Annotated in this window: 59 protein-coding genes (1 of these 59 cut by a window edge); 46 read left to right on the plus strand and 13 right to left on the minus strand. The window is 39.6% G+C overall.

Features of this window, described 5'->3' with window-relative positions; translation table 11 throughout:
• From B3297_RS07900 to B3297_RS07980, 17 genes are all read left to right on the plus strand, one after another.
• A protein-coding gene (locus B3297_RS07900) for an AAA family ATPase (protein WP_286778723.1) crosses the window boundary here: on the plus strand, positions 1–234 show its end. Its footprint begins 720 nt before the window's first position; 234 of the gene's 954 nt are visible here — the last part of the coding sequence; the start codon falls outside the window, past its left edge; its stop codon occupies positions 232–234.
• A complete protein-coding gene (locus B3297_RS07905; protein WP_286778724.1) occupies positions 234–872 on the plus strand; it encodes a hypothetical protein in 639 nt (212 codons plus the stop codon). Before B3297_RS07900 ends, B3297_RS07905 begins: the two co-directional genes overlap by 1 nt.
• A gap of 1 nt (position 873) precedes the next feature.
• A complete protein-coding gene (locus B3297_RS07910) occupies positions 874–1,365 on the plus strand; it encodes a hypothetical protein (protein WP_286778725.1) in 492 nt (163 codons plus the stop codon).
• Positions 1,366–1,389: 24 nt separating this feature from the next.
• Positions 1,390–1,590 carry a hypothetical protein gene (locus B3297_RS07915; RefSeq protein WP_286778726.1) on the plus strand — a complete coding sequence of 67 codons (201 nt, stop codon included), beginning with the start codon at positions 1,390–1,392 and terminating at the stop codon, positions 1,588–1,590.
• A gap of 13 nt (positions 1,591–1,603) precedes the next feature.
• Entirely contained in the window at positions 1,604–2,290 is a 687-nt protein-coding gene (locus B3297_RS07920; protein ID WP_286778727.1) for a hypothetical protein, read from the plus strand.
• A 2-nt stretch (positions 2,291–2,292) separates the two neighbouring features.
• Positions 2,293–2,640 carry a hypothetical protein gene (locus B3297_RS07925; RefSeq protein WP_286778728.1) on the plus strand — a complete coding sequence of 116 codons (348 nt, stop codon included), beginning with the start codon at positions 2,293–2,295 and terminating at the stop codon, positions 2,638–2,640.
• Positions 2,641–2,728: 88 nt separating this feature from the next.
• Positions 2,729–2,857: a hypothetical protein gene (locus B3297_RS07930; protein ID WP_286778729.1), complete on the plus strand. Its 129-nt coding sequence runs from the start codon at positions 2,729–2,731 to the stop codon at positions 2,855–2,857.
• The gene (locus B3297_RS07935) at positions 2,854–2,985 is read left to right on the plus strand and encodes a hypothetical protein (RefSeq protein WP_286778730.1); all 132 of its coding nucleotides are present in this window, start codon (positions 2,854–2,856) and stop codon (positions 2,983–2,985) included. The genes B3297_RS07930 and B3297_RS07935 overlap by 4 nt, the downstream gene beginning before the upstream one ends.
• Before the next feature lie 2 nt (positions 2,986–2,987).
• Positions 2,988–3,218, plus strand: coding sequence for a hypothetical protein (locus B3297_RS07940; RefSeq protein ID WP_286778731.1), 231 nt, complete (start codon positions 2,988–2,990; stop codon positions 3,216–3,218).
• A 3-nt stretch (positions 3,219–3,221) separates the two neighbouring features.
• Entirely contained in the window at positions 3,222–3,614 is a 393-nt protein-coding gene (locus tag B3297_RS07945) for a hypothetical protein (protein ID WP_286778732.1), read from the plus strand.
• A 3-nt stretch (positions 3,615–3,617) separates the two neighbouring features.
• Positions 3,618–4,823, plus strand: a complete 1,206-nt coding sequence (locus B3297_RS07950; protein ID WP_286778733.1) for a phosphoadenosine phosphosulfate reductase family protein — start codon at positions 3,618–3,620, stop codon at positions 4,821–4,823.
• A gap of 33 nt (positions 4,824–4,856) precedes the next feature.
• The gene (locus B3297_RS07955; protein WP_286778734.1) at positions 4,857–5,171 is read left to right on the plus strand and encodes a hypothetical protein; all 315 of its coding nucleotides are present in this window, start codon (positions 4,857–4,859) and stop codon (positions 5,169–5,171) included.
• Positions 5,158–5,562, plus strand: coding sequence for a hypothetical protein (locus tag B3297_RS07960; protein ID WP_286778735.1), 405 nt, complete (start codon positions 5,158–5,160; stop codon positions 5,560–5,562). Before B3297_RS07955 ends, B3297_RS07960 begins: the two co-directional genes overlap by 14 nt.
• On the plus strand, positions 5,562–5,942 hold the full coding sequence (locus tag B3297_RS07965; protein WP_286778736.1) for an ASCH domain-containing protein: 381 nt from the start codon (positions 5,562–5,564) through the stop codon (positions 5,940–5,942). Before B3297_RS07960 ends, B3297_RS07965 begins: the two co-directional genes overlap by 1 nt.
• Before the next feature lies 1 nt (position 5,943).
• Positions 5,944–6,411, plus strand: a complete 468-nt coding sequence (locus tag B3297_RS07970) for a hypothetical protein (protein WP_286778737.1) — start codon at positions 5,944–5,946, stop codon at positions 6,409–6,411.
• Positions 6,412–6,433: 22 nt separating this feature from the next.
• Positions 6,434–7,069, plus strand: coding sequence for a hypothetical protein (locus tag B3297_RS07975; protein ID WP_286778738.1), 636 nt, complete (start codon positions 6,434–6,436; stop codon positions 7,067–7,069).
• Positions 7,070–7,130: 61 nt separating this feature from the next.
• Positions 7,131–7,679, plus strand: coding sequence for a DUF4468 domain-containing protein (locus tag B3297_RS07980; RefSeq protein WP_286778739.1), 549 nt, complete (start codon positions 7,131–7,133; stop codon positions 7,677–7,679).
• A 318-nt stretch (positions 7,680–7,997) separates the two neighbouring features.
• Here B3297_RS07980 and B3297_RS07985 read toward each other — a convergent pair whose 3' ends face one another.
• The 7 genes from B3297_RS07985 to B3297_RS08015 form a co-directional block, all read right to left on the minus strand.
• Entirely contained in the window at positions 7,998–8,429 is a 432-nt protein-coding gene (locus B3297_RS07985) for a hypothetical protein (RefSeq protein ID WP_286778740.1), read from the minus strand.
• 15 nt (positions 8,430–8,444) lie between these two features.
• Complete coding sequence (locus B3297_RS07990; protein ID WP_286778741.1) at positions 8,445–8,990, minus strand: phage virion morphogenesis protein; 546 nt, start codon at positions 8,988–8,990, stop codon at positions 8,445–8,447.
• An 87-nt stretch (positions 8,991–9,077) separates the two neighbouring features.
• Complete coding sequence (locus B3297_RS07995; protein ID WP_286778742.1) at positions 9,078–10,349, minus strand: minor capsid protein; 1,272 nt, start codon at positions 10,347–10,349, stop codon at positions 9,078–9,080.
• Between the two features lie 47 nt (positions 10,350–10,396).
• Positions 10,397–11,614, minus strand: coding sequence for a phage portal protein family protein (locus tag B3297_RS08000; protein WP_286778743.1), 1,218 nt, complete (start codon positions 11,612–11,614; stop codon positions 10,397–10,399).
• Positions 11,615–11,617: 3 nt separating this feature from the next.
• Positions 11,618–12,088 (minus strand): hypothetical protein, encoded by a 471-nt coding sequence (locus tag B3297_RS08005; RefSeq protein WP_286778744.1) that lies wholly within the window; start codon positions 12,086–12,088, stop codon positions 11,618–11,620.
• A gap of 11 nt (positions 12,089–12,099) precedes the next feature.
• Positions 12,100–13,617: a hypothetical protein gene (locus tag B3297_RS08010; RefSeq protein ID WP_286778745.1), complete on the minus strand. Its 1,518-nt coding sequence runs from the start codon at positions 13,615–13,617 to the stop codon at positions 12,100–12,102.
• Entirely contained in the window at positions 13,614–14,093 is a 480-nt protein-coding gene (locus B3297_RS08015) for a phage terminase small subunit-related protein (RefSeq protein ID WP_286778746.1), read from the minus strand. The genes B3297_RS08010 and B3297_RS08015 overlap by 4 nt, the downstream gene beginning before the upstream one ends.
• A gap of 139 nt (positions 14,094–14,232) precedes the next feature.
• Between B3297_RS08015 and B3297_RS08020 the strand changes: the two genes are divergently transcribed.
• From B3297_RS08020 to B3297_RS08110, 19 genes are all read left to right on the plus strand, one after another.
• Positions 14,233–15,192: an HK97 family phage prohead protease gene (locus B3297_RS08020; RefSeq protein ID WP_286778747.1), complete on the plus strand. Its 960-nt coding sequence runs from the start codon at positions 14,233–14,235 to the stop codon at positions 15,190–15,192.
• Positions 15,193–15,233: 41 nt separating this feature from the next.
• Entirely contained in the window at positions 15,234–16,154 is a 921-nt protein-coding gene (locus tag B3297_RS08025) for a hypothetical protein (RefSeq protein ID WP_286778748.1), read from the plus strand.
• Positions 16,155–16,164: 10 nt separating this feature from the next.
• A complete protein-coding gene (locus B3297_RS08030) occupies positions 16,165–16,674 on the plus strand; it encodes a phage holin family protein (protein WP_286778749.1) in 510 nt (169 codons plus the stop codon).
• A gap of 14 nt (positions 16,675–16,688) precedes the next feature.
• Entirely contained in the window at positions 16,689–17,231 is a 543-nt protein-coding gene (locus tag B3297_RS08035) for an N-acetylmuramoyl-L-alanine amidase (RefSeq protein ID WP_286778750.1), read from the plus strand.
• Positions 17,231–17,740 (plus strand): hypothetical protein, encoded by a 510-nt coding sequence (locus B3297_RS08040; protein WP_286778751.1) that lies wholly within the window; start codon positions 17,231–17,233, stop codon positions 17,738–17,740. The genes B3297_RS08035 and B3297_RS08040 overlap by 1 nt, the downstream gene beginning before the upstream one ends.
• 13 nt (positions 17,741–17,753) lie before the next feature.
• A complete protein-coding gene (locus B3297_RS08045; protein ID WP_286778752.1) occupies positions 17,754–18,182 on the plus strand; it encodes a hypothetical protein in 429 nt (142 codons plus the stop codon).
• Positions 18,183–18,211: 29 nt separating this feature from the next.
• Positions 18,212–18,709 carry a hypothetical protein gene (locus tag B3297_RS08050; RefSeq protein ID WP_286778753.1) on the plus strand — a complete coding sequence of 166 codons (498 nt, stop codon included), beginning with the start codon at positions 18,212–18,214 and terminating at the stop codon, positions 18,707–18,709.
• Between the two features lie 11 nt (positions 18,710–18,720).
• The gene (locus tag B3297_RS08055) at positions 18,721–19,209 is read left to right on the plus strand and encodes a hypothetical protein (RefSeq protein WP_286778754.1); all 489 of its coding nucleotides are present in this window, start codon (positions 18,721–18,723) and stop codon (positions 19,207–19,209) included.
• Positions 19,210–19,283: 74 nt separating this feature from the next.
• Positions 19,284–19,421, plus strand: coding sequence for a hypothetical protein (locus B3297_RS08060; RefSeq protein ID WP_286778755.1), 138 nt, complete (start codon positions 19,284–19,286; stop codon positions 19,419–19,421).
• Complete coding sequence (locus tag B3297_RS08065) at positions 19,414–23,085, plus strand: hypothetical protein (protein WP_286778756.1); 3,672 nt, start codon at positions 19,414–19,416, stop codon at positions 23,083–23,085. The genes B3297_RS08060 and B3297_RS08065 overlap by 8 nt, the downstream gene beginning before the upstream one ends.
• A gap of 1 nt (position 23,086) precedes the next feature.
• Positions 23,087–24,004, plus strand: a complete 918-nt coding sequence (locus tag B3297_RS08070) for a hypothetical protein (RefSeq protein ID WP_286778757.1) — start codon at positions 23,087–23,089, stop codon at positions 24,002–24,004.
• 2 nt (positions 24,005–24,006) lie between these two features.
• Positions 24,007–24,198, plus strand: a complete 192-nt coding sequence (locus B3297_RS08075; protein WP_286778758.1) for a hypothetical protein — start codon at positions 24,007–24,009, stop codon at positions 24,196–24,198.
• Between the two features lie 3 nt (positions 24,199–24,201).
• Positions 24,202–26,148, plus strand: coding sequence for a glycosyl hydrolase family 28-related protein (locus B3297_RS08080; protein ID WP_286778759.1), 1,947 nt, complete (start codon positions 24,202–24,204; stop codon positions 26,146–26,148).
• Between the two features lies 1 nt (position 26,149).
• A complete protein-coding gene (locus B3297_RS08085) occupies positions 26,150–28,882 on the plus strand; it encodes a phage tail protein (RefSeq protein WP_286778760.1) in 2,733 nt (910 codons plus the stop codon).
• A 632-nt stretch (positions 28,883–29,514) separates the two neighbouring features.
• Positions 29,515–30,132 carry a TetR/AcrR family transcriptional regulator gene (locus tag B3297_RS08090; protein ID WP_070565512.1) on the plus strand — a complete coding sequence of 206 codons (618 nt, stop codon included), beginning with the start codon at positions 29,515–29,517 and terminating at the stop codon, positions 30,130–30,132.
• A complete protein-coding gene (locus B3297_RS08095; RefSeq protein WP_112376165.1) occupies positions 30,122–31,432 on the plus strand; it encodes a TolC family protein in 1,311 nt (436 codons plus the stop codon). Before B3297_RS08090 ends, B3297_RS08095 begins: the two co-directional genes overlap by 11 nt.
• A 14-nt stretch (positions 31,433–31,446) precedes the next feature.
• Positions 31,447–32,550 carry an HlyD family secretion protein gene (locus tag B3297_RS08100; RefSeq protein WP_070565508.1) on the plus strand — a complete coding sequence of 368 codons (1,104 nt, stop codon included), beginning with the start codon at positions 31,447–31,449 and terminating at the stop codon, positions 32,548–32,550.
• Positions 32,551–32,552: 2 nt separating this feature from the next.
• Positions 32,553–34,136 (plus strand): MDR family MFS transporter, encoded by a 1,584-nt coding sequence (locus tag B3297_RS08105; protein WP_070565506.1) that lies wholly within the window; start codon positions 32,553–32,555, stop codon positions 34,134–34,136.
• Between the two features lie 337 nt (positions 34,137–34,473).
• Entirely contained in the window at positions 34,474–35,703 is a 1,230-nt protein-coding gene (locus B3297_RS08110) for a sterol desaturase family protein (RefSeq protein ID WP_070565504.1), read from the plus strand.
• 185 nt (positions 35,704–35,888) lie between these two features.
• Here B3297_RS08110 and B3297_RS08115 read toward each other — a convergent pair whose 3' ends face one another.
• Genes B3297_RS08115 through B3297_RS08125 form a run of 3 tightly spaced genes read right to left on the minus strand, consistent with a single transcriptional unit; the run spans position 35,889 to position 39,194 of the window.
• Positions 35,889–36,980, minus strand: coding sequence for a glycosyltransferase family 4 protein (locus B3297_RS08115; RefSeq protein WP_236560225.1), 1,092 nt, complete (start codon positions 36,978–36,980; stop codon positions 35,889–35,891).
• Positions 36,981–37,029: 49 nt separating this feature from the next.
• Complete coding sequence (locus B3297_RS08120) at positions 37,030–38,031, minus strand: lysylphosphatidylglycerol synthase transmembrane domain-containing protein (protein WP_070565502.1); 1,002 nt, start codon at positions 38,029–38,031, stop codon at positions 37,030–37,032.
• Positions 38,019–39,194, minus strand: coding sequence for a glycosyltransferase family 4 protein (locus tag B3297_RS08125; protein WP_070565500.1), 1,176 nt, complete (start codon positions 39,192–39,194; stop codon positions 38,019–38,021). Before B3297_RS08125 ends, B3297_RS08120 begins: the two co-directional genes overlap by 13 nt.
• Positions 39,195–39,397: 203 nt before the next feature.
• Here B3297_RS08125 and B3297_RS08130 point away from each other — a divergent pair, with 203 nt between their 5' ends.
• On the plus strand, positions 39,398–40,384 hold the full coding sequence (locus tag B3297_RS08130; RefSeq protein ID WP_070565498.1) for an endonuclease/exonuclease/phosphatase family protein: 987 nt from the start codon (positions 39,398–39,400) through the stop codon (positions 40,382–40,384).
• A gap of 134 nt (positions 40,385–40,518) precedes the next feature.
• On the opposite strand, the gene B3297_RS08135 is transcribed toward B3297_RS08130, so the two are convergent.
• Complete coding sequence (locus B3297_RS08135) at positions 40,519–42,144, minus strand: ABC-F family ATP-binding cassette domain-containing protein (protein ID WP_070565495.1); 1,626 nt, start codon at positions 42,142–42,144, stop codon at positions 40,519–40,521.
• Positions 42,145–42,302: 158 nt separating this feature from the next.
• Between B3297_RS08135 and B3297_RS08140 the strand changes: the two genes are divergently transcribed.
• Entirely contained in the window at positions 42,303–43,556 is a 1,254-nt protein-coding gene (locus B3297_RS08140) for a phage integrase SAM-like domain-containing protein (protein WP_286778761.1), read from the plus strand.
• Between the two features lie 14 nt (positions 43,557–43,570).
• Here the strand turns inward: B3297_RS08140 and B3297_RS08145 are convergent, their stop codons facing one another.
• Together B3297_RS08145 and B3297_RS08150 are read right to left on the minus strand one after the other, a co-directional pair.
• Complete coding sequence (locus B3297_RS08145) at positions 43,571–43,906, minus strand: helix-turn-helix domain-containing protein (RefSeq protein ID WP_286778762.1); 336 nt, start codon at positions 43,904–43,906, stop codon at positions 43,571–43,573.
• Between the two features lie 414 nt (positions 43,907–44,320).
• Entirely contained in the window at positions 44,321–45,067 is a 747-nt protein-coding gene (locus tag B3297_RS08150; protein WP_286778763.1) for a hypothetical protein, read from the minus strand.
• Between the two features lie 120 nt (positions 45,068–45,187).
• Here B3297_RS08150 and B3297_RS08155 point away from each other — a divergent pair, with 120 nt between their 5' ends.
• From B3297_RS08155 to B3297_RS08190, 8 genes are all read left to right on the plus strand, one after another.
• Positions 45,188–45,769 carry a helix-turn-helix transcriptional regulator gene (locus tag B3297_RS08155; protein WP_153846342.1) on the plus strand — a complete coding sequence of 194 codons (582 nt, stop codon included), beginning with the start codon at positions 45,188–45,190 and terminating at the stop codon, positions 45,767–45,769.
• A gap of 3 nt (positions 45,770–45,772) precedes the next feature.
• Complete coding sequence (locus tag B3297_RS08160) at positions 45,773–46,030, plus strand: hypothetical protein (RefSeq protein WP_286778764.1); 258 nt, start codon at positions 45,773–45,775, stop codon at positions 46,028–46,030.
• Entirely contained in the window at positions 45,996–46,298 is a 303-nt protein-coding gene (locus tag B3297_RS08165; protein WP_286778765.1) for a hypothetical protein, read from the plus strand. The genes B3297_RS08160 and B3297_RS08165 overlap by 35 nt, the downstream gene beginning before the upstream one ends.
• Positions 46,295–46,522 (plus strand): hypothetical protein, encoded by a 228-nt coding sequence (locus B3297_RS08170; protein ID WP_286778766.1) that lies wholly within the window; start codon positions 46,295–46,297, stop codon positions 46,520–46,522. Before B3297_RS08165 ends, B3297_RS08170 begins: the two co-directional genes overlap by 4 nt.
• 12 nt (positions 46,523–46,534) lie before the next feature.
• Entirely contained in the window at positions 46,535–48,652 is a 2,118-nt protein-coding gene (locus tag B3297_RS08175) for an AAA family ATPase (protein WP_286778767.1), read from the plus strand.
• A 171-nt stretch (positions 48,653–48,823) separates the two neighbouring features.
• Positions 48,824–49,891, plus strand: coding sequence for a recombinase RecT (locus B3297_RS08180; protein ID WP_286778768.1), 1,068 nt, complete (start codon positions 48,824–48,826; stop codon positions 49,889–49,891).
• Positions 49,891–50,625, plus strand: coding sequence for an MBL fold metallo-hydrolase (locus B3297_RS08185; protein ID WP_286778769.1), 735 nt, complete (start codon positions 49,891–49,893; stop codon positions 50,623–50,625). Before B3297_RS08180 ends, B3297_RS08185 begins: the two co-directional genes overlap by 1 nt.
• Positions 50,626–50,627: 2 nt before the next feature.
• The gene (locus B3297_RS08190; protein WP_286778770.1) at positions 50,628–50,858 is read left to right on the plus strand and encodes a hypothetical protein; all 231 of its coding nucleotides are present in this window, start codon (positions 50,628–50,630) and stop codon (positions 50,856–50,858) included.
• Positions 50,859–50,933: the final 75 nt, after the last annotated feature.

Below are 50,933 nucleotides of genomic sequence, written 5' to 3' on the forward strand. Positions count from 1 at the left end.
GTAAAGTTCAAGATCCGTCGTGGTATTCGCATAGATCGTCGCTACGAGATCTTTCTACAGGACAAAACTCCAGAAATTCAAAAGTGGCTACGTCAGAATTGCGATAACTATGGCGAATTGTCCGATGTGGTTACAACTGTATGGCGCGAGGCCGACAAGTTAAATCAACAGGTCTCTGTAGAGTTTATCGAAACGGTTCTGGGAATTACTGGTAAACGTTTAAGCGTACGATAATGGGAAGAGCTTGGACTGTCGACAATGTGATGGGCACAAGCCACCCCCAATATCCCTTTAAAGGCGCATGGTATCAAGCTTTTAAACAACCATCAAAAACCGGTACATGGTTCATTTATGCAAACTCAACGAATGGCAAAACAACGTTCGTACTTCAACTAATAAAAGAGCTTGCCCAATATGATAAGGTGCTGTATGATTCGCTAGAGGAAGGAAACAGCGATACGATGCGAGAAGCATTTTATCGTGTTGGAATGAATAGCGTAGCCGGACAGGTCGTGGTTGTAAAAGAAGATTTCCAAACACTTAGGGCAAGGCTCAGGAGACGGAAAAGTCCGCGTGTGGTGGTGATAGATAGTATTCAATATTTCAGAAGGTTCACCTTCGATAAATATCTGGAACTAGAAAGGGAATTTCCTGACAAACTGTTTGTGGTAATTAGTCAAGCGAAGGGCAAAGAACCAAAGGGACAAGTGGCTGACGATATAAGATATCACGCAAATCTTAAAATATGGGTCGAAGGGTATGTAGCATTTTCACAAGGTCGTTATATCGGGCCAAAAGGCTTCTGGGTGATATACGAGGAAGGTGCTAGAAAATACCACGGAGATGATTTACTAAACTATAAAGTTGCTTAAAATGAAATCAACATCAAATACAATAGAAAAAACGACGATGGTCTCTACAGCCAAGGGCAGGGCACTCGGGGTGCAAACAAAAGTCTGTCAATACCTCGGATGGGACGCAAAGCAATATTGTGAGCATCAATCTGAGCAATATGAAGAGTTTTTAGAATTCATGTTCAAAGGGTTTCCCGAGATCATGATGAATGAAGTCCGATACTCTTCAATAATGGCTGGATTCTGGAAAAACGAGTGGATCATCCGCAATGAACGTGACTTCCTTCCATTGGCAGACGAAGAAATGGAGACCAAAATGGAAATCACAAAAGAAGGCAAGCTGTTGGTTAAAGAGCCTGATCTGATAAGTAAGTCTATCGTCCTAAACGAATACTTGTATTTCAATTCAGGATTGACTTTGGTCGATGACGATTACTTCATGGCTTCGTATAACGAAACTTTAAAGCTGATTAGAAATGAATCAAGACGAGCGCAAACTGCCGGAGCTTAATGAGTTATAAAATATATCAAAGCTATGGAACCAAAATTTAAGATAAACTATGCCGTGACTTTATTCAACGGGAAACTTGTCTCCGGATATATGAATGTTTCAGGGGATTCAAAACTAACTAGGAAAAGAGTAGAAAATATGGCAATTGATAGTGTGGTTGAAAGTGTCAGCACTGACCACACATCTGGGATTCAAAAAGTAGTAATAACAATTGACAAAATTTAATAAAACCACAAAAATGGAAAATACAACACAACAAACACAGGTAACTCCAGTCGTAGATCTTAACAACATCAGTGCAGATCAATTGGCAATTCTTAAGGCGCAGATCCTCGCTGAAGAGAAAGCAAAAGCTGAAGAGAAAAAGCAAAATCGAATTGCTTACAAGGATATGGTAGAAGAGACTGTAAACAGTTTCGCGCCAGAGCTTGCTGCATTCGGTAAATCTCAGTCTGATATGGTCAACAAAGCATTTGAAATGTTCAAGCATGCTCTTGATCTGAAAAAAGATCTTTACGGATTTAAGGACGATCAAGCGAGCCATACCTTCACAACAGAAAATGCTTCGATCACTATCGGATATAACGAAATCATTCAATTTGATGGCACCCAAAGTGCTGGGGTTGGCCTGATCCGTGAGTTTATCTCTGGACTTGCTGCCGACGACGAAAATAGAGGCGTGCTGGCAGATCTTCTGGAGACATTCATGAAGCCCAACAAAAAGGGAGAGCTTAACCCTACACGCGTTGCAGAGCTTATCGCTAAAAAAGATAAGATCAAAGACGAAAAGTTTCACGAGGGCGTGGATATCATCGTCGCTGCGCAATTTAAATCACGCACATCGACCTTTGTCAAAGGTTGGTTCAAAGAGCGCGGAGAGGATGGTCAGGAGTCACGTGCAGAGTTTACAATTTCAACTAAATAATCATGGAACAATTAGCAAGCGTTGCAATGACACCCTATGTAATAGGCGCTATCATGGTGTTAATCTTCATTGTATTGAGTACAAAAAAACTATTTGCTCCAGCTCCAGAGCTTGCACAGTTCAAAGAGCCTGATCCGGCTAAGCTCTATACACCAGAACGAACTGGAAATTTCAAGTTTGTTGAAGAAAACCCCGAAAAATATGTCTTGTACGCGGAGTATGAAAGATGGGAAGTTGAGGACATGGTTTCTTTTGGTTTTAAAAAGGTCTATTGGGTACGCGCTAATACAGAAGATCTGAATTACTACTACGACCAACAATTTTTGGCGAGACATGGGAGAATTAAGTGACATAGTCCTTTTCTTTTCGATAGAACAAAAAAAGGAGTTTCTGGAAAGGCACGGTTACACGATCGAGCGAATCCACATAGAAAAGTCAATGAGCATTTATCAGAACGTTTTCCAAGACGTCATAAGTGCTCAGGACGTAGCGGTGAAAGATGGTGTGCAGACCGAACTGCACGCCACTTTTGAAAAAGAGTTAAAACAAGCAATCTTAAAATTATGAGAATAGGTGTTAAAAATTATTGGACTGTAAAGGGAGCGTTTGTGCTTCCTTTACTTGCGCTGACGATAGCGTCGGCAAAAAGCGAAGTGTGTATCGGAGGTATTGGATTTGTATTCTGGAAGGCATAATAATGGCAAATCAAAATGTGTATCAAGTTAAGATCCGTGTTAAGAACACAGATGAACGTGTAAAAATGAGCCCACCATTTTTGGAAGGCGTTGTGTTTGCTAAAACTCCCAAAGCTGCTGAAGAAAAAGCTATAAAAAATGTTAGGGAACAATTTATGGGAGCTGGCAGAGACGATCTCACTTTTGAGAAGTTCAAAGTTAAGAAACTACCTAATCACTTTGTTTTTGCTTAAGATATGCCACGTAATTATGCGCAATTCTTTGCGATCTGCAAGGCAGTGGACAAAGATAAAAACGAGGTAGTTCTGGAGTTCACAGACGGTCGAACCGATCGTCTGTCTGATCTGAGTGATGGCGAATGGAAAGAGCTTGAACTTACTGTCCGCAAATGGCAGAAACCACGAAAACCAAATATCGTTATTCCTGGGGATCTCCAGCGAAAAAAGTTGATCGCCATCGCCGGCAAAATGAATTGGGGAAATGACATACTGGAGATCGTAGGGAGGTTGAATCAGTGGTGCCAAACCAACTACCACAAAGAGTTAAACGAACTCGATGTCGACACTCTAAACAAAGCTGTTTGGGTGATGGAAAACAAGGTTTATTCACAGTATTTAAAAAGCATTTAAAAGATGGAAAAACAGCAATTAAATTTCTTTAGTGCAATGAGGAGCACCTTACAGGAGCAGCAGGAAATGACGATCCAGTCAATGAATGCTTATGGCGCAAAATACAAACATTGGGTTTTTGCTTGGTCAGGTGGAAAAGACAGTTCTGCGACTTTGACTTTTATTTTGTATCTAATCGAATCTAAACAAATTGAACCTCCTAAAGAAATCACTGTTTGCTTAGCCGATACACATCTGGAGCTATTACCTCTCTGGTTTTCGGCGATGCAGATAATTGCTAAATTAAAATCGAAAGGTATTCATGTTAGAATTGTGGAACCTGATCTTGATAATAGATTTTTCGTGTATATGCTTGGCCGTGGTGTTCCTCCACCATCAAATACATTTAGATGGTGTACACCTAAGTTGAAGATCGGCCCAATGATGGATGCGCTGCAAGATATTTATGATAAATCTGGTGAAAAATTTCTGTTAATAACTGGTGTCCGTCAGGGTGAATCAGCTCAAAGGGATGGCCGTATAGCTATGTCTTGCGGAAAAGATGGTGCAGAATGTGGGCAAGGATGGTATCAACTAACAGCACCAGATGATATCTGTGATAAGTTAGCGCCATTGCTTCATTGGAGAGTGTGTTCTGTATGGGATTGGTTAAAAGTATTTGCGCCAATGCCTCAATATGGTGGATGGCCTACGGCTGCAATTGCGGACAGTTATGGCGGAGATCAAGCAGAAGAAAAGAATGCTCGTACTGGATGTGTGGGCTGTAATCTGGCTAGTAAAGACACATCTTTGATTCTTACTATCAAAAATGCCTATTGGAAATACCTAAATCCGCTGATGAGATTAAGAGGAATTTATACAGAATTGAAGAAGCCTCGTACAAGATTAAGGAAAACAGAGCCACAATTGAAGAAAGATGGGACATTACAAAAAAATCAGAACAGGATGGGGCCACTTACATTTGAATCAAGGCTTTGGGCTTTAGATGAAATTCTAAATATCCAAAATGAAATAAATGAAGTCGCTAAAAGAGAAAATAAGCCAACAATGACCCTAATAAATAGTGAAGAGGAATCAAGAATACGCGAACTTATTGCATTGGAAACATGGCCACAGGGTTGGAATGGAGACGAAAAGCGTGCAGATGAACCATTTTTACAAAGGTTTTCAAATGGCAGTATACAGTCTGATTTATTTTATACTAACTAACAGGAGTTTAAAACACAATTAAATTTTATTTAAATGAAACAAGGAGATTTATTTAAAACCAAAAAATTCAACTCGGAATTTGTGCCTTATCCGATGTCGAGATTTGAAGATGGTCACATATCAATTACTGAAGGTGAGCAAAGAACACCCATTTGCATGCTTCCGCTGCCTGTAGGTGGTCATAAGTCTGGAGTAGAAAGACAGAAAGCAAACGCAGAAATGATCCGGCGATTGCCTGATTTTTTAGATTTGATAGTTGACGTGTTCGTCGCAAAACAAATCACTGAAGCTGATTTAAACAAGTTTAAAAAGAAAATTAAAAAGTTATTAACCTATGGAAAAGTATAATGAATTACTGAAAGAAACGATCGTCAACAGTATTGTTGATCCAGCACAAAAAATAATCTTTGACTTTGATGTCTCTTTATCTCCTTGGTTGGCAGTTGAAGCTCTAAACTATGAAGAACGTTGTTCACTTGGAGAGGTTATTGGTTTTAATCCAAAATGGGTTGACGAGGATTTTAATCCAAAAGGTTTGCGCGTTTGTTGTTTTACGGGTGAATTTTGGCAGTCCGCGAAATGGTGCAGTTATCATGATGAATACGAACCAAGACCACGCGATCATGAAGATGAAACGGCGGACGAATTTGCACCCGTGTTTATATGCCAGATGCCAAATTTAAAACCTGAGTTTGACAAGTTGATCGAGGTTTATCTTAAAGAACAAAAGGAATCGTAATGAAAGCAATATCAATTAAACAACCGTGGGCAACCTTGATTGCTTTAAATATTAAACCAATAGAAAATCGTAGTTGGAAGACGAATTTTAGAGGTAAAGTTTTAATTCATGCAAGTGGGAAATCAGCTGGAGATATTCGAAATATCTTAACTGAAGAGCAAGAAATGGCATTACCAGCTTTGGCATTCCTTTCAGATAATTATCCAATGTCAGCAATAATTGGAGAAGTTACTATAGTTGACTGTGTCCAGAATCATCCAAGTGTATGGGCAGAGAAAGGTTGCTGGAATTGGGTGCTTGAAGATCCTGTATTTTATCCAGAACCGATGAATAATATAAAAGGAAAATTGAGTTTCTGGGACTTTGAAAAACCTGTTTAAAATGACTTTAAAAGAAGAAATCAAATGGCTTGATTCTTACATAAAGAAGATGGTCAAAGCTGGATCGGAGGTTGTTGTCCTTCGATCCATCCAGACAAGGCTCAAGCGTATGGACAGAAAAGAACAACCTAGCCCATACCATAACGCAGCGATGGCATATTACTTTGAGTGGCTCAGGCTTAAAGGACTTCCAGAAATTCGGAACGCTAGTCAAGGTCAGGCATTGAAAGAGATCCTGAAGCAGCTGAAGGAGGCCAGCATCCAAAAAACAGATGAATCGGCTTTTGACAGCTTCAAAGCAATTCTAAACCATTGGAATAGGTTAAATGAGTCATTACAGAAAAACAAATCGCTCGGATTTATCAATAAAAATTTGTTGGAGATAATAGATAAGATCAAGAATGGAAGCACAAAACAACAAGCTCGAAATATGGAAGCCGACTCGTTTGATGCAGAACTTAAGGACTGATCCAGCCACAACAATGGCAAAGATGGCAAAGTATACACCTACACAGGTCGACCGTAAGTTCGAAGCATACAGAGCAGCAGCAGATCAGCTGGATGACTTAAAAAGATCTGAGCGTTTCTTTGAAAAAGAATACACTGGTGAAGATAAAGAGAAGCATCTGTCAGAGGTTAAGAAGATGATCGGGCAAATGGAAGAACTTATCGGCGGACTTTCGGCACCAAAATCAATCGGTATACTATCACGTGAAAACTCTGAGTATTCGGAAAAGGTACTTGCACTGATGATTAATGACCTTAGAAAGTACTTTATCCTTGATCGGATGATAACAAAAGAGGGAATACTTTCACTGGTACCCATGATTATAGCCACTTATCCACAATTAACTTTTGAAGAAATAGCAGTATGTTTCTGCAACGCAAAAAAAGGCTTTTACGGAGAGGATTTTCAGCGAATGGATGGAAGTACCATAATGAAGTGGTTAAAGCAATACGTCGAAGAAAAGCAGGTCAGAATAGCCAATAACCAATACAGCAAGGAGGTGCAATACAAGGCCGGAAAAGCTGTGGGACGATCAGAAAAAGGAGAAAGCTTGGAAGTATTTTTAAACAAAGCTACAGGAGCCGCTCTGATTATTAAGGCAAGTGAAAATAAAAAGTGATATATTTGAAGCAATGTAGTGTTGGGCTACATTGCTTTTTTTATTGACCAAATTTTATGTTATGCAAAGAATTTTTTATTCGATTTTAATATTATTCAGTTTCACTTCTCTATTTGCTCAAAAGCAAGTTGAACGAGTTACTATGCCTACCAAGGATGACAAAGTTTTCTATGAGCAAATTGTTGACGTTAAAAATCCCACAAATAAAGATGAACTCTTTTTAAGAGCTTCCAAATGGATTGCTAATAAGTTCCTCGATAGCAAAGAAGCTATAAAGTTTTCCGACAAAGAAAGCGGTAAAATTGTCGGAAAAGGATTGTTTACTATTATTTACAATAAATTTGGGAAATCAGATGATTATGTCTCTTTTGATTTCGAAATCACAGTTAAAGATAGTAAATACAGAATTCAGATTTATGGAATAGAGACTAAAGGAATTGATTCTGATTACCCTTTTAGGGGGATTGAGTTTTCATATTTCAGACAACTCAAAGAAGATAAGTTTTCATATCGAAACAGTTATGTCCAAACTTGTCGGGAGATTGATAAAAAGATCGTTTCATTAATGGATGATCTCAAAACTGAAATGAATGTTGATGATGATTTCTAGATATTACCAATAAATTTAAAAAGCCTCTAAAGTAAGTTTAGAGGCTTTTTTGTTTTATAATATTTTATTATTTTTGCATTAACGGAATATAATTCTGTTTTATACTTAAATATGGCCTACAATCGGAATAATTATCTTAAACAAGTTCAGTACATCATGGAGGTGTATAAGAATGTTAAAGAGCATGACGTTCCTGATACCCGAATTGTAGCTAACATCTTTCCAAAGCACAATATTTTCATTTCTTACTCTACTTGGAAAAATATCAAAGGGATGAGACCAAGTGAATACAATTCAAAGCAATTAATGCTTTTCTAGCTATTCAATAACTTTCGTGCTATACATATAAACCAGCGTTTTGATCTTATCTGGCCGATTTGGGTCACGTGTGGATATCCTATCCAGTGGTGTCCTGATCACATCAACATCCATTGCGCCTTGAATTCTCTGATGAACTTCTTCTGCAATATCGTAAACCTCCAGAGATTTGGCCAATGTTTCATCGTTCGTAATATTGCTGGTATCATCCATGAAGTCGAATACAACAGTAGCGGTAATAACAGCATTGCACTGTTGTGACTTTCCAGTTAACTTGGTTGTACTCGGGTATTCGACTTTTAATAATACTGCTGGAAAGTCAATTTCTGGACGGGTATCATAATTGTTTAATTGCCCTTTTTCAAGATCTATCCATCTGATTGAAGTCAATGGGCTGATCAGCGATCGTAAGTAAAGGAATAAGTTTTTCATGTGTTTAAAGCTATTTTAAAATTTGTTTAATTTTTCAAGTACTACCTCTTTAATGGTATCTTCAAGATGTCTTTTAAGTTTTGGGTGATTGCCTAAGAACTTACGCATAGGCATACTATAAGAGTACGCTTTGTAAGTCTGTCCTTTTCCAGCTGTAGTCCCCTTCCGAAATGCTCCCATACCGCCAAACATCTCACCTTTCTTTCCCGTCTTGTAGCGGTTCCGTATGAATGTCTCTGAGCGTGCAGATCTATTGATCACACCGCCTTCATTGTGCACCTCAGCATAAGGAACATCAGACCCAACAGAAACAAGACCAGGCATCGACTGAATTATCCTTGGACTCCGTTGTAATGTACCCGTCTTTACCAAGAGTTTACGCTTGTTCTTTTTGTCTTTTCGAGCTGGCCACTTTTCACCAAAAAAGGACTCTGTCCTGAAATTATCCTGAGCAGAATTGACAACCTCGGTTCCCACGATATCTGGGAGGATTCTTTTTACTTCTTCGACTCTTCTGGTGAAGTCAGCAAAAAAAGCATCTATATTTTGTTGATTACTCATTTGTTAGTATATTTGCAATACGGAGATCGTCAGCAGTGGAGGTCACCGTGCCCCAAAAGCACTAATGAAAATTAGTGCTTTTGGCTTTTATGGCCTGTTGTAAACGACTTCAGTATCATTAAATCTGAAAATGATAGTCTTTAGATCTTTATGATCCCTCCATCGGCCATTTACCAATCTGTCAAGAATCAGCCTATCAATTTCCTCACTTAACGTTATAATGATATGGTTAGCCTGCTTAGAGCCTGCCCCGATAGCATGCTTGATGTTATTCACGTTGTGGGATTTGGTTGAAAATTCTTCTTCCCACAATATTTTATCAATACGCAAATCGGCTGACTTTCCTTCCTTGGCATCAGGGAAAATAATTGCTCTCTGAGCTTTGTAAGTATCCGGGTCAAGCGTAGGCATGATATCAACAATTGTTTTGTCCTTCGTTGCCTTGGCTTTGGCGATCTGCAACAGCCGACTATAATCACTGGCTTTGGTATCCACCAGATAATGCTGCCTGATAATACCTTTAAGCTCATCTGTCTCATCAAGAATATTGAACTGCATGGCATAGGGAAAATGTTGTCTGGCATCTTTCAGCACTGCTACTGGTGTACCCGTAAAGTAGGCATGATCTTCGGGAAAAGCCAGTCCTCTTTCGCCCAGATTGACTTTAAAAATATTTGGTATCTCAGGTCTTAAAATATCATCATCTGAGGTCACTTCTCCTTTTCTAAGCTGCTTTACCGTACTTCTACAGTTATAATGATTTGGCGGATAAAACTGTTGCCATAAGCTATCATCTACAGGCCGTATCACACCATCCAGAGACCGACACAAAGCAGTTGTGTGCTCATCTTCAACAGCAATGAATTGCAATAACGGATAGGTTGATTTCATCCGCTGAATCTCTACCCATTTGCTCGCCATCTGAGCCCCAGCTACAGCGGTCTGATATTCAGTTTTTAGGTGTCGCAATTGTTCGCCAGAAATCAAGGCAGCCTGTATCCTGAACTCGTCAAATGTCCGAAGTTTTCCATCTGGAGCAACCAGGGCATCAGACATCTGTTTCAGTTGTGTATAGGTCTTTGCAGTAGAAAACTGCCAAACATTGTTTTTAAGTGAGTGTATTTTCTTCTGATCCTCCATAGAAAAGTCGGCCTCTATTTTTGGATATCCTTTGTCTACTGCTTTACTTAACTGGCTTCCATAAGCTTTTACAAGCTCCGGATCATAACCTTTTTCAATAGCTTTCTTTTCCCATATTTCTCTAGTCAGCTTTTCGAGGTATTGGCCGAAATCGCTGGTTCCTACTGCTGCTAGATCAATATGCTCAGAATGATGCTCACAGCAATAGTACTTGTCCACAGCTTGAAGGGGCAGCCCTCCCAGATCAGAGCTCTGATCTGAGGGGCTTAGTCGAAAAAATTAGCAGGCAGCTCTGCTTTTAGTTTCCGATTGTTCTGGCTGTTTTGTTCGTCAGCATTCAATACTTTCTTGTCTTTTACTTCAATTCCAAACTTGTCATATATCCATGCAGGGTCAATATCATAATATTGAAGGAGTTTAATGACCATCTCCATCAGTTTATTAATGTCCTCTGCTTTTTCAAATTTGAATAATGATCCTTCCTGCAATATTCCGTGTCTGACCAATGCTGGGATAATGCGAGTATTGTACATGGTCTGTACATCACGCATGTCTGCCTGCACCTTAAGCCAGAGCATTTCCTGAGCGGATTGATCTTTATTATTGCTTCCATATTTAGTATCCTGACCTATGATCGCACCAGAAACCAATAGACTCATTTCATTGTTGCATACGGTCATCAAGTTGCGATATACATCACCGTTTGTATTCACACCCTGAGCAAACTGCAATTCTTCTGTCTCGTCGATGATAAAGTAGGCAGCAGCTCCCATGTCCTTCATCATCTGGTCAGCCCTATTCAACATGGCAGGATCCTGTGTGTTTGTTTTCATCCATCGGGGAGGTATTCCATAGATTTCGCACAGCTCCGACCAGCATGATTGAGCAAATCTTTTGAAAAGCACATGGACAATCGCTTTCACCAATAACCCCAGATATTCTTTTCCAAGGTTCATTTTATTGAATTCGAAGATCCAGTTGCCAAATTCTTTGAGCTCCCTATAATTGATCGCCTCGGTCTGATTATGGTAGTCAGGTAGCCAGATGCCTTTTTGGGGTATCGCATTCATTCTGGGAAGATCCGTAGCGAACAATTGGCCGTCAGTGCTGTAGTTCAGTTCAGTTAACGAATAACCATAATACAAGCTATCCAGTATAGTTTCGATAAAAATAGGCGTTGTTTCCGATGTCTGCACCCAGAGAGATCCTTTCGGATCAACTTTGCCATCTGGCAGATAAATGCTATAATTTGATGAAAATACCTGTTCTTTCCGATTGCCTACCTGTGAAGTTAGGTGTGCATCATCCATTATATTGTTCAATAATGATTGAAGAGCCCAATTATTCGGGTTTTCGGCATTCAATGCCAAAGCTTTTGCTCTCTTTAAATCTGAAATATCTTTTCTTGCCTGACTGACACTTTTTAATTTATGAGGGAGAACCCTAACTGGAGTCCTTGTTCCTATTTTACTGTTTGTCGCCATTGATTATTCGTGATTAAATTTTTTGCGTGATCCAGAACGAAATGGTAATGTTGTCCCAGCTGGCGTTCCATCGGGATTGGTTGGTTCTTTTATTGTTGGAAGTGTTGAGTCATTGGCCTCCCCCGTAGCGAGGTCTTTCAAATATTCTATCGAGAACTGGTAACGGGACTCAATTACGGCATAATCAACTCCAGCATTGTTTCGTATGATCAGCCTCCAGAGAGCGACAACTTTTGTTATATCCAACAGAAGTTCATGTCTATCCTCACCAGTAGCATTGAAGATTGCATCGACATCATAACGGAGCCTACCATCCAGCCACGCTTTTTTGTTATTTGGTGTCAGTCTGCTCTTAACCTCCGTGATTGCAGCATTTATATATTTAGCGATGATCATATCATCTTCGTCAGAAATACGGCTTAGTTTTTCAGTTCTGATTGCCGTTTTAAGTTCTTCTTTTGTTAAAAAAGCCATAAGTATATTGTTTAATATTTACGTGATGGGCGTGCTCCAAATGAATAGCCTGCGCCACTGGTAGTCTGAGTCCGTCTATTGAGCAAGAAGATTCCCCCTTCCAATGCATCGGGCGCATCGTCATTAATTCGGGAGCCCCTTTCAAACATGAGCAGTTGCTCAACTAGTATTTTCACCCCGTGTGAATCCTTTTCTTTCTCATTGATAATGATCAAGCCCCTTTCGAATAATGGCTGCATGGCCTCTATACGGGAAAATTTATCTGGCTTCTTACGTGCGTCGCCTCGAATGGGAATATGAAAAGCAAGCTCTTGCCCAACTCTTTTGAATTCGTCCAGAATAAGGTCTTGTAAAAAATTTGACTCCATGTAATACATTACGGGAACTCTGCCAGCAACAAATTCATTGATATCATAATGCCATTGCACCATCATGGAAGCTGAGGTCTGGTCTGCATAAGCCTTAATCAGGTGGTACTCTCCGTTTGGAGCTTTTCCCAGTAGCATGGTTGCCTTGTAATCCGATGTACTGCTATCTTTGAAGGATGGATCGGTATAACATATAAGCTGCTTGTAAAACTTTAGATCAAGCATTTTTCCATATCGTATATGTTTTTCCAAAAAGATGGTTCCCTCATTAATTGGATTGTTCATATATTCTTTTTGGAAACGACGTTCTCCCATGAAGTCACGCATGGACTGTATCTCATCGAGGCTATAATTATCTGGCCATGATGAATTACCGTTTTTATCCATAATATTAACCGTCATCACCTCGACCCCTTTTGACTTTTCAAAACGTGAAAGGACGGAATCTTTACCGATCTGATTGCCTACCATAATAAAGCGACCCCGTCCACCTTCCATCGTACCAAACAATGCGGTAAGGCACCAGTCGAATATTTTACCGATACGCTTGCTATTGTTGATGATCTCATCATCATCAATATCATCTATGATGATGTAGTCTGGCCTTTTCGACCGATCCTTTAGACCACGTGGCGACTGGCCACGTCCCAGTGCGACGAACATGCAGCCATCCAGTGTTCTGAACTTGCCTTCTGTCCAGTCTCCGTTTTTCACCTGTTCCCCAAAATCTTTCTTATACTTTTCATTATACTGGAGTTCGGCCTGTAGGTCTGAGAGCAGACCTATAGCAGATTCCTGAGACTTGGAGACAAGAACCATGACGTTGATTTCCCGGGGTTCCTGAATCTTAAGCCACATTGGCATAAATACCGTGAAGTGCGTTGATTTGGCACAGCCCCGAAACCATTTGAACAGTGCTCGCAACAAAGGTTTTTTCAGGACTTTATTTGCTCCAGCAGTCTGAAATTTAGCGTTTTTGGATCGTGCGATATGGGGGAAATACTCCCTCACAAAAAAGTCGTAGTCCCACCTTGCCCTTTTCTTCCTTGCAGCTGCTACCGCTGGATTGTCCTCGTTAAGGAATGTATGCGCCATTACCCATGCAATCCTATCCTGCCATCTAGATAGTAACTCTTTGGTGACTGCCTTTAGCTTTTTCATGGTCTGCCTCCTGCTAATCTGATCTGCACATAATTGTCCTGCATCCTTACCACGGTCTTGATGAAATCTTCTGGTAACGATTCATTGATCCGTTCCCTGATCAGGTAGTCCTGAAACTCCATAAAAGTGAGGATGTCATTGTCAACCGTGTTTTCTGACTGTAGCGATTTAAGCTGGGACACCGCTTTGGCAAATGAGTCTGCACTAAAATCATCGGAGTCCAACAGTTCATTGATCCTCATCAGGGCTTTATTGATAAGCTCATCCATTGATATCGTTTTTGCAGCACGCTTGGCCTCCCAATTGCCAGCTGTTTTCCAGTTGGTGATTGTTTTCTCGGTGACGTGAAGCCTTGATGCGATATCTTTTTGTGGAGTTCTCTTCATAAACAGGAAATAGGCATGTTCCTGCTTGCCTGCCATGTCTTTGTTTTTCGTAGTGCTGCCCCTTGCTTTGGTTGTTGTCTGTTTTGCCATAATTTCTTCTTTATGGCTCAAAAATCCCTTGAAAATCCCTGTTTTTGAATTAGTTGGCCAGACCTTGACCAACTATTTAAAAAGGGTGCCAATGTTCAATTCCTTTGTGTCAACAAAACGGAAATAAGACTTTACAACTATGGCAAAAACCTTTGTACTGAATGACGAAAAGCAGACCAACTCTTATGGCTTTCGTATCATGAATTCTGGAATCAATCTAGACCGATTTAAATCGAATCCTGTGATGCTATCCAACCATTGGAACAATACGGACAATGTAATCGGAAGATGGGAAAATGTACGCATTGAGGGAAGCCAGTTATTGGCCGATGCCGTATTCGACGAAAATGATGAAGACGCAAAGAAAATTGCCTCAAAAGTTGAAGGGGGATTTTTGAAGGGGTGCTCTATGGGTATTCGTTTCAGTTATGAATACATGGAGGAAAAGCCAGATGGGACTTACTGGCTGATGCAGTCAGAACTGTTTGAGGTTTCAATTGTCGCCGTTCCATCCAATGCCAATGCTGTAAAGTTATATTCTATCACTGGGGAGCTTATCGACGATGAGCAGATCACCCTTTCTCTCCAGTCAATCAAGCATTCTATAAACGAAAATTCAAATAGTACTATGTCAAAATTATTATTAAGTGCAGTCACTGTGGCCACGTTGATGGGCTTCGGGCTGAAAGATGCGGAATCCCCGTCTGATGTTGATAATGCAGTAGCGAAATTGAAAGCTGAACTCGACTCGGAAAAAACTGCTCATGGACTTGAAAAAACTGCCCGTGAAGCTCTTGAATCGAAAATTAAGGATCAGGAGACAGCGCAATTAAATGCCCTGTTGGATCAAGCGGTAATTGATGGCCAGATCTTAGGTGATCAAAAGTCAAACTTTGCAGCCCTTGGCTTCGATGGGGCTAAGAAGATTATTTCGGGTCTGCCCAAAAAAGTCAATTTGAGCGGAAATGTAACCAATCATGGCAGCTCTGACGGAGTAGAACCAAAAACAAGGGACGAATTTGAAAAGATGTCCTTTGAAGCAAAATTAGCGTTCAAAGACTCAAATCCTGAGGGATACAAAAAGCTGTTCGCTCAATAATCAGGTCATATTAACAGAATATCTTATTTAAAAACAATAACATGAGTTTAACTAATTTCCCCGAAATGTGGGAGTCACGAGTCGAAGAAAGATTAACCCAAGCGGATGTTGCACCGTGGTTAGACGGAATCAGTGAAATTGATGCTGACGTTACAACACTCGGTGCAGGTGCTGCAACGGAAAAAAACATCATTTACATTCCTACAACGGATTTTGCTCCTGATGTGTTGATCAATAATACTACGTACCCATTGAATGTGGTCGAGTACGAAGACGGAACTGTGCAGATCACATTGGACAAATATACCCCTGAGGTTGTGTCATTAACTGATGATCAGGTGATGGGTGCGTCTTATCCAAAGATTGATGCAGCGACGAACACAACTGTAAAAGCCATCAATGAAAAGAAGTTTTCAAAGGCAATCCATTCAATTGCTCCAGCGTCAAATAAAGCAGCTACTCCGGTTATCCTCACCACTGGTGATGCATTCGGAGATCACAAAAGACTGACCTACGATGATCTGGTAAATTTGAAGAATTTACTTGATACCCAAGGAGTGCCAGTTGCTGATCGCAGAATGGTGCTGTGTACGGATCACTGGAACGATCTCTTAGTTGACCGCAAGAACTTTGGTAATCTTTTGGTCGATTACAAAGAAGGTCAGCCAGCACCTAAAATTGCAGGCTTTCAATTGTATCAATATATTGATAACCCATATTTCACTGTTTCGACCAAAACAAAGCTTCCTTATGGAGCTGTTGCAGCTGCAACTGAGCGTCGGGCATCTGTTGCTTACTGGACTCCAAACATCGCAAAGAAAACAGGTATCACAAAGCAATATTTCTGTGCTGCTGCGATCAACCCCCGTACTCAGGCAAACGAGCTGGGATACCGTCATTACTTTGTTGCTACACGCAAACAAGAGAAAGCGGTCGGTGCAATTGTCAGTGACGTAGCCTAATCGCAGAGATATGAGCCATATTGAAAAACTGCTAAGAACGTTTGAATTTGAGAACTTGTCGGATCTGACCAGTTCTCTGTTCCCTTCCGTGAAGTATTCACTTACAGCTGTGGCTGTATCATTCAGTGCTTTTTCTGTGATGACTTATAAAGTTGTTGGACTGGATGTTCTTGCCTCTATAGCTTTTGTCTGCATAATGATTCTGGAAGTATTGACGGGGATGCTTGCGAGCAAGAAAATGAAAGTTAATACAAGCTCGGTCAAGTTGAGCCGATTTTCTTTAAAGATGGCCTGTTACCTGGTCGTGCTTTTCGTGAGCAACTCATTTGCTGAGAGCTTCAAGGTTAAAGGATCGAATGTTGGTTTCTGGTTTTTCGACTGGCTCCATATCTATCTGGCGATACACATCGCAACAGAAAATATCATCAGCATTATTGAAAACTGGGCGATCATCGAAGGAAAGGACAAGACCTACTGGATTGTGAAAATTCAGGATAAAGTCAATAATCTATTTAAGTAAGAAAGGACTAAATAATGGCAAACAATGTTGCATACTCAAGTGCAGGTCATCACCTAAAGGATTCCGGTGCTATTGGCGTAAATGGTCGACAAGAAAATAAAGAGACCATTTTTTTTCGTGAACTGGTCAATGCCGAATTACTCAGAAGAGGAAGAACGGTAGTGCAAGATAATGACTGGGAAACGCTTGGGCAATATCTCGGCCGAATAAATCCGACAGATAAAGATGTTGTGGTGGAACCACATTTTAACGCCTTCAACGGCAAAGCTACAGGTGTAGAGGTACTGATCGCTGATAATGCTAATGAGCGTTCAAAAGCGATGGCGAAGGAAATTGTGGACGGTTTTGCAAAGATCATGGGTATTTCTAACCGAGGTGTGAAAACGGAAACACAATCGGCGCGCGGTCGTTTGGGATTAATGCGCAAGAAAGGAGCTGTAGCACTGGTGGAGATATGTTTTATCGATAATGCTGCGGATATGGATGCTTATGACCGTAATAAGGTCAATCTAGCGTGTTTATTGGCTACAATTATTACTAAATACGATCTCAATTAATGAAAAAGATAGGTTTGATAATGTTGGCGTGTTTCGCCCTGTGGAGCTGCAAAAGCCGTAAAAGTCAAGTTCATAAGAGTGCCTATGATAGCATCTCTTCAAATCTTGAATTGAATAACATTGAGGTCAAGGCTGGCCTCTACAGGGTGACAAATACGTCAGGTTCCTTGGATAGTACATGGTCAATAGGAATGCGGTTCGAAAACTTCTCAGGTACTATCTATAGTGACGGTAAAGTAGAAGGTCGGGCAGATCAGGCAGAGATCAGAGGCCAAGTAGTGAAAAAAAAGCAGACAGATCAAACCACCAGTGAGGTCGATACGACAAAGTCTGTCACAAATAATACTTCCCGATCAGACCTATCTGTGAGTAAAAAGGAAGACCACCGCCAAAATGAGGTGAAGGGTAAACAAGTCCCTTGGTATGTCTGGCTAATTGGAATAGTTGGAATGCTCGCTCTTGGATATTTTGTAGTATCCAAGGTAAAATCAAAATTAAAAATCATTTAAACATCATTTAAAGATGGAAAATACACGTGAACAAAAATTGAAATATGCATTTGGATCACACCCCACGGTAAAGGAGTTTCATGTGACTTCTGATGACCAAATGTTTCTGACTGCATCAGATGCAGGAAATCATGCAAAGACTTTGGAGAATAAAGAAGTCAGATCAGAAAAACGGGGCGACTACGTAAAGCCCACAGCTGCCACAGTACCAGAAAACCAGCTTGATCTGGAAAAGGAGGCTTTGCGTGAAAGACACAAACAGCTGTTTGATAAATATCCTGCTGCAAACGCTGGTCTTGACAAAGTCAAGGAAAAGATCCAGCTGGAAGAAGCCCGTCTGGCAGCCTTGGCGGAGAAAGAATCAAAGGATTCTAAGGAGTCCGAAAACACTGGTTCGGGCAATGAGTCCAAAAATGGCTCAGAGTCCGAAGGTGCAAATTAATTGATCTGTTAACTATAAACTTTAAAAAGATGCCTAAATATCAATATGGCTGTATAAAGGCCGAACATGGCACAATGGATGTCGAGACAGGTGCAATTTCAGGACTTACTGAATTTGATATCTATCAGAATACAATCGTGGTAGACGAGCCCGAAGCACAAAAAACGGAACATTTCAAACAGGGCGATCCTGTGGCAAAAGTGACACGTTATGGAAATACCTCCAAGACAATTGCTTTCTCCGTAATGGATGTTTCAGCTGATTCGAAGGTCACATGGCTAGGTGGAACTAAGACTACCGTTGCTCAGAAAGACACATGGAATGCTCCCAAACGTGCAGTGAAAGAAACAGTGAAAGCTCTTGTTTTTACGCTGGAAGACGGGTCTGTGATCACCGTTCCAAATGCAGGTTGTGCAGGTCGGTTGAGCTCGAACTTAAATGATACAGATATCGCAATGATTCCTGTGATTGCTACTGTCAAATCTACAAATCTGGATCAGGTAGCGGATTTTCAATGGGCTGATTAATCTCTGTAACTATGAAATTGGATGCTAACAATGTAGAGCTCCATGCAACCGAGACATTATTACAAAGGGGCGTTCAGGTATATGTGAATGCCCCTTTGTTTTTACGGTTGTTTGGCAAGAAAAAAATTAAGCTCGTCCTCGGGGTACCCACGGGGGGAGCTCTGAAAAGAATGGGCTACTGGTACCTTCAATGTCAATTATCGGCCGAGAAGCTTGAAGAGATATCTGTGGAAGAGGCCATGCTGTTTAAAGTCAAATATGGCAGATTCATCTATAGGGCACTGGCTTCGTTATTCTTGGTGGGCAAACGTCGGACTTGGCTTTTTCTTAAGCCATTTGCTAAATGGCTCGAAGAAAACATGACTGAGAAGGACGCTTTGATCTTGCTCCAGCTAGTGATCATGCAGGGAGGGCTTGAGGATTTTATGACTACTACCAGATTGGTAAGGGCGAAAATGATAACCCCTCCAAGGCTGGGTCAGATGACCAAGAGGAGTTAATTGCTGTAGGCATGAATAGCCCTTGGGGACTTTTGAATCAGTTGTCTGATAAAAAAGGATGGACACACTAATATATGCTTGAAAAGATCAGCTGGGCAAATTTGCAAATGTATATGGCTGATCAGGTGAAGCTGGTAAAACGGAAAGACCTCGTTAAGAAAGTTTCAAAAGAGGATTTAAAGGAACATCGAAAACGCTTTAATAATGGATAAATTAAACTTAGAAATAGGCTGGGAAATCGACAACAATCAGTTGAAAGCTGGATTGGAACAAAGCCGAAAAAGCATCGAGGGGGTTGGCCAGACCATTGAAGTTGTTGAAGATAAAGTTAACACTGGCTTTTCCAGCAATATCCAGCAGGCAAATCTTTTAGCCAAGAATTGGGAATCATTAAAAATACAGGCAGAGTCCTATGCCAGAATGGTGGAGAAATCATTAGATCCTGAGGTCATTATTAAGTATAACAATTTGCTTCAGGAGACAAAGGAAGAAATGGCCAAGATCAAAGCAATGGGACTGGATAGCCTTGACCCAAAAGTCAGTCCGCAAAAATGGAACGGTCTACAAAATTCCATCAATCAGGTTGCCCGTGAACTGCCTGCCTTCACGTATTCTGCCCAAACTGGATTTATGGCCATTTCCAATAATATCCCTATTCTGATCGACGAATTAAACCGATTGAAAGCTGCTAACGTTGCTCTCACTGCCAGCGGTGGAGCAGCAGTTCCAGTCTGGAAGCAATTTGTGAAGGGAATTTTCAGCTGGCAAACGGCCATGATGGTGGGTATTACTTTGCTAACCGTTTACGGTAAAGAAATCGGCAACTGGATTTCTTCTTTGTTTAGCAGCAAAAAAGCACTAGATAGTGCGGAGCAGTCTCTTAAAACCTTGAATAAGGCGTTGGAGGATAATTCTTTTTCAAAAGCGATCCAAGATGTCGAGCGGTTAAGAAATGCCGTTGACATGGCAAAAAAAGGCTTTGTCGACAAAAAATCTGTTGTTGAAGAATATAATAAAACTATTGGCAAGACTACTGGAGAGGTTAAAACACTGGATAAGGTTGAAAGGTTCCTGATCGACAACGCTGATAACTACATCAAAATGATGATGTATAAGGCTGCTGCGAATCTTGCTCTGGCTGATGCAGCAAAAGAAGCCGTCGAAGCCGAGAAAACCCGTATCAAAGAACTAAAAGATTTTACCAACAATTTCCTAGACGCTCCTTTGCAAGCTCGCTCAGAGGAGCAATACAAGGCTCAGCAGGCGCAATTAGTGCGTAATCAACAGGAACGTAAAGATAAAGAGATCAAGATCCATGAAGATGCTGAGCGTAAACAGCTCGATATCTCCAATAAATTTATGAAGCAAGCTCAGGAGTATGCTTCCAAAATGAATATTTCTGTTTTTGGTGATGATCCGGAGAAGGAAAAGGACGTTAGCGAAAGGCTTCAAAACCTTTATCAGACCATTACTGATGGAAGAAGGGATGTGCTCAATAAAGTACGTGACTTAGATAAGGAATATGCCCGTAAATCAATGGAATCTGACGAGGCCGAACTACAGGCGTTAAAAGATAAATTCAACAAGTTTCGACGGATAATCGAAGAGGAAAACGAGAAAATCAGTAGATACAACAAAAAGTATAAAGACAAAGCTGGGTTTAAAGCTGTCGATCTTTTAGATGTTGGATTAATAGACCCTATTGAAGATCGTGCAACAGACGAAGTCACCTATAAACAAGGTACAGCTAAAATTGCAAAAGATCTGGAGGCAAAAAAGAAAATATTCGCTGAGTACGAGGACTATCGTTCAAAGTTGGGTAAAGAAAAAGCTGACGAGCGTTACAAAGCCGATATGGGTGGATTCGAAAGATATATCGACTATCTTGAAGCCTTGGCAGAAAAGGAAGTTGAAGCGATATCTGCCGTAAACAACGGAACTGGAACTGCTGGACAGCAAGAGCGGTCAAAACTGATTGAAAAGGAAACTACCGAGGCCGTTGCCTCTGAAACAAAAAAACAGACCGAAGTTCTCGCCTTGATGATCACCTATGATCAGAAACGTAAAAAGTTGATATCGGATTATGAGACCCAGCGAGCAAAATATATCAAAACTGCGACTGTAGATGAAATTGCTGAATATGATCGTCGACATGTCGAAGAATTGAATCAGCTCGATGATTCTAATATCCAGAAGTTGCAGTCGGTGAAAGATCTCTTTGATGGAATTGAGCGTTTAACGGATTCACAGGCTAGAAAAATTTTAAATAATGTAGAGGCTTTACTTGCGTCTGGTATTAATGTTTCCCCAGAACTTTTAAAAAAGCTTAAAGAAGCTTTAAAAGATGCTACGAAAGCGTTAGATGAAAGATTACCTGAACGGGTAATGTTAGTTGCGAACTCCTTTAGACAGATGGGCGAAGAGATCGGCACCGTGAATGAGGGCTTGGGGTCAATGCTCACAGCTGTTGGAGGCGTGCTAGCAGCTTCCGTACAGATAGGAACAAATTTCCGAGATCTTGATAAAGGTCTAACGAATTACGAAAAATACAAGACTGAGAAATCACAGGGTAAAGGTGGTGGACTGCTTGGGGGAATATCTGCGATCGCAGGAGTGGCTGGCCCGATCGGTGGTATCGTTAGTGCAGTGGCAGGTGTGGCATCTGGAGTTATCGGTTTTTTTAATGCTGCAAAAGAATCTGCCCGTCAAGCTGAAAAGCAATTGAAGGAGTACCAGCAAAAGATCATGGAGGGAGAGCTTGAATACAACCGCCTGATCAGGGAGCGTGCTAGGTCTCAACAGTCGGTCAACGAAATGACATTGACGGAGCTCAAACTTCAACAACAGCTCCTAGAAACGCAGTTGAAAACGGAGAAGCTACGGGATACTTCCTATGACAAAAAAGTAAAAAAGGTTATACCTGGTCTAGGCATCACCGTTGAAACAACTGAACGTGTCAATCAGGAACAAGTACTTTCAGATTACGAGTATGCACTTGCCAAAATCCTAAATGAAGGTACCGAGGTAACTGGCATGAAAAAGGAAAAATACGGCGGTTTCCTTGGTATTGGAAAAAAGACCAGACTGGTTGAGGTGACAGCCTCACTTGCTGGAAAAACCTATGAAGACCTTGAAAAGCTCTACACTGAGGGGAAAATGAACGAAGCTACAAAAGCGATGTTTGAGAACCTAAAAAAGGCAAAAGATGAGGTTGACGATATCAATGAATTGATGAAGGAGATCGACGAACAGATCATGGATAAGATGTCTGGGAGTGTATCAGCATCAAATATTGCCAGTTCAATTATACAAGGTTTTCGGGAAGGTAAACGAGCTGTAATAGACTTTGGCGATGATGTCAATGAAATAGTCCAAAATGCATTACTGTCTGCCATGTCTGCCACAGTCCTTGAAGAGCCATTACAGGAGCTTGTAAAAAAGTTTCGGGAGGATTCTAAGGACGGTTTAACAAACGATGAGATCGAAGCATTCAAAAAGGGTTATGGCGATATCGTTAAAGAAGGTTTGGACGCTCTTAAAATCATTGAAGGGAGTTATGGAACCATTAAGGGGGAAAATAATTCTGCACTTAGTAGTGGTCGTATCAATAGGACAATTTCCGAAGATACTGGATCGTCTATTTTGAGTTTTGAGCGTTCTCGCTATGATCTTGCTAAACAACAGTTGCAGACAGTTCTTGCTGCTCTCGATTTTGAGAAAAAAAGCTACGATCAGATTCTAGAGTCAGTCAGATATCTCAAAGCGATTGAGCAAAATACGAAAGATACGGTTGTGGAGCTTAAAAGTGCTGTAGTTGAATTAAAGTCAATCAATAAAAACACATCACCGCAAAGTACAAGAGCATACGGAGGATAATATGTACGAATATACACTTAACGGAATCCCTTTTAGTGATTATGGTATTACAGAATCCCAGATTCAAGGAAGCAATGTTGCGCTTGAGGGGGCATGGGATATGCCCTCTCGCATGGGTAAAACATTCTATGACTGGGGTGATGAAGATGGCATCGAACCATATCTGCGTGCAGATGAAATTTTTATTGGCGGACGTGATATTAAGTTTGTTGGATTTATCCAAGGTGAGTCTAGGGAATCAGTATTAGAAAACATAGATGATTTCTTCTCCAGTATAGACGAATCGGTATTAATGGAATTATCTGGAGATTTAGGTACATGGATGGTATACATAGGATCGGAAGTAAGTGTGGAATATCATTATGAAGATAATTTTGCAACAGTTGAATTCACGTTTCGTGAGCCTGTGGTCACCATTGAAAATGTTGATTTTCCAGTCGCTGACAACGCTAATGAAAGCATAGATAATATGTCGTGGGATAGTTTAGGTGTAACTCTATTGAGTTTAAAAAATGATCTAAATAGACCTAACATCAAGAGTCGTCAAGTAACGGCTTACGGAATTGAAAGATACGAAGGTTCTAAACGAGGGTTTAGACAGTTGGAATTTAAGGCTATCATTATACAACCCGATTATGAATCTTTTAAAATAGTTTTAAATAGGTTATATAAACTCTTTAAATCGCCGAATGCACGAACATTGAAAATGCCCGATGGTACAGTTAGGGAGGTATTTGTTAAAGATGGCTTTCAGATAACAAATTTAACTATTGAAGAAGGTGAAGTAATTGCGGAGCTGGATATTACTTTTTGTGAAATAAGGCAGCTCCAAAATTGGAATAAGCTGACTGATAGCAGCGGTTTAATACTGGTTGACAAATACGGTCAGCCTATTTCAGAAATAAGTAAGAAGTTTTAATTATGGCAACAGAAGGAACAAAAGACGTAAGTCAGGCACAGATAAGGACTGACATGGCGGCGGCCGATACGCTGTTATTGGTGAATGGAATAACCAAGGAGGTTCAGCAGGTGCCTATTGCAAATTTAGCGGAGCAAATAGCTCCAAATTTAACAGGTGCACCTGCCGAATATGATGATTTTTTTGGGATTTAAAACATGGCAGATCTAATTGTACAAAAGCCGATACGTTCGGTTTATAAAGACGGTTCTATCGTCGTCAGCAATGTCAAATCGAAGATAGATAACAGTACGACATCATACAGTGTCGTAACAATATGGCATGATGGAACGCCTATGGATGATAGCAAGGTCGACGAATTCGGAATTTATTCAAAATACAAAGAAACTGGTGAATATCTACGCGAAAACAAGCCTCAATGGGGAGAGTTATTCTTGGAGATGAATACTGTTTCCGAATTGAGAGCAATGAATCCTTACAGCCAATTCCTCATTTTTATAGGTTATTATAAAGGTGTTAGGCTTAATGGGTACTACGAAAAAGATGATACACCTAGTTCAATAGACTATTTTATTAGCAACACTGCTGATACCGATGATGGAGGAAGCGTTTTTTATGTGGGAAATATAAAGCTTGAGCATAAGTTTGTGGGTGCATTAGATGTAAAGCATTTTGGCGCAAAAGGTGATGGGATTTCGAACGATCGCCTGATGGTACAAAGAGCGTTAAATTATTGCAGCAATAAAAAAATTAGGTTTTATGTCTCCACAGGATCTTATTTGATCAATGGCGGATTTATATCCGTTACAGGCGGTGTACATATTATTGGAAACGGTTGTGCTACAAGTGTAAGAAGAGGTCTAAGCCGTTTTGTAACAACCGAAACAAGCGGCGATCTTTTTAACTTCACTAATTCTGGAGAAAAGGTAACGCTTGAAAAAGTGAGCTTTGAAAATATTGGTTCCCAAACACCTGTTGAAGGCTCTGTAGGCTTGAATTTCCAAAATGCAGAATGTACTGATTTTATATCTGTTTCGGTCATCAATTTTTATGACAACATAAATGTGAAGAGCGGTATTTATTTCAATTACAACGGTCTTTACATTTATGATCCAGTTCGTAACGGTATAGTGTTGAGCAATGTTATACATAATGACATAGGAGATATGTCATTTAATTCGTGTTATTTTATTATCAATTACTTCACGGATAGATCCCCGCTAGGTGCTGCGATCTTATGGAACAGCGGTGGAGGCTTAAGGGTAGTAAACTGTAAGATTAATTTTTCTGGAAATGCAAAATGGCTTACCGGTATTGATATAAATCCAAAGGCTGTAGATATAGGTACTTCTGTTTTTATAATTCAAGGGAATTCTATTGAGAATTGCGGTGATGGCATAATATTTCATAATGATCGCCTGCTATCCCGTATAAGCAAAGTTGTGATACAGGGTAATGAGATGATGGTTGTAAATACAGCCGTCCGTATTGACGGTACAGATGTAAATAGCGGTTACGATAGTCGTCGTTTCTCAGGCTTTGTTATAAGCGCAAACAAAATTGACGGCCAATATGGTCTCGTTGCAAATGGCGTAAGTTCAGTTAACGTTACAGGCAATGAATTCAATGTTTCGATGGGCACAGTATTGTTTGGCACTTCCTGTTATTATTGCTCACAAAGTAGCAATACATTAAATCCTCTAGCTAATAATGTTCGTGTTTATCAAAATGGTCAAACTGACGCAGATGTGACTTACTGTAATGAGGTAATGCGATTCGACAGGAGTATACCATCGGGAGCAACAACTTCAAATTATGTAGGCCTATTCAAATTGGGTCATTTGCAGAATTACAGAAATTGCCGTTTTAGGCTAGAAATTGACGCTACTGCAGAGGGTTATGGTGTTACTTATGTGTCTCACAATAGATTGTTTTCGGCTGGCAATCCAAACGGTTCAATAACAACTATCGGAAGCGATTACATGTTAACACCTAATGTTGTTGATGTTCAATATAGCATTAGTGGGAATTCCTTGGAAATAAAATGCAAAGTAAATGCTAATGGATCAAGCGCCCTGTCTCTTCACGGGAAAGTCACACTCACGATAGAAGGCGGTCGAATTTACAGCGTAAACCAACTTTGATATGAACACTTTACAATTATACAGGCAGGGAATTAAGACGGTCGAGGTTCCTATCGATGAAAACACAGTGTTTTTTGACGAATGTATGGGGCGCTTTGATATTCAATGTCAATTCTATTCGCCAAGCGTATTGGACATCAAGGTTGATGACTATATCGTTTACAACGGTGTACGGTATTCGATCAATGTCCCCTATCAGATCACTAGAAATGCTGTTTTTCAGTACAATATTACTTTCGAGCATCCTAGTTACTGGCTAAAGGATATCACATTCAGACATATGGGTGCGATTGAGTTCTCTTATTTCGGTACGCCTAGATCTTTCGTCCAGATGATTGTTGATTGCATGAACGTAGACGATACAGGCTGGATGGTTGGGGTATGTGAGGAGCTGGAGGAAAAACTATTTGAATTTTTCGCTGATGGTCAAGGATATTCCTGTAAAGGCGCTTTACAGAAGTTTTCAGAAGAATTTGAGCTTGAATTTTGGTTTTCGGGTGACGGCAAAACGATCAACTTGACCAAGCAAGCGGGGCAACAGACAAACATCGGTTTTGCCTATGGACGAACAAAAGGGCTTTATACTGTCGAGCGGGGTATTCTTGATACTCCGCTTTACAATCGTATTTTGGGATTCGGATCAACTAAGAACATTCCAGAAGATTACCGAGGAGGTGCGAAACGTCTGACTTTTAACACGGGAATGATCGAACGGCCTTTGGCTGCTGGTGAACGTCGTCGGGAAACAAGCGTTGTATTTAATGATATATTTCCCGAACGCACGGCAACCTTTACGGGTGTTTCAGCCGATTGGTTGAGCCTTACTGATAGTTCGTTAGATTTTGATCTCAACGGGTCTAGAATCGAAGGTGAGACTGCAAAGGTGGTTTTTAAAACTGGTGAGCTTGGAGGAAAAGAGTTTGAAATCAGTTCGTACAGTCATACAGACAAAACGATCAGGATCAAAACCAATACCGATACAGATGGCTATGTAACTCCGAATGCGACGTTTTCCCCGAAAGTTGGTGACAAGTATACGTTAGTTGGGATCAAGCAACCGCAATCTTATATCACAGATGCGGAAAACAGGCTTTTTACAGCTGTTGAAAAGAGTTTTAAAACATTGACACGTCCGCCTTATCGCGTTGAAATTGATGAGAAGTATATGCGTGAGAATGCATTTAAATTGAAATCGGGTGATCGTGTACGATTGACAGATGACAAACTAGGTATTGATGATATGATCCGAATTACATCAGTTTCATTTCCCCTAGTCAACCCGAATAAATGCACGGTCGTTATAAGCGATAAAATCACCTATACGCAAGAAACACAAGTTCTGATTGATACAGGAAAGGTCAAGGAAGAAGTAAAGATTGTTAACCGCCAGAAAGCGGAAGAGCAACGCAGGCAGGCATTGCGTATGAGAGAGATGCAAAATCATATTTTTGATCCAGAAGACGGTTATTTTGATAACAGTAATATTCGTCCAAATTCAATTGAAACACTCATGTTGTCTGTTGGGGCTAAATCACAAAATTTCTATTTGGATGGCGTTCGCATTATTCCCAATATCGGGGATGATCCAAACGCTATTCAGATCACAGCTGGCAAATTGATACACCGTGAAATACAGATCGATGGGCTTGGTTATATTTGGGAACTTGGTGGGCTAAATCAAAATGGACTTGATCCTTTAAAGTCGTATTATTTATCCGCAAAATGTTCACGCACACAGCTCACAGGACAATGGGTTCTATCGGAAACACCGATTAAAACAGAAGCCGTAGCAGGTTTCTATCATTTCAATTGTGGTTTGTTGTACAATGTACTCGAAGGCCGTAGGGACTACGCTTTTACCAATGGAATGACATACATTAACGGTGATACTATCCGTACAGGCAAAGTATCGGCCGAGTTCATTGACGTGATAGGTTTGTTTGCCCAGATTATCACTGTCGGCTCTAATAATTTTGTGAATGCTGGTATAAGCGGATTGGCGGATAACGGAAGCCAATCGCAGAGATTTTGGGCAGGGGCTACTGAAGAAAATAGGTATAGTGCGCCGTTCAGCGTCTTAGATGATGGATCTATGAGAGCGTTTAAAGGCAGAATAGGCGGTTTTGATATAACTCAAGATAATCTAAAAATAGGTACAGATGATAGCTGGGAAGTGAACGGTCAATATGTGTACATGTCTCGCTATTATTTTGTGTTGCGTGCGAATGGTATAATCAGGGGTCAAAGAAGAGAATTTGCTTGGAATTTGTATAATGGAACCAACAGGTATTGTTCAGCTTCAATTTTTAATACAATATCTACAGCTGATCCCATGTACCCAAATACGAATATAGCATTAGAGCTTGAAGCATCCAATTCAAATCATAATTATGCTTTGGTTATAAATAAGGGACTTACAAGACTGAGAGGTATTACAAAATCATTTCAACAAATAAGTGCTGCTAATCAGACTATAGATGAGGAGATTTCAAGGGTATTTATAAAAGATAATGTTGTTGCTGTTAACTTGTATTTACCTACTTATCCCGAATTAGGATATGAGGTAACTATACAAAACCTCAGCCCAAATGACTTTTCTGTTGTGTCAAATAACGGTTCAATCATTCAAGCCGATGGGACAGCAACAACATCCAATTTTTTTCGAAGATATAGTATAAAGACTTTCATGTTTGATGGGCAATATTGGCGTGAGGGATTCAGTATATCGCGTTGATTAATGAAAATCTAAAAGCTGTTTAAATGGTCTTTAAACGGCTTTTAGATTACATGTATTCCTTCACTGCCCATCCAAGATTAAAGACGTCCCTAAGAATGTCTGTAAGGTTATAGTTAAAGCCGTCCCTAGGTTCAATTTCAATACTTGCCTTGTTTAACTTAACTTCATATTTAAGAAAGAACCCTGAAACAAACATTTGATCTTTTCTAGCTACGATTATAGCCTTGATAACGTCGCTGCTCGGTAATACTATTTTTATCACTAGGCTAAGGTAAGATCAAAATATTTACCAAAATTACGGTAAACCCTAAGGAATTAACCTTATTAATTCTGGCTCCAAAAAATGTTTAAACTAGTTTTTGCATTCTTTAAATATAATGGCATAAATGAATTTTTCGATTTCAATTATTTAACAGCTTTTATTTTTTTTGTACATCTCGTTTTAAAAATCGTATCATTTGGTTTTTGCGCTTATAAACACCAGAAATGGTGTTTTTTTTTACACAAATTTAATAATTAAACACTTGTTTAAATTAAACGTTTGTTTAACTTTGTCGCGCATTTAGCGAGAACGTCTTTTATTATCGCTATGAATATGCGATGGTATCTTTAAAAGATCGAGGTTTAAAATGGAATTTAACGAGAAACAGATTGATATTTTACTTGCAGCTGAGCGTCTTTTTGCAACAAAAGGGTTTGATGGGACTTCCGTGCGTGATATTGCCAACGAAGCGAATGTAAATGTTGCAATGATCAACTATTATTTTGGATCAAAGGACAAGTTGCTGGATACGTTTTTTGAGTGGCGTGTTCCTGATTTTATGATCAATGTGGATGAGTTGGCGCTTATTGACAATGCGCTGGACAAAATAGACGCGATGGTAGATCGATCAATTAAATCGATGAATTCGCATCGTAAGCTGTATCATATCATTACCATTGAAAGTTCACTAAAACAGCGGATGCTGATCTCTGAAGCATTCAGGAAGCTCAAATTGCATAACCTGGAGGTTATTTCTTCCGTGATCAATGAAGGTGTAGAACAGGGGGTGTTCAAAGGTGGATATGATCCAATTTTAATCCATTCGATGATGATGGGAACTTTTATGAATTTCCAAATGAATCATTGCTTTTTGCAAGATCAGTTGCATATCGATAACGATGAAGAATATGCAAATTATATAGAAACAACTTTAACAGAATTTATACAGACAACAATTAAAGCTTTATTGACATATGAAAAATAAGTTGGCCAATTTGAGTGCTTTATTGCTTTTAAGTCCCATGGGTTTGTTGGCACAGGACAACAAGCACATGACTTTGGAAGAAATAATTCACTTGGCCGCAAATCAAAGCGTGGAAGCGAAGTCTGCCGACACCAAGATATTGGGTAGGCAGCTCGAGGTGGAAACGGCCAAATCGAAACAACTTCCCGATGCAAAATTGAGTGGACAATACATGGCTATGACCACACCAAATGTGAATTTAAAGTTGGCTTTAGGTGAGGGGGGATCTGCTCCAGATATCGCTGCAAACCAATTGTGGTTGGGTCAGGCTTCGGTGAGTATGCCAATCTATACCGGTGGCAGAATTAAGGGCGGCATTGATATTGCAAAGGATGTATTGAAAGCCGAGGAATACAATGCTGTAGCGAGCAAAGAACAATTGGCTATACGTGCAGTAAATCTTTATTTGAGTCTTTATAAGGCTCAACAAACCAATTTGTTGATTGCTGAAAATATTAAGCAGTCGGAGCAACGTGTTTCGGATTTTAAAGCGATGTTGGATAATGGTTTGATCGCACGTAATGACTTATTAAAAGCAGAACTGCAGCTTTCAAACTATCAGGTTTCGCTTCAGGAAGCACAGAAAAATATCAAGGTGCTGAATTATCAATTGGCTAATTTCTTGAAAATTGATGAAGATACCCAACTGGATCAGATCAATTTGGGCGAAGTCACAGGTGTGGATTTGGGCTTAAAAGCATCATATGATGCAGCAAAAACCTCGCGCTCAGATCTAAAATCGATGGAATCGCAACGTTTGGTTGCTGAAGATCAGTTGAAAGTAACAAAAGCGGCTGCCATGCCAACTGTTGCTGCAACAGCTGGATACAATGCTTTTGGTCTTCAAAAGGTGGTTACCGTGACGAATGCTGCCATGGTTGGCATCGGCGTTTCTTACGATATCGGTTCGCTTTACAAAAATAAAAGAGAAGTGAATGTGGCAAAAAACCGTATCAAGGAAATTGATGAGCATATTGAATTATTAAATGACAAGGTAAAAGTGCAGGTTCAACAGGCCAATGAAAACTATATGCTGGCACAAAAGCAGGATGTGGTCTATCATCAGGCGGTGGATCAGGCTGTTGAAAATTATCGGATCACCAAAGATAAGTACGATAATGGTATCGCAGATACCGACGACTTGTTGACCGCAGACGTACAGCAGCTGCAAAGCAAGATCAATCTGGCAATCAGCAAAGCAAACACCATTGAAAAATATTACGACCTGCTGTTAGCAAATGGGTCTTTAAACATTAAATAGCAATTAATCTAGACATGGAAAATACAGTAGAAAACGCACCTGAAAAAAAAGGTACAAATAAAAAATTTACAATTGTTTTGGCTGCATTGGTCATCTTCGGAGGGGCTTATGGGGCGTATAAATATATGCATGGCCAGGCGCATGAGACTACAGACGATGCGCAGGTAGAGAAAAACATGAGCCCGATCATTCCACGGGTGGGTGGTTTTATCGCTAAAGTCTATGTAAAGGACAATGATTTGGTTAAAAAAGGGGATACGTTATTTACCATTGAGAGTCAAGACTATCAGGTTCGTGTGGACGAGGCATTAGCAGCCTTGGCAGCAGCTCAAAGTAGCTTTGATGTTTCAAAGGCAGATGTATCTGCGTCTTCGGCTAATGTGGCGATCTCAGATGCAACGATTCAATCCAATTTAGGCAGCATCGATGCGGCACGTATTCGTGCTAAGCAAGCGAACAATGATTATATCCGCTACCAAAACTTATACAATAACCAGTCCATTACGAAACAGCAGTACGAGCAGGCATTGACTGCGAAATTGGAAGCCGACAAGCAGGTTGAAATTTTGCAACAGCAACGCAATGCCAGTGCGTCGCAACGTAATGCAATCGTCAGTAAGACTACAGTGGCTTCAAAACAAACTTCTGTTGCTGAGGCGAATATAAAAAGAGCGAATGCACAGCTTGAGGCGGCTAAATTGAACCTTTCTTATACCGCGGTACTGGCTTCTGTGGATGGTCAGGTATCCAACATTAAGGTTCAGCCTGGACAAATGGTCAATCCAGGTCAGTCTTTATTCTACATTGTCGATAATATTGAAACATGGGTAGTAGCCAACTTTAAAGAGACGCAATTGGAAAAAATGAAGCCTGGTCAAAAGGTGGGGATCAAAGTGGATGCTTATCCTAATATCGAATTTGAAGGTGAAGTAAATTCTTTCTCACCGGCGACAGGATCGCGTTTTTCTTTATTGCCGCCAGATAATGCGACTGGTAACTTTGTGAAGACTGTTCAGCGTTTACCTGTAAAAATCAAATTGACAAAAGACAATAAAGCAGAAAATGTGGCTTTGCTCAGACCGGGCATGAATGCTGACGTAGATGTGCATGTTCAATAACTATGGAAAATTTAAATCAACAAGACAGTCTGGTTGAATATGGTTTTCGACGTGTTGTAATCACGATTACAGCGGTGCTTTGTGCGCTGTTGGAAATCGTGGATACAACCATCGTCAACGTGGCTCTGAACGACATGAAAGGTTCGTTGGGGGCGACCTTGACAGATGTGGCATGGGTTATCACGGCTTACGCAATCGCCAACGTAATTGTGATTCCGATGACCAGCTGGTTGTCCCAACAATTTGGACGGAGAAATTACTTTGCTGCGTCTATTATCATATTCACAGTATCTTCATTTTTATGTGGTAACGCGACCAATATTTGGGAGCTTGTTGCATTTCGTTTTATACAAGGGATGGGCGGGGGAGCGTTGTTAGTAACAGCGCAGACCATTATTACAGAAAGTTACCCGAAGGAAAAACGTAGTATGGCTCAGGCTATCTATGGTATGGGGGTAATTATTGGTCCAACGCTAGGCCCACCGTTAGGTGGATATATTATCGATAATTTCTCCTGGCCATATATATTCTATATCAATGTGCCGTTAGGGATTATTGCGACCTTGTTGACCTTATCTTTTGTGCGCAGTCCTAAATATAGCCAAAAGCAATCTGCAAAGGAAGTGGATTGGTTTGGTATGATCTTTTTGATCATGTTTATTGGTTCCCTTCAGTTTGTATTGGAACATGGACAACAGGATGATTGGTTTGACGATCCCTTGATTTTAGGCTTGTCAATCTTGTCTGTTTTCGGACTATTGTTCTTTATATGGCGGGAATTGGTCTATGATAAACCCATTGTTAACTTGCGGGTATTGAAGGATAAGAATTTGCAGGTTGGTGTAGTGATGAGTTTTATTCTTGGTTTCGGCTTGTTTGGATCGACTTTTATTATTCCAATCTATACACAGTCGATATTGGGATGGACGGCCACAGACGCAGGTTTGTTATTGTTGCCAAGTTCAATCATGACCGGTATCATGATGCCTTTTATTGGGAAGATGATCCAAAATGGTGTTCCCCAAAAATATATGGTTGCCGTAGGACTAAGTATCTTTTTTGGCTTCTGTTTTTGGATGTACAGTCTCATGACCAATGATACGGGAGCAGAGCACATGTTTTGGCCCCTAATTCTCCGTGGAGTTGGCTTAGGATTGTTGTTCGTACCTGTCATGACACTCTCCCTATCGACATTACATGGTAAGTCAATCGGTGAAGGAGCTGCCTTTACAGGGATGATGCGCCAGCTGGGTGGTTCGTTTGGTATAGCCTTAATTACGACATTTATTGCCCGTGATAGCCAAAAACATCGCGTCGATCTGGTGGCTAATTTAGATCCAAGCAAGTTTGATGTGCAACAACGGGTGCAGCAATTGCAAATGAGCTTTCAGGCGAAAGGTTTTTCGCCCAATGAAGCTTTGGCCAAAGCACACCAGATACTCGATATGAGCGTGATGAAACAGGCTACTGTATTATCCTACATGGATGTGTTTTTATATCTGGGTGTGGTATTTTTGCTGTGTGTCCCCTTTGTCTTGATGATCAAACAAGGAAAGACGCAGATCGATATGTCCAGTGTGCATTAGCATTTAAATAGTCCGGTAAGCTGGTATCACGGTGACTTGTCAGTAAAGTACTGGTTATCGTTCAGTCAGAAGTCCTCAAAAAGTGTTTAGCTTTTTGAGGATTTTTTTGTGCATTTTCTTTTGCGATAGAAAAGTCCTTAAGGTTGGCGTTTGGTCTTGTCTAAACAGGAGCAAGCATACCTTTGATCAATTGAAAAACCATAAATTGAAAAACCTGATTTAAAATTGATTGTTTAATAATAAAGAGTTTGAAAGAATTTATCTTTTGGCATCATAAAAGACGAATCTTATCAAATAGCGACTCAGGTAGATTGTTTGTCTTTAAAATAGCAAATGGATGTATACGGAAAAACTTAATTTTTTGGCATTTATCATTCCCTTATTTTTAATTCTGATGGTGTTGGAATATGGGTATAGCCTCAAAAAACAGAAACGTTTTTATTCTTTTGATGAATCGATCTCAAATCTTAATGTTGGTATCGTTGAGCGTATGTGTGATATGTTTTCCGTTAGTTTATTTTACTTTTTTTTCGTTTGGGTGTATCAAAATTTTGCGATATTTCAGATTGAAGCTAATGTTTGGACCTGGGTTATACTTTTCCTATTTACAGATTTTCTCTGGTATTGGTATCATCGCTATAGCCATGAAATAAACCTATTGTGGGCTGCGCACGTTGTACATCACCAAAGTGAAGATTATAACTTTACGGTGGCGGCCCGGATCACCATATTTCAAGCCGTTTTCCGTTCGCTATTTTGGGCTTTTATCCCCCTTTTGGGTTTCCCGCCCTTTATGATGACCGCTATTCTGTTGATTCATGGCGTGTATCCATTTTTCTCCCATACGCAGACTGTTGGAAATTTGGGTATTTTGGAGCGGCTATTTGTAACGCCTTCCCATCATCGGGTGCATCATAGCAGCAACGAAATCTATCTGGATAAGAATTATGGGGATATCCTGATTATTTGGGATAAGCTGTTTGGAACATTTATATCGGAACAAAAGGAGGAGCCTTGTGTCTATGGGCTCACAAAGCCCATTCACCGCTATACTTTTCTATGGCAGCATTTTCATTATTTATTTGAAATTGGTTTGTCATTTAAGCGGGCGAAAGGATTTGGGAACAAAATGCGGACTATATTCGGTAAGCCTGACGATATACAGCCTGAAATTCGCGAAGAACTGGAAGAGCGCATATTTGCCGGAGCTAAGCCGCAAGTTCATGCGCAGGCGTTAAGCCGCTATATCTTTTTTCAGTCCATGTTGACGATGACACTTCTTTTTTTCTTTCTGCTTTATGGTAATTATCAGCAACTGATACAACTCGTTATTGGCGGGGGATTTATTCTTTGTAGTGTTATTTGTATTGGAGGACTTCTAGAACATGAAGACTGGGTTTTTCCACTTGAGATGCTGCGGTTATTCTTATTACTACTGTATATTGGTCTAACTTTTTATTCACCATTGGGACTTGTTTTGGTAGGATGTTTCGCTTTGATTCAATTGATTTTTTATCGACCGTTAGCAGTTCGCTATAAAAAAGTTTTGCGTCTTGAAAGACGTTGAATTTATCCGTATGAGTTCTTGTCGTTGGAAGTAAGCATCTATTGTTTCATATTTCATCATTTAATTGATCTTTTATCTGTATAGCAAGCAAGCAAGCAAGCAAGTAAGTTCTATAAACAATGCCTTTTGAAGAGCTTTCCGCGTGGATGACAGAAGCAGTCAACTTGATGCGGTATTACGTTCAATTATTTATCTGCTGCTGTAATTAAGTCTGCAAATGATTGGCAATAGGATCTGGCCATAATATCCCAGCTATATTGTTTTAGGGTATTCTGTTTAAATTGTAGGCTTAGCTTTTTATAGTGGACTGGATCTTCTAAAATGGCTTGAAGTTGTTCGATCCATGCGTTTTGGTTTTCGCTTGGCAGGAGAAGCCCATTGTAATTGTGTGTAACGGCGCTTGTAATTCCTTCTAATTCGGCGGCAACAACAATTGTGCCTGCTGTGGAAGCTTCTAGGCAGACGAGCCCAAAGCCTTCCATATCACCGGCCATTTCAATATTGGGCATCAAAAAGGCCTGTGCGTTGGTCAGGAGGCTTTGCAGTTGTTCGAATGGAACTTTTCCAAGATGTTCAATTTTTTCGGGGTATGCTTTCAGTAATTTTCGGATGGCCCCTTGATCGGTGGGAAATCCGAGGAATAGGGTGATTAAATGATTTATCTTTTTTGGTGTAAGCTGCAATAGGCGTTCTTTCCATTGCGGTTTTTGATCGAATGGCCCCACCATTAGTAATTTGAAATCGCCCTGAATCGCGGGGATGACATGTTTCATCAACCACGAGAAGCCCTTCCGCTTAACAGGGCGTCCCAAAGTGATAAAATAGGGCCTGCTTTCGCAGGTTGGTTCATTGTTTTGAGTGGAGCAGTGTATCGGATCTACACCGTTGGGTATAACAATGATTTTGGATGGATCGATACCGCGTAACTGTGCGGCGTCGGCGGTGGCTTGGCTAACGGCAATAAGCTGATCAAAAGTGTTAAACCGCGGTATAATCTTACGTTGAAAATAACGAAGTGGAAAAACGATATCCAGACCGTGAAGCGTGACAGCACGTTTTAAATGGGTATATCCTTTGTGAAAAGAGGCGAAGGACGCAATTAATCCATCATTAAAGTGGATAAGCTTGATGCCGGGGTTATCGTTAATTTTGGCTAGAATGCGGCGATTCAGTAGGAAGAAGAAGGCTAAAAGAGGTTCCCTATTGTCATAGACTAAGGTGTGTACCTTCAAGTAAAGAGCCGCAGTATTGATCAGTTCAAAGCTTTGTTTTTCCATACCGCCAACACTTGGGGGATATTTGTGGCTGACAAATAGTATTTCTATTTCAGATGGATACATGTACTGGTTTCCTTTTGATGCATAGATAAAATATAAAACCCAGTGCTACCCAGGTGAGCTGTCGGCCGCGACGTAATAATGAAGCACTGAGCCAAATACTACCTCCTGTAATACCGATCATATGGAGTAGGAGCTTATTGGCGATTTCTTCAATACCCAGTTGTCCTGGAATAAAAGCACCGATGCTTTTTAGCACAATGACGCTCATATCTACTATTAAACCATGTATTGGTTGTACTGAAACACCCAAAAATTTTAGAATATAATAGAATTCAAGGCTGCCAATAATCCAATGTAGTGCAAAAAGTAAGTAAGAATACCAAAAAACCTTATTTTGATGTTTATAAAAGTCTTTTACACTCCAAAGGAGTGACTGAACATGCGCTTGTGCTTTTCCAAAAGGTGTTGCTGTTGAAGCCTTGGTTTGTGAGGGACTTTTTGCAGCTATTAACCAGTAAAGTATCAAGATCATCAAAAGAAATAAGAACATACAGATCATATAAATTACTGGGCCTGCGTAGCGTATAATTTCATTTTTTAAAGGAGAAAATATCAACCAAATCATAGCAATCAAAAAGAGTGTCAATTGAGACAGTACGGCAGTAATACGGGATATTGCAACCGAATTCAATCCTTCTTTTAAAGGAATGTCATAACGGGTTATCAATTGTGCCTTTAATAAATCGCCACCGATAATGCTGGTGGGATTGAATAGTCCAACGGTTTCCCCGATTTGACGGACGGCAAAGAGTTTGAGCAGATTGACCTTCTTTTTTGCAGGGCCTAAACATATCCACCAAGCTAATGTACCTAAAAAATAGGCCGCGCAAGTTGTAAACAAAATAACGATGAAGCGATAACCAACAGAGGAGAGCTCTTTTTTCAACGCATTTAAATCGCTTTTCGCTAAAAAGATCGTGATGGACGCCAGAATCAAAAGTAAAAAAACACCTTTGATGAGTTGGCTTGGGTTTGTTAATTTGCCCATGCCAAATCGACTTCCTGTGTTTTGTCTATCAATAGTTCAATGTCATTAAAATAGCGTCCAGCTAGTCTATTCCAATCCAGTTGCCCAACATAGGATAGACCTTCAATGACGAGATTCTTTTTTAAGCTTGCGTCGGAGAGAATTTTTTTGAGGTAGTAAACATATCCAGCCGCATTTTCAGGTTGACACTTAAATCCATTTTTTCCGTGCTGAATCAAGGAGGCCGAGCCTCCGCCGTTGGCGATAACACAAGGAAGTCCGGATGCTAATGCTTCGACGACGACGTTTCCATACGTTTCTGAGACCGACGGAAAAACAAACGCATCGGCCGAAGCATATAAAATTGCGAGCTCATCATGGCTTTTCTTTCCTAAGAAAATAGCTTTAGGCATCTCTTGCATCGCAATTATTTTGGCTGTTCCTTCACCGACAACAATGAAATTATAGTCGAGGTTTTGGGCATGTATCTGTTGATAGATTTCAATAAGCGTTTTAATATTTTTTTCCCAGACGATACGACTGACAAAAAGGATTGTTGGTTTGTCATTCTTTGTGATGGTCTGCAGTTGAGATAGATTCTTTTTTTGGGGGTTAAACAGAGCTGTGTCTATTCCTCTTTGCCACAGTTTTAATCCTTCTTGTTGTAAGCCGATCTGCTGTAATTCATTTAGAATGGATTTGGTCGGTACATAGACAATATCACATTTGTTGTAAAAGTTATTCATTGCTTTTTTCATCCATTGTTCAGTCGGTTTGACTAAGGGTAATATGTTTTTGAAATAATAGGCAATGTATGAAATGAAGTGTGTATGATAGATTGTAAGGACAGGAATACCTTTCCGTTTGGCATAATTCAATGCAAAAAAACCTAAAAGGGAAGGAGTTGCAATATGGATCATGTCGGGAGCAAATTTATCTAAAGCGAGCTCAAGTTTCTTTTTAATAAGCTGTGGAATAGCGAGACAATAATCGTCATTGACCGGTATTTTGAATGTGGGAACCTTGTAAGAATGGAAATTTCGAAATTGCGTAGGGCCGCCGCCATAAATAAAGAAATAGTTGAATTTCTGCTGGTCTATACGGTTTATCAGCTGAAACATTGTCCGTGATGCACCGTCAAAATCCTCGACGAGTATCTCTGTAAAGAAGGCTACCTTTCTCATGTTATTCTTATTAGGGGTTGTATAAAAATAGTTGAAAGCTGTAACCCCTATGCTATGCAGGTATTAACCTTTTGTCATTATAGTGTTTATAAATTATTAGTTTTTAATGATTTGTGAATGATTATTAAAAGTAGAATTAATTGAATATGATAATAGAGCTAATGTTGGTGGAGTACCTTTAGAGTGAACAAAATATTCAGTCCATGCTATTAGATCTATTGTTCGAAAAAAAAATTAGACCCAAGGGTTTTCGAAAGATTGTCATCTTATTTATTTGTGCGTCTGCCGGTGTTATGTTGGGTTTTAAGTTGAAGCCAAAACAACAGCCGAAGTTTAGTAATTCGGTGTATGCAGCTATGCCGGAGGCGACATACGGAAAGCTAAATTTGTTAACATACAATATAGCTGGCCTTCCTGAATTGATTTCCAGTGCTGTAACCGAGCGGTCTTCCAGTATTACGTCGATCGGCAATCGGATCAATGCGTTTGATATTGTCAATGTACAGGAGGACTTTAACTACAACAAGTTTCTTTACAGCGAAAATAAGCATAGCTACCGAACGGCAAATATGGGTGGAGTACCTTTTGGGGACGGGCTGAGTACACTTTCAAAATATCCGATCGTAGAGTTTGAGCGAATAAGCTGGACCGATTGCAATGGTGCAGATTGTCTGACGCCTAAAGGCTTTTCTTATGCTCGAATTCAATTGGCCAAGGCAGTATTTATTGATGTTTATAATGTACATGCTACAGCGCAGGATGATCAGAATGCAACGATTGCCCGGCAGAAGAATATAAATCAGCTAAAAGCCTATATCAAAAAGTATTCGGCTGGCAGACCACTTTTGATTATGGGTGACTTTAATGCACATTATGCTTACGAGCTGGATAACATCGGTTCTTTTCAGAAGGACTTAGGTTTGGTAGATGCATGGGTAAGTTTACGCAACAAAGGTGATATTCCTGCGCATCAAGCGAACTTTGAAGCGAAAACGGCGTTGGAGTTAACAGAGGATTGTGAAGGTATTGATAAAATCTACTATCGCAACGATCATCATTTGCTATTTGAGGCAAAGAATTATCAGGTTCAAAAAAAGCTTTTTCAAAACGAAAAGGGCCAAGATTTATCCGATCATTGTGCAGTGTCCTTACAATTAGGCTGGCGTATTGTCAAACCGTCGGTTCAGTAAAATAAAAACTTTCTCAATTCTTTCATATCAATCGCGATTAGCACTGAACCCCTCAGTGCTTTTTTAATGGACATCAAAAAAGCCCCATAAAATGAATTATGGAGCCTTTATTAAATTGGGATAAATTATCTTATTTATTTATACATTTCTTCACGTTGTGCTTTCACTACATCGCTATTAATGTATTCATCGTAAGTCATCAATTTGTCGATGATACCTTTCGGCGTCAATTCGATGATTCTATTGGCAACAGTTTCAGTCAATTCGTGGTCACGGGATGTGAACAACATGGATCCTTTAAAATCAGACATTCCATTGTTCAATGCAGTGATAGATTCCAAGTCCAAGTGATTGGTTGGTTCATCGAAGATCAGGAAGTTGGCACCTTGAAGCATCATACGGGAGAACATACAGCGCATTTTTTCTCCTCCCGAAAGCACAGATACTTTCTTCATAACCTCTTCACCGGAAAATAACATTTTCCCCAAAAATCCCCGTATAAACTGTTCATCTGCTTCTGGGTTAGTTGTATATTCTCTCAACCAATCAACCAAATTATCACTTTTTCCTTCAAAGAACGCGGCATTTTCAATCGGCATATCGGCAGGAGTGATGGTAACGCCCCATTTGAATTCGCCGCCGAAATCGGTGTCTCTACCAGTGATAATATCGTAAAATGCTGTGGTAACCAATGAATTTGGACCTAGAACAGCGATTTTATCGCCTTTATTAATCATAAACGTGATATCCTTAAAGAATACCTCGCCATTGACCGTTTTGCTTAATCCTTCAACTTGTAGCGTTTGATCTCCTGGTTCACGATTCATGGTATTGAACATGATGGCAGGATATTTACGGTTGGATGGTTTAATCTCGTCAATATTGATCTTATCCAAGGCTTTTTTACGAGAAGTAGCCTGTTTGGATTTGGAAGCATTGGCAGAGAACCGACGGATAAATTCCTGGAGTTCTTTTACTTTATCTTCCATCTTCTTGTTTTGATCAGAACGTTGCTTTAACGCTAATTGAGAAGATTCGTACCAGAATGAGTAGTTACCCGTATAGATTGTCATCTTACCAAAATCAATATCCACTGTATGCGTACATACAGCATCCAAGAAGTGACGGTCGTGGGATACAACGAGGACGATTGCTTCGTAACTCGCTAAAAAATCCTCTAACCATGCAATGGTATTAATATCCAAATCATTGGTAGGCTCATCGAGAATCAAAATATCGGGTTTACCGAATAATGCTTGCGCTAAAAGTACGCGCACTTTTTGGTTACCGTCGATTTCAGAAACCAACTTATAATGTAGTTCTTCTTTAATACCCAAACTGCTCAATAAAGTTGCGGCATTTGATTCGGCATTCCATCCATCCATTTCAGCAAAAAGACTTTCCAATTCGCCGGCACGTTCGCCGTCGGCATCAGAGAAATCCTCTTTCATGTAAATGGCATCTTTCTCTTTCATGATTTTGTAAAGCTCTTGGTTACCCATCATGACAGTTTCAAGAACAGTAAACTCGTCGAAAGCATAGTGATCCTGACTTAAAACAGACATGCGTTCGCCTGGCGTGAATGCCACTGAACCTGTCGAAGGATCAACTTCCCCTGAGATAATTTTTAAGAAAGTAGATTTACCTGCTCCATTAGCGCCAATAATACCGTAACAGTTTCCAGGTGTGAATTTTAGATTGACATCTTCGAATAGTACACGTTTACCAAAACGAAGGGAGAGATTTGACACATTAATCATTCAGCAATGAATTTTTTGTATTTTTTGTTGTAAATATTCTGTTTATCAGGAATTTATGTTGTTTAAGTAAGTCGTTCTTTCGATGTGTTGTACACGATTGTACAACAATATTTGTGTATATTTGAAACATATAATTTACAAATCATTTACAAAGAACAATGGCTACTGTAGCAGCAGTTATACTTAAACATCATAAAAAACAAGACGGCACTTTTAATGTAAAAATTAGAATTACTCATAAAGGATCTACTGTTTACATAGATACAAACATCTATGCCGGCAAGTCTGATGTTGATACAAAGATACGATTAAAAAAGGTATTTATCGATACATACTTGACTTCCACGGTGAATGATTATCGGAAGAAATTAAACGCCTTGGGGGCTAAAGTTGACTACATGTCAGCATCCGATATTAAAGAGTATTTTTCATTGGAGGATGAGCTTATAGATTTTATTAAGTTTGCTGATGAAAATGTTCAGGCGTTAATAAATAGTAATCGAAAGAGTACCGGATTAAGAAGGAAAACGAGTGTTACATTTTTCAAAAGATTTTTAAATAAAATCCAATTCAATGTAGATCTTATCACTTCTAAATTACTTCGTGAGTTTGAAAAGTATTTATTCGATAATGACTATGCGGTTAACACTGTCCGAAATACAATGTCAGATATAAGGGCGATTTTCAATGAAGCAAAAGATGTCTATAATAATGAAGAGTTAGGTATTGTTAGAATTCACAATTCCCCATTTTCAAAATATACTCCTCCGGAATCCCCAGAAAGTCGAAAAAAGGGATTAGAGATTTCTAAACATGCAAAGTCTAAATCTTCTGGTAAGGCGGAAATTGACTTAAATCAAATTGTCGAAACGATCAAATTTATTAGAGATGTAGAGATCGAAAATACCGCGGATTCTATAGCTAGGGATCTATTTATGCTATCCTTTTATATGTGCGGGACAAATGCTAATGATTTTCATGCTTATTTAGTTGATAAGAATATTGAACGATTTGGCTATAATAGGAATAAAACAAGGGGTAAGAGAAAAGATAAAGCTTTTATCAGCATTAAAGTTACCGAGGAAGCAAAGCCACTTGTTGAAAAATATGCTGGCTACCTTCAAGAAAGATATGCTCTTCCTAAGGCTATAAATAATAGGCTTTCCGAATCTTTCAAGCTACGGTTGGCGGATGTATTTGGAATTCCAAATTTCACCTATTATCACGCTAGACACTTCTTTGCAACATTAGCAGGATTTTGTGGCTATGATGATTTTGATATCCAACGCGCATTAAATCAAAAGACAAATACTATGGCCGCTGTATATACAGCACGAGACTGGTCCAAAATTGACGAGATCCAGCGTGCAGTACTGGATCTACTCAAGGATGAAGCCGGCATCCACGATTAAGTATACGGTGAGAATTAGCTTTGCGTCTTAATGCCTGCAGCTTTTTCTAGCTCTGATAGTCGAGCTTCCGCCAAGCCTATTCTGGCTAAGATTTCGGAATTTTCTGACGTGCTCTTTTTCGTTGTTATGCCAGTTAAAAGCCAATTGATATCCATTGAGTATTTATTAGCCATATAGATTAGAATCTCAGGATTTGGAAAGCGGTGCCCGTTTTCTATTCTGGACATCACAACTGCATTGCCAACTTCTTTCAAATCTTCTTGAGTAATTCCTTTTTCTTTTCTGAATTGTTTAAATCTTTGACCGATCAAAGCTAAATTACTATCTCTATTTTCAGTCTGTGTAGCCATATATCTTTATTTTATTATTTAGATTTTTATGTAAAACTTCGAAACAATTGTTACCTAACCATAGGTAGGGCGAGCAACGGCCAACTTGCTTTAAAGTTGACTTAAAATATAAATTACTTAAAAACGACTGGTCGAAAAGGTCATAAATGAAATCTGTCACTTCTCGCACCAGGTTCTCATCTTCATCTTGATAATTTATGTTTACACACATTGCTATCTTACTTAAGATCCTTGCCCTGTTGGTGCCAAAGCTATTCATCTCGATCAGTTTAAGCCGTAAATTTTTAGGTTTTGGCTTAATATATATTCCGCCGGCTAATATTCCATTTTCTGACAAAGAACTTTCAAGAATATGTTTCTTTATAATTTTGAAAACCTTAAGTTCAGCAGGGGAGTAGTCGGCATTATAAGGCATTACCGGAGCTCCCTTTTTATAACATTATAAATTTGCTCGATTTCGTCCATGAATACCTGGATATCTGGGTACTTGTCTTTATCAGGATTAAGAGATCTTAAAATTAGTTGCCCCGTTTCAAGATCCTGGTGAGCTATCTGTTTCGCGACAATCCCTTCGGTCCGATGGACAAAGATCCAGTTAGGCCATTGGTGGTTGTGGAGTTTACTTTTCCAAAGTTCACGTTTTACTTCTCTTCCTGTTGCAATGGTTCCATCGGGCATGGCTTCTTTAACATCTCCATTATCCATGCTGTGACCACTGATCTCAAATGATCTGTATTTTCCTCGAACGTACTTATCAACGGTTATATAATGTTTCGGCAACTCTTCTATAAATTCTTTATCGGCATATCCAGTTAAATATCCAGCTTGTGCATAGACAGGTACTAGTTCCGTCCCCATGCGGTAACGACCTGGTGAAATTTCTGTGAATTTTTGATCCCCATCTTCATCATAAATTTCCGGATTCCCTATGTCTCTAGCGTTAGATTTTATTGTTTTAGATTCACTTACCTCAAATACTTCTTCCTCTGTTGTATTAAAAGTTGTAATTATATTAGTTACAACCTCCCTGGTTAAATTCTCAGTTCTGAAATATTGATAAACTGTATTCCGTGCAACTTGCAGCATTTCTGCAGCATTGATTACACTGATACCTTTCTTTTTAAGATATGATTTAAATTTTTCTCCTTGATATACAGACATATACAAAATAATGTAATATTACATATTGCATTATGTAATTAATGTAATTACATTTGTACCATACGAACAAAACAAAGGTAATACAATAGTTTAAAACAGGCAATCCCAAAATAGTACCAAATGAGTAAACAGCGAATTATAGGAGGGATGATCGACAAAACAGTCGAAATATTTGAAGACATCGAAACGCGTATTCTTTACTGTAGTCATGATATGCGTCAAACCATGTGGCCGAATTTTCCGAGTAATGTAATGGAAATGATTAAGCAAGATATGCTTAACAATCCTAAAAAATTGGAGCATCTGGCAAAGTGGCCAAACCTTAGACAGGACCAACAGATAAAGCAATACACACTTTGCAACTTCGGTGGCCTTGACGATTCACCCGATTTCGACGAAGATGGGACAGTTCATAGGTCGGAGTTTTATGACTGTGGACGACGAGGTGTCTGCAAATTTGAAGGCAAAATTTGTGATTCTATTCAGGTTAAAAATGGATATCTAACCAAAGCAGAGCTTGAAGTTCTGAGATATATCCGTCTTCCTGATAAATCGATCGCTGAAAAGCTAAACCGGTCACCGGAAACCATTTCTACGCATTTGCAAAATATTCGTGAGAAAACTGGACAATCCGATAAGTTGAACTTGGCCTTATTTGCCGCAGCAAAAGGAATAACACTTTACAAACCAAATAAAAAATAAATAATGGAACTACATACGATTATCAAAATAGAAAAGCAACCCACAGTAACAGACCATATCGAAGAGATGACTGGTGGAGATGTTAAAAGATTTCATTTGCAGCATATTAAAGCGGTCCGTGAAGCTTGCGGCCGTAAAATGAAAATGGATAAACCGCACATGAGGTATACTACAGTTGTAAATGCTGTTGCCGGTTTTATCGAGGTAAAAGCAGAGTTGAAAACAAATGGAGGTGAGAATGAACCGATTCAAAACAATTAGCATCGTTGAACCTGAATTAATCTCCCTTCTCCAGGAGTCAGCGGAACTCGGTGCGACCAGAGCACTAATTTCTGTAGGTAAAATGTCTCAGTTCATTTCGAACCAAGAAGCATACAGAAGAATTGGAAGCCGAAGAAAAGTAGATCGATGGATTCAAGAGGGAGTTCTTAATGTGACGGAAGCGGGAATCGATGTCACTCAATTAAATGCCATAGCAGCGAGTGCTAATCTGGCAACTTACGTACACACCAAAGGGAAAAAAGCATGAATTTCTTAGCGAGTACTCTAGAAGATCTAGGATTTTCTAGATATGAATGGAGCGATGAAGAAGTTGGAACGGTGATCGATCACAAGTTTGAAAACGAAAATTTTGCAATTGAAATTACAAACCTTCAAACTGTTGAAATAACCACTAAAGGCCAATATATAGAGCTACCAAACATCAACAATGATGAAAAATTGCAACAATTAATAAGTCTATTAACTAAATAAATCTATTCAAAAATGAATATCCTAATCAAAACAATTTCAATCATCAATTTTAAAGGTGTCAAGAATTTTAAAATTGATTTCGCAGAGGTGACGAACATCTTTGGCGCCAACGCTACAGGCAAGACAACAATCTTTGACGCTTTCCTATGGTTACTTTTCGGTAAAGACTCAAACGATCGGAAAGATTTTAATATCAAGCCGCTTGATATGGAAGGTCAAAAAACCGATAAATTAGAGAATGAAGTCTCAGCTATCATCGTAGTTGATGGAGAAGAAATTAGTATCCGTCATATCCATCGCGAGAAATGGACCAAAAAGAGAGGAGAAGCTATTGCGGAGTTTACCGGAAACGAACACCTTTATTACTGGAACGAGGTCCCTTTGCAAGCTGGAGAGTTTCAAGCTAAAGTAAACGGTCTATTGGACGAGAAGGTTTTCAAGCTAATTACAAATCCCCTTTACTTTAATTCAATGCCTTGGCAGGATCAACGTACAGCTTTATCAAGTATTGTTGGAGAAATCACGGATGACTTCCTTTCTGCCAAATATCCTGAGCTTAAGGTGCTGTTGGAAAATCTCTCGGGCAAATCATTGAAAGAATTCAAAGCTAAAGTTGCATCCGACAAAAAGTTATTGAAGGATAATATTGAACAAATCCCCGGACGTATTGACGAGCTTGAGCGCTCAAAACCTGAATTGGTAAGTGAAGATGGTATTAACGAGCGTATTACTGAATTGCAATCGAAATACGATTTATTGGATCAGCAGATCACAGACCGGAATGAAGCTTATAACGCGGCCAATGCTCAAATCAATAAAGCTATCCTTGATAATCAAAACGCAATACATCAGGCTAAGATTGAGAAGCAAAATATCGAAGCCAATCATAAAGCGGCTTATAATTCAGAATTGAACAATAGCCAGTCTGGTATAAATGAAGCGAAGTCCCGGGTTACAACTTTACAGTCTCAGCTTTCCGTCCAAAATCAGCAATTAGACTCGTTGGTTAAAACGCATTTCGACCATCTAAAAAGGCTTGAGAAAGATAAAGAAGATATTCAATCTAGAATGGATTCATTGCGTGAGCTGTTCAAGTCAGTAAATGGTCGTGAATTAAATGAAAATGAGACTTGTTGCGAGGGATGTGGAAGAGAGTTCGAGCCTGAGAAAATTGAAGAGGTAAAAGCCGCCTTCGTTTTACGCAAGAAAAATGAACTTGCTGGAATTAATGTCCAGGGGCAGGGATTGAAAAAGGATCTTGAGAGAAGAGATGAAGAAGGCCGGACCGCTATCGAACAATTTGAATTAACTAAAAACGCTTTGGATAATTCGATAGCCACTATTCAAAATTCTTTGGCTGAGGCGAGATCAAAATTGGAAGCATTTCAAGGAACCACTACGACAACGATTGATTCCGTAGAAAGTCGTCTTGCAAACGATCAATTATATCAAGATGTGATTTCAAAAATTTCTTCACTTGAAAGCCAAAAATTCGAAAAGCCTGAAAACATTGATCTTGGCGATCTTAGAGTTCAAAAGGCTACTGTAAACGCTGATATTGATTCTCTAAAACGTCAATTAACTGTTGGCGATCAAATTGATCGCGCCAATGCTCGTATCCAGGAGTTGAAAGATCAAGAACGCGGATGGTCCCAACAATTGGCTGATCTTGAAAAACTGGAGTTTTCTGCCGAGAAATACGAAAAAGCCAAAGCGGAAGAATTGGAAGCCCGTGTTAATGGTCTCTTCAAGTATGCCAAGTTTACTTTATTCAGCAAGCTTAATAATGGCGGTGAAGAGCCAACTTGTAAAGCTACTTTCAACGGGGTGCCATTCTCTGACTTAAATACTGCTGGTAAGATTTTGGTAGGAATTGATATCATCAATACACTTTCAGCTCACTACAAGGTCACAGCTCCAGTATTCCTGGACAATAGAGAGTCCATTTCCGTTATTCCAGAAACAGCTGCGCAGGTAGTAAACTTGATCGTGTCACCATTCTCAAAACTGAACGTTGGATTGCCTTTGTATAGTCCAGAATTCCTTGCCGAATTCGAACGCTATAAAGAAGAAACTGGCAATTCTTTTGAAGCATTTATCGATCGGAAATTAAGCGAACGCGCTGCCTAATGGCTAAGAAAATTGTTGCACCACTTCAATCATTTGGACTGGTATCATGTGAGGAATGCATTTATAAATTAAATGATGATGGAGTATTGATGTGGTGCAACAAATCAAAAATGCCTAGACCTACCAAACAATTAAAACACTGTATTTACAAAATCATAAAAGAAAATAAAGATGTCAAATAACAATCAAACACCGGCAACAACAAATATCAACTCAGATATTGCCGTAGCACAACCAACTCAGTCGGAAAGATTCACAATGGCTGTAATGAAAGAGTTTACTGCGAATGCAGGAGATGTTCAACTTACTAATTTTCAAAGAAAGCTTATCCAAAATTATTTCATTAAGCTTGATATGACATTAAAGGAAAACGAAGTTAAAAGACTTGGAAAGGCTGAACAATATCGCGATCAACTTGAGTTTGTTTGGAAAAACGTGAATATGTCCCAATTAGCATTGGATGTAGTTGCGTATTCAAGTATCGGTTTAGATCCTTTGCAAGACAATCACATCAACTTAATTCCTTACAAAAACAAGAAGACTAACCAATTCGATATTGGTTTCATTATAGGCTACGAAGGAATGAAAATTAAAGCCGTAAAATACGGGTTTGAGGTCCCAGATGACGTAATAGTAGAGTTGGTATATTCTAATGATGTATTTAAATCTCATAAAAAAAATAAGGATAACCAAGTTGAATCATACACGTTTGATATTGTCAATGATTTTGATCGAGGTGAGGTTATAGGTGGGTTTTATTATCATGTTTTCCGAAGTAACCCTGAAAAGAATCGCTTAAAGGTTATGACAATGAAGGATATCAACAAGCGTATTCCTAAAAATGCCTCTCCGGAGTTTTGGGGCGGAGAAAAGAAGAAATGGAATTCGGATGAAGTTGAGCAGATTGATGGATGGTATGAAGAAATGGTTGAGAAGATGCTTAAGAGAGCTGCATACAATTCAATTACTATCGATAGTGAGAAAATTGATGATCATTTAGTTAAAATGATGCAGGCGGAATCTCTTTCATTAAATGGAACTGACCAAACTCTGCTTCAAGTAAAATCTGAAATTGCCAATAATGCTAATAAGAAAGAATTAGGGTTCTCCGATGCTCAGGTCATTGATATCCCACATACCGAAGAAAAGAAGCCTGAACCTATTCCTGCTAATCCTCCAGTAAGTGCTATTCAGCCAAACGAGAATCCGCAAGATGATCAAGTAGAAATGAAATTCTAATGAAATTGCACATTATCAATAGTAATAGTGAGGGCAACTGCTACCTATTTACCGACAATGAGGGGAAAACTCTCATTGTCGAAGTAGGTGTCAAGTTTGATGAAGTGAAAAAGGCTTTGAATTTCGACCTGTCAAATGTTGTGGGCTGTTTGGTTACGCATGAGCATGGTGATCATTGCAAAGGCGCTGAGAATGCTGCAAGGTATGGTTTGGATATATACGCATCTGCCGGCACAATAGAAGCTCTAAAGTTCGAGAGCTACCGTTTGAAGCCGATTAATAAGGGAGAGAAGTTTTCCGTGGGGCCTTTTGATATTCTAGGGTTTGATGTTCATCACGATGTTAATGAACCGTTGGGTTTCTTGATCCGTCATCCGGAAATGGGAACAACATTGTTCCTTACAGATACAATCTATTGTGACTACAAGTTCCCTGGGCTTACGAATGTATTGATTGAAGCGAACTATTCGCAAAACATCATCGACGACAAATTGCGCGATCAATCGTTCCTTAGGAACCGAGTATTGAAGTCCCACATGAGTGTAGAAACGGCTATCAAGACGCTAAAAGCTAATGATCTGACTAAAGTAAACAATATTGTTTTGATTCACTTGTCGGATCGGAATAGCGATTCCAGATTATTTAAGCAGATCATCGAAGAGCATACTTTGAAAACCGTCACTATTGCTACCAAAGGATTAATTATTGAAAATTTTAACGATACACCATTTTAGATATGGAAAACACAGAATACAACCACGATTTATCTGTAAAAGCTCAGAAAGAATTGGCTGATAAAAATAATCATCCACATTTTGCACCGAAAAGCGGCTATTGTTATAACTGCGGAAAATCAATTTACACCGCAATAGAACGCGGCTCTTTTAAATCTGGAATCACTTTGGAACGAGCGAAAACAGAATTAGTCACAGGCTGTCCACATTGCCATAGGTCATATTGTGATTAGTGTCAAACGAATAATTTTTTATTATTTCAACTTATCCATTTGGATAAGTTGAAATAAGTTTATACATTTGAAGTG

It is taken from the genome of Sphingobacterium sp. UBA3519, assembly GCF_002377215.1.
Taxonomy (GTDB): Bacteria; Bacteroidota; Bacteroidia; order Sphingobacteriales; family Sphingobacteriaceae; genus Sphingobacterium; species Sphingobacterium multivorum.

Bases quoted from the DNA above. Each gene is read 5' to 3' on its own strand.
- B3297_RS07905 (WP_286778724.1), top strand. From the start codon at position 234: ATGGGAAGAGCTTGGACTGTCGACAATGTGATGGGCACAAGCCACCCC.
- B3297_RS07910 (WP_286778725.1), top strand. From the start codon at position 874: ATGAAATCAACATCAAATACAATAGAAAAAACGACGATGGTCTCTACA.
- B3297_RS07915 (WP_286778726.1), top strand. From the start codon at position 1,390: ATGGAACCAAAATTTAAGATAAACTATGCCGTGACTTTATTCAACGGG.
- B3297_RS07920 (WP_286778727.1), top strand. From the start codon at position 1,604: ATGGAAAATACAACACAACAAACACAGGTAACTCCAGTCGTAGATCTT.
- B3297_RS07925 (WP_286778728.1), top strand. From the start codon at position 2,293: ATGGAACAATTAGCAAGCGTTGCAATGACACCCTATGTAATAGGCGCT.
- B3297_RS07930 (WP_286778729.1), top strand. From the start codon at position 2,729: ATGAGCATTTATCAGAACGTTTTCCAAGACGTCATAAGTGCTCAGGAC.
- B3297_RS07935 (WP_286778730.1), top strand. From the start codon at position 2,854: ATGAGAATAGGTGTTAAAAATTATTGGACTGTAAAGGGAGCGTTTGTG.
- B3297_RS07940 (WP_286778731.1), top strand. From the start codon at position 2,988: ATGGCAAATCAAAATGTGTATCAAGTTAAGATCCGTGTTAAGAACACA.
- B3297_RS07945 (WP_286778732.1), top strand. From the start codon at position 3,222: ATGCCACGTAATTATGCGCAATTCTTTGCGATCTGCAAGGCAGTGGAC.
- B3297_RS07950 (WP_286778733.1), top strand. From the start codon at position 3,618: ATGGAAAAACAGCAATTAAATTTCTTTAGTGCAATGAGGAGCACCTTA.
- B3297_RS07955 (WP_286778734.1), top strand. From the start codon at position 4,857: ATGAAACAAGGAGATTTATTTAAAACCAAAAAATTCAACTCGGAATTT.
- B3297_RS07960 (WP_286778735.1), top strand. From the start codon at position 5,158: ATGGAAAAGTATAATGAATTACTGAAAGAAACGATCGTCAACAGTATT.
- B3297_RS07965 (WP_286778736.1), top strand. From the start codon at position 5,562: ATGAAAGCAATATCAATTAAACAACCGTGGGCAACCTTGATTGCTTTA.
- B3297_RS07970 (WP_286778737.1), top strand. From the start codon at position 5,944: ATGACTTTAAAAGAAGAAATCAAATGGCTTGATTCTTACATAAAGAAG.
- B3297_RS07975 (WP_286778738.1), top strand. From the start codon at position 6,434: ATGGCAAAGTATACACCTACACAGGTCGACCGTAAGTTCGAAGCATAC.
- B3297_RS07980 (WP_286778739.1), top strand. From the start codon at position 7,131: ATGCAAAGAATTTTTTATTCGATTTTAATATTATTCAGTTTCACTTCT.
- B3297_RS07985 (WP_286778740.1), bottom strand. From the start codon at position 8,429: ATGAAAAACTTATTCCTTTACTTACGATCGCTGATCAGCCCATTGACT.
- B3297_RS07990 (WP_286778741.1), bottom strand. From the start codon at position 8,990: ATGAGTAATCAACAAAATATAGATGCTTTTTTTGCTGACTTCACCAGA.
- B3297_RS08000 (WP_286778743.1), bottom strand. From the start codon at position 11,614: ATGGCGACAAACAGTAAAATAGGAACAAGGACTCCAGTTAGGGTTCTC.
- B3297_RS08005 (WP_286778744.1), bottom strand. From the start codon at position 12,088: ATGGCTTTTTTAACAAAAGAAGAACTTAAAACGGCAATCAGAACTGAA.
- B3297_RS08010 (WP_286778745.1), bottom strand. From the start codon at position 13,617: ATGAAAAAGCTAAAGGCAGTCACCAAAGAGTTACTATCTAGATGGCAG.
- B3297_RS08015 (WP_286778746.1), bottom strand. From the start codon at position 14,093: ATGGCAAAACAGACAACAACCAAAGCAAGGGGCAGCACTACGAAAAAC.
- B3297_RS08020 (WP_286778747.1), top strand. From the start codon at position 14,233: ATGGCAAAAACCTTTGTACTGAATGACGAAAAGCAGACCAACTCTTAT.
- B3297_RS08025 (WP_286778748.1), top strand. From the start codon at position 15,234: ATGAGTTTAACTAATTTCCCCGAAATGTGGGAGTCACGAGTCGAAGAA.
- B3297_RS08030 (WP_286778749.1), top strand. From the start codon at position 16,165: ATGAGCCATATTGAAAAACTGCTAAGAACGTTTGAATTTGAGAACTTG.
- B3297_RS08035 (WP_286778750.1), top strand. From the start codon at position 16,689: ATGGCAAACAATGTTGCATACTCAAGTGCAGGTCATCACCTAAAGGAT.
- B3297_RS08040 (WP_286778751.1), top strand. From the start codon at position 17,231: ATGAAAAAGATAGGTTTGATAATGTTGGCGTGTTTCGCCCTGTGGAGC.
- B3297_RS08045 (WP_286778752.1), top strand. From the start codon at position 17,754: ATGGAAAATACACGTGAACAAAAATTGAAATATGCATTTGGATCACAC.
- B3297_RS08050 (WP_286778753.1), top strand. From the start codon at position 18,212: ATGCCTAAATATCAATATGGCTGTATAAAGGCCGAACATGGCACAATG.
- B3297_RS08055 (WP_286778754.1), top strand. From the start codon at position 18,721: ATGAAATTGGATGCTAACAATGTAGAGCTCCATGCAACCGAGACATTA.
- B3297_RS08060 (WP_286778755.1), top strand. From the start codon at position 19,284: ATGCTTGAAAAGATCAGCTGGGCAAATTTGCAAATGTATATGGCTGAT.
- B3297_RS08065 (WP_286778756.1), top strand. From the start codon at position 19,414: ATGGATAAATTAAACTTAGAAATAGGCTGGGAAATCGACAACAATCAG.
- B3297_RS08070 (WP_286778757.1), top strand. From the start codon at position 23,087: ATGTACGAATATACACTTAACGGAATCCCTTTTAGTGATTATGGTATT.
- B3297_RS08075 (WP_286778758.1), top strand. From the start codon at position 24,007: ATGGCAACAGAAGGAACAAAAGACGTAAGTCAGGCACAGATAAGGACT.
- B3297_RS08080 (WP_286778759.1), top strand. From the start codon at position 24,202: ATGGCAGATCTAATTGTACAAAAGCCGATACGTTCGGTTTATAAAGAC.
- B3297_RS08085 (WP_286778760.1), top strand. From the start codon at position 26,150: ATGAACACTTTACAATTATACAGGCAGGGAATTAAGACGGTCGAGGTT.
- B3297_RS08090 (WP_070565512.1), top strand. From the start codon at position 29,515: ATGGAATTTAACGAGAAACAGATTGATATTTTACTTGCAGCTGAGCGT.
- B3297_RS08095 (WP_112376165.1), top strand. From the start codon at position 30,122: ATGAAAAATAAGTTGGCCAATTTGAGTGCTTTATTGCTTTTAAGTCCC.
- B3297_RS08100 (WP_070565508.1), top strand. From the start codon at position 31,447: ATGGAAAATACAGTAGAAAACGCACCTGAAAAAAAAGGTACAAATAAA.
- B3297_RS08105 (WP_070565506.1), top strand. From the start codon at position 32,553: ATGGAAAATTTAAATCAACAAGACAGTCTGGTTGAATATGGTTTTCGA.
- B3297_RS08110 (WP_070565504.1), top strand. From the start codon at position 34,474: ATGTATACGGAAAAACTTAATTTTTTGGCATTTATCATTCCCTTATTT.
- B3297_RS08115 (WP_236560225.1), bottom strand. From the start codon at position 36,980: ATGGAAAAACAAAGCTTTGAACTGATCAATACTGCGGCTCTTTACTTG.
- B3297_RS08120 (WP_070565502.1), bottom strand. From the start codon at position 38,031: ATGGGCAAATTAACAAACCCAAGCCAACTCATCAAAGGTGTTTTTTTA.
- B3297_RS08125 (WP_070565500.1), bottom strand. From the start codon at position 39,194: ATGAGAAAGGTAGCCTTCTTTACAGAGATACTCGTCGAGGATTTTGAC.
- B3297_RS08130 (WP_070565498.1), top strand. From the start codon at position 39,398: ATGCTATTAGATCTATTGTTCGAAAAAAAAATTAGACCCAAGGGTTTT.
- B3297_RS08135 (WP_070565495.1), bottom strand. From the start codon at position 42,144: ATGATTAATGTGTCAAATCTCTCCCTTCGTTTTGGTAAACGTGTACTA.
- B3297_RS08140 (WP_286778761.1), top strand. From the start codon at position 42,303: ATGGCTACTGTAGCAGCAGTTATACTTAAACATCATAAAAAACAAGAC.
- B3297_RS08145 (WP_286778762.1), bottom strand. From the start codon at position 43,906: ATGGCTACACAGACTGAAAATAGAGATAGTAATTTAGCTTTGATCGGT.
- B3297_RS08150 (WP_286778763.1), bottom strand. From the start codon at position 45,067: ATGTCTGTATATCAAGGAGAAAAATTTAAATCATATCTTAAAAAGAAA.
- B3297_RS08155 (WP_153846342.1), top strand. From the start codon at position 45,188: ATGAGTAAACAGCGAATTATAGGAGGGATGATCGACAAAACAGTCGAA.
- B3297_RS08160 (WP_286778764.1), top strand. From the start codon at position 45,773: ATGGAACTACATACGATTATCAAAATAGAAAAGCAACCCACAGTAACA.
- B3297_RS08165 (WP_286778765.1), top strand. From the start codon at position 45,996: ATGGAGGTGAGAATGAACCGATTCAAAACAATTAGCATCGTTGAACCT.
- B3297_RS08170 (WP_286778766.1), top strand. From the start codon at position 46,295: ATGAATTTCTTAGCGAGTACTCTAGAAGATCTAGGATTTTCTAGATAT.
- B3297_RS08175 (WP_286778767.1), top strand. From the start codon at position 46,535: ATGAATATCCTAATCAAAACAATTTCAATCATCAATTTTAAAGGTGTC.
- B3297_RS08180 (WP_286778768.1), top strand. From the start codon at position 48,824: ATGTCAAATAACAATCAAACACCGGCAACAACAAATATCAACTCAGAT.
- B3297_RS08185 (WP_286778769.1), top strand. From the start codon at position 49,891: ATGAAATTGCACATTATCAATAGTAATAGTGAGGGCAACTGCTACCTA.
- B3297_RS08190 (WP_286778770.1), top strand. From the start codon at position 50,628: ATGGAAAACACAGAATACAACCACGATTTATCTGTAAAAGCTCAGAAA.